Source organism: Streptomyces sp. NPDC001714 (assembly GCF_042892755.1).
GTDB lineage: Bacteria > Actinomycetota > Actinomycetes > Streptomycetales > Streptomycetaceae > Streptomyces.
Window position 1 is genome coordinate 348,950 of the sequence record NZ_JBIAUL010000009.1, and the last position, 57,671, is coordinate 406,620.

Here is a 57,671-nt window from a genome sequence, read left to right on the forward strand (position 1 = left end):
GCTGAGCCAGCGGCACCCGGCGCCAGTTGAGGAACGGTGAGTACTGGACCGTGCCCAGCCGGCTGTCCACGTCGCCCGAGATGGTGACGCCGATGCCGTGCAGGACGTCCTCCCCCGCCAGGTTCGCGGCCACGCGCAGCCGGTCCACCAGCCGGGCGACGGCCAGCACCACGGTGCCCACGTCCCGCGAGTCCAGCGCGACCCGGTGGGAGGCCAGCGGCCTCGCGGTCAGGTCGGCCAGTACACCGATGAGTTCCTCCCCGGTGACCTTCACGCCGGCGAACAGCGCGCGCCCGGCCCGGACCTCGATGAGCGTCGCCGGGCGGCCGTTCGTCCGTTCCGTGGCGGGCCGGCCTCCTTCGGAGATCCAGCCGTCGGCCATCAGCGAGGCGGCCGCCTTGGTGACGGCGCCCGGCGTCAGCCCGGTCCGCCGGCCGAGCTCGGCGCGGCTCAGCGGACCGCGCTGGAGCAGGGTCTGGAAGACGAGTGCGGCCGCGGGTGGCTGGTCGGCGAGGGTCATGGGTCGACGTTACCTTTCCTTTGGAAAGTAAATCAAGGGACATACATCCGCTCTCTAGACTTGAAATCCGCAGGTCACTCCACGGTGTCTGGCTGAAACCTCCCTGCCGCTTCCCCAAAGGTCGGAGTTTTCAGCCCTCCTGACTATGTTGACGTTGGAAGGAAACTGCGCCTACATTCGCCGCACTCCTCGTCGGGGCGGACGGGACGGTCCGGCGCCGGTGAGGAGCGTGGCCCCCCACCCACGTGCCCGTTGGTTCCAGCGAACCCCTCGGTGAAGTCCTGGGACGACCACACCGAGAGGCTCCCCGCACCACCACACCTCAGGCGGAAGCCCGCCTGCAGCCGCGCCCAGACGGAGTACATCCATGGCTCGTCCAGCTCTGCCCGCACGTCTGAGAACCATCACCTGCCTCTCCGCACTCGTGGCGGCACTCGTCGTGCCCGCCTCGGCGCGGGCCGCGACCACCGCGGACGCCTCGGGGGCCCAGGCGTCCGGCGCCACGACCTCGCCCGTCGTGGCCGCCAAGCCGTACATGGGCTACAGCACCTGGAGCGTCGAATCCACCAACTTCCCCGGCTACGGCGGTGACTGGCTCACCGAGTCGCACGTCCTGCAGCAGGCCGGCGTCCTGGCGTCGAAGCTGAAGTCCCACGGCTACGACTATGTGAACGTCGACGCCGGCTGGAACGACCCCAAGGGCGACGCCTACGCCCGGCCGACCCCGAACCTGACGAAGTTCCCGCACGGCATGAAGTACCTCGCCAACCAACTCCACAGCAAGGGGCTGAAGTTCGGCCTCTACCTGGCCGTGGGCCTCTACCAGCAGGCGTACAACGACGGCAAGACGCCCATCTACAACGCCCCCGGCTGCACCACCAAGGACATCGTCTACCCGGACCTGCGCAAGACCAGCGGCTGGGACGACGTCTCCTACCAGCTGAACTTCGCCAGCCCCTGCACCACCAAGTACATCCAGTCCGAGGCCGACCAACTGGCCTCCTGGGGCGTGGACTTCCTCAAGATCGACGGCGTGGGCCCCGGTTCCAACCAGGGCGACGACGCACACGACAACGTCCCCGACATCCAGGCCTGGCACACCGCGCTCAAGAACACCGGCCGTCCCATCGAGTTCGTCCTGTCCTGGTCGCTCAGCCACAACAAGGCCGACGTCTGGAAGGCCAACTCCAACGGCTGGCGCATCGACACCGACGTCGAGTGCTACTGCGACACGCTGGTGACGTGGAACAACTCCGTGAAGGCGCGCTGGAACGACGTCGTGCCGTGGATCGACGACGCCGGGCCGGGCCACTGGAACAACCTCGACTCGCTCGACGTGGGCTCCGACGTCATGGACGGCATCAACCAGACCGAGCGGCAGAGCTACATGACGCTGTGGGCCATCGAGTCCGCGCCGCTGTACATCGGTGACGACCTCACCAAGCTCGACGGGTACGGCCTGAAGCTGCTCACCAACGACGAGGTCATCGCGGTCGACCAGGCCGGCACCCCCGCGAGGCCGGTCAGCCAGCGGACCCCGCAGCAGACCTGGTACACCCGCAACGCCGACGGCAGTTACACCGTCGCCCTGTTCAACCTGGGCAAGGGCTACTCCGACGTGACGGCCGACTTCAGCGACCTCGGCATCAGCGGCAAGGCCAAGATCCGCGACCTGTGGAGCCACAAGAACCTCGGCTCGGTCAGCGGCAGGTTCACCGCCGACCTGGCCCCGCACGGCTCGCGCCTGCTGCGCATCACGCCCGCCGCCACCGGCACCCACCCCGGCGTCCCGCTGAACGTGCACGGCACCGCTTCGACCGCCGACAGCGTCTCGCTCGCCTGGAGCAAGGTGAACACCGGGACGAAGACCACCGGTTACGACGTCTACGCCAACGGCAAGAAGGCGGCCACCGTCACCGGCACCTCCGCCACCGTGAGCGGTCTGAAGGCCGGCACCGGCTACTCCTTCACCGTGGTCGCCCATGACGCCAAGGGCCGCAAGTCCCCGGCGAGCAAGGCGGTCCCCGTCACCACACCCGCGGCCGGCGGACCGGTCGCCTACGAGGCCGAGGCCGCCGCGAACACCCTCACCGGCAACGCCTCCGTCAACGACTGCTCCGCGTGCTCGGGCGGCAAGAAGGTCGGCAACCTCGGCGGCACCGGAACCGTGGCGATCAACCACGTCACCGCGCCCCGCGACGGCACGTACCTGATGAAGCTCGACTACACCGACGGCTCCACCGGCCGCACGATGATCATCACCGCCGGTGGCAGCTCCTTCCAGCAGTTCCTGCCCGGCAGCAACGACAACAACTGGGGCCGGCCGAGTTCGATCACCGTGCCCGTTCAGCTGAAGGCCGGCGACAACACGATCACCTTCGGCAACTCCACGGACTACGCCTCCGACGTGGACCGGATCACCCTCTGACACTCCGTCCGACCCCGACCCCGACCCCGACCCCGACCCCGACCCCGACCGACGTTCCGTCTGCCTGACATCCGAGGAGAGTGCCGTGGTGGTCACATCACAGGGCAAGCCCGAGCGGCCGGCCGCACCGCCGCCGGCCGCGGTGACCACCACGGCCACCGCCTCCGGCCCGACCCCGCACGTCCGCAAGACCCGTACGGCCCGCAGGCCGGGCCGCTCCACGCCGACCAGGTCCGCGGCGGCCCGCCGCCGCGACCTGCCGGTCGCACTCCTGCTGATCATTCCCTCCGTCGTCGGGTTCGCGATCTTCTACGCCTATCCGACCCTCCGCGGCATCTACCTCAGCTTCACCGACTTCCACGTCCTCACCCCGCCGAACTGGGTGGGACTGGCCAACTTCCACGAGATGTTCGGCGACGACGTCTTCTGGCACTCCCTGCTCGTCACCGTCTACTTCGTGATCCTGGCCGTCGTCTTCGGCACCCTGGCCTCGCTGGTGACGGCCGTGGTGCTGCACCGGGTCACCAAGTCGTCGGCACTGCGCGGCGTCATCCTGCTGCCGTTCCTGATCTCCAACGTCATCGCCGCCCTGGTCTGGCAGTGGATGCTCGACCCGTCCCTCGGCGTCATCAGCCTCGTCCTCCAGCACCTGACGGGCCACTCCATCCTCTTCTTCGGCAGCAGCGGCTGGGCCGTCCCGTCCCTCGCCGCGATCAGCATCTGGAAGTGGATGGGCTACTACTCCCTGCTGATCTTCGCCGGACTGCAGACCATCCCGGCCACCATCTACGAGGCCGGCCGGGTGGACGGCGCCAGTGAGGTGCAGATGTTCCGCCGGCTGACCGTGCCGCTGCTGCGGCCCATCCTGGTCATGGTGGTCGTCCTGACGGTGATCAACTCCTTCCAGGTGTTCGACATCGTGCAGGTCACCACCCAGGGCGGCCCGGCCAACGCCTCGAACGTCCTCCAGATGTACATCTACAGCAAGGCGTTCCGGCAGTTCGACTTCGGCTACGCCGCCACCCTCTCGCTGGCCCTGTTCGCCCTGCTCATCACCGTCACCTTCACCCAGCTGCGGCTCGCCCGCGCAGGCGAATCCGACCTGAGCTGAAGGAGCCCGTCATGGCAGTCACCCTCGCCCCCGGCCGGGCGGCCACCGCACAGCCCCGGCCCCCGAAGAACCCCCGCCGCGTCTCGCCCGGCCGGATCGTCGCCTGGACCTACCTCGGCATCGTCGTCGTGGTCACCCTCTTCCCGTTCTACTGGATCCTGCGCACCGCGCTGTCCAACAACTACAAACTGGCCACGCACCCGTCCTCACCGCTGCCGGTCGGCCTCACCTGGGGCGCCTTCGAACGCGTCCTCGGCATCGCCTCCACCGCCGACGCACAGGCCCAGGGCGGCTCGGGCGCCGCCATCGACATCGCGCTCTACCTGCGCAACTCGCTGATCTACGCGTCCGTGCAGACGGTGCTGATCGTCCTGTTCTCCGCGGCCGGCGCCTACGCGTTCTCCCGGCTGCACTGGCGCGGCCGCAACCTGGTCTTCAACATCCTCATCACCGCGCTGATGGTGCCCAGCGTCTTCACGCTGCTGCCCAACTTCGTCTTCGTCAAAGACCTTGGACTCACCAACACCTTCGCCGGACTGATCCTGCCCGGAGCGCTCTTCCAGGCGTTCACGCTGTTCTTCCTGCGCCAGTTCATGCTGGGCCTGAGCACCGAGGTCGAGGAGGCCGCCATCCTCGACGGCGCCGGACCGCTGCGGATCTTCTTCCGGATCGTCCTGCCGATGTCGTCCGCGCCGATCGCGACCGTGTCGCTCCTGATGTTCGTCAACGCCTGGAACGACTACTTCTGGCCGCTGCTGATCACCAACAGCCAGGACGTGCAGCCGCTGACCCTCGCGCTCGGCGTCTTCAAGCAGTCCTCGCCGCAGGCCGCCCCCGACTGGGCGGGCCTGATGGCCGCCGCCCTGGTCGCGGCGCTGCCGATGCTGCTGCTCTTCGTCGCCTTCGGCAAGCGCATCGTCAACTCCATCGGCTTCTCCGGCCTCAAGTGACCGCCCGCACCCCTCGATTGGACGACACAGCCATGCACTCCAGCGACCTGGTGCTGAGCTGGCCCGCGCCCGCGGCCGACTGGACGGAGGCCGCTCCCGTCGGCAACGGCAGGATCGGCGCGATGGTCTTCGGCGGCGCCGGCCGGTCCCGGATCCAGATCAACGACTCCACCGTCTGGTCCGGCACCCCCGGCGGACCGGCCGCCGCCCTCGCCGGGCTCCGCGCCCAGGGGGCCGGTCCGCAGCGGCTCGAAGAGGTCCGCACCGCCCTCCGCGCCGGCGACCAGGACACGGCCGAGTCCCTGCTGATGACCTTCGAGGGGCCCTACACCCAGGAGTACCTCCCGTACGCCGACCTGTACCTGACCGTGACGGGCGGCGAGCGGGCCGATTACCACGGCAGGACGCTCGACCTCGACACCGCGGTGGCCGAGGACGCCTTCGACCTCGACGGGACCGCCGTACGGCGCCGGGTCTGGGCCGACGCCGTCACCGGCGCCCTGTGCACGACGCTGGACGCGGACGGCGGCACCGTGGACGTCTCCGTCGAGCTGTCCACCCCGCTGCGCGAGGTCCTGCGCACCGCCGCACTCGACGGCATCACCCTGGGGATCGAGATACCGGTGGACGGCGCCCCCGCCCACGAGCCCGAGGTCGCCGAGCCGCTGTACTACGCGGACGGTCCCGTCGACGGCTACGACCCCTTCGGCGCCCTCGCGCTCACCCTGCACACCGACGGCGCGACCACTCTGGACGACGAGGGCGGCCTGCTCGTCACCGGCGCCTCCCACGTCCTGCTCACCCTCGCCAGTTCCACCGTGGCCGACCGCCACTGGCGCGGGGCCGAAGCCATGGCCCGTGCCGCCCACCTGGCCGAGGCCGGCGACACCGCCGCGCGGGCCGCCGCCCAGGGCGCCGACCGCCTCCTCAAGAACCACGAGAGCGACGTCCGTGCCCTGCTCGGTACCACCGGCCTGCGCATCGGGCCCCGCCGCTCCGGCACCTACGACGTCGCCCGCGACATCCTCGACGGAGACGACGAACTCCTCACCGCCACCGTGCTGTTCCAGCTCGGCCGGCACCTCCTGGCCTGCGCCTCCCGCCCGCACACCGGCCCCCCGGCCAACCTCCAGGGCATCTGGAACGCCGACCTGCGCCCCGCCTGGTCGTCCAACTACACGATCAACATCAACACCCAGATGAACTACTGGGGCGCGGAGGCGGTGGGCCTCAGCGCCTGCCACGAGCCCCTGTTCGAGCTGCTCGACCGGGTGGCCGTACAAGGCGCTCAGGTGGCACGGCAGTTGTACGGTGCGCGGGGCTGGGTCGCCCACCACAACACCGACCCGTGGGGATGGGCGCTGCCGGTCGGCATGGGACACGGCAACCCCTCCTGGGCGCTGTGGATGATGGGCGGCGCCTGGCTGTCCCAGCACCTGTGGGACCACTACGACTTCACCCGCGACCTCGGCTTCCTGCGCGAGCGGGCCTGGCCGCTGCTCGGCGGATGCGCCGAGTTCCTCCTCGACTGGCTCGTCGACGACGGCACCGGCTACCTGGACACCCTGCCGTCCACCTCTCCGGAGAACCTCTTCCTGGCCGACGGCACCCCGAGGTCCCTGACCCGGTCCGCCACCATGGACCTGGCGCTGATCCGGGCCACCTTCGAACGGACCCTCAAAGCGGCCGAGTTGCTGGACCTGGACACCCCGCTGACCGGCGAGATACGCGCCGCGCTGCCCCGGCTGCGCCCGCTGCCGGTCTCGGCCGAAGGGCGGCTCCAGGAGTGGGCCGAGGACCTCACCGAGGACGACCCGCACCACCGCCACCTCTCCCACCTGATCGCCGTCCACCCGCTCGGCCTGGTCGACCCCGACACGGATCCCGAACTGGCCGACGCGGCAGGGAAGTCGATGGACCGCCGCGGACCCGGCGCGATGGGCTGGTCGTGGTCCTGGAAGATCGCCCTGCGGGCCTGGCTCCGCGACGCCGCCACCGCCCGCTCACTGCTCCTCGAAGCCGTCCGACCGCTCGACGGGGACGCCGAGGTCGACGCCCCCGTGGACGGCTCCCGCCGGGGCGGCCTGCTGCCCAACCTCTTCTCCACCCACCCGCCGTTCCAGATCGACGGCAACTACGGACTCATGGCCGGCATCGCCGAGATGGTGCTGCAGAGCCACACCGGCACCCTGCATCTGCTGCCCGCCCTGCCCGCGCAGTGGGCCGACGGCGAGGCCAGGGACCTGCGCTGCCGCGGCGGTCTCGCCGTCGACTTCGCCTGGTCCGAGGGCGTGCTGACCGGTGTCACCGTGCGCAGGCTGACCGGTGACACGACCGAGGCCGTGCGGATCCGGTACCGGGACGACGAGACCGAACTGCGGCTCCCGGCCGGGTACCGGATCGAACTGGACGCCGACCTGAGCCCCCGAGGGGAGCCGGTGCCGTGCTGACCGAAGAGGACGTCCCCGAACTGCTCGCCTACCGCAGCGCCTACCGGGAACCGGAGGACTTCGACACCTTCTGGAAGAGCACCCTCGCCGAGGCCCGCGCCGAGCGGGAGCCCCTCCTGGAACTCACCGAGGTCCCCACCGGCCTGGAGACGGTCGACATCTTCGACGCCGTCCTGCCAGGCTTCGGCGGTCACCCGGTCCACGCCTGGCTCCGGATGCCCCGCCACCGCGGCGGACCGCTGCCCGCCGTCGTGCAGTTCCACGGCTACGGCAGCGGGCGCGGCGCTCCGGTCGACGACCTGTTGTGGGCGTCCGCCGGGTACGCCCACCTGCTGGTCGACGCCCGCGGCCAGGGCGGCGCCTGGGCCGGTGGGGGAGCGACCCCCGACCCGGTCGGCAGCGGCCCCGCCCACCCCGGCTTCCTGACCCGCGGCATCGAGGACAAGGACACCTATGTCTACCGCCGGGTGTTCACCGACGCCAGCCGCGCCGTCGACGCGCTGCGCGCCCGCACCGACCTCGTCGACCCGGCCCGGGTCGCCGTCGTCGGGCCCAGCCAGGGCGGCGGCATCGCCCTCGCGGTCGCCGGACTCGTGCCCGGACTGGCCGCCGCCCACTTCCAGGCGCCGTTCCTCTGCGACATCCGGCAGGCCACCCGGCTGACCTCCGCCGAGCCCTACGCCGAGATCATCGGCTACCTGGCGGCCCGCCGGGACCGGGTGGAGCAGACCTTCGCCACCCTCGGCTACTTCGACGGCCTCGCCTTCGCCCGCCGCGCGACCGCCCCGGCCTGGTTCTCCGCCGGACTGCGCGACGAGGTGTGCCCGCCGGTCACCGCGATCGCCGCCTACCACGTCTACGCCGGTCCCAAGGAGCTGCGGCTGTGGGAGTTCAACGGCCATGACGCCGGCGGACCCGACGACCTGGCGGTCGCACTCGGCGCGTTCGGCGCCCTCCTCAAGACGTCGTCCCACCCCGCGGTGCTGCCGTCCCCAGCACCCACCGCGTCATCCCGAAAGAAGGAACGATGAGAAGAAGCACTCGAGTTCGCAAGACGGTCGCGCTGGGCGCCACGCTCACCCTGGCCGCCGTGCTCTCCGCCTGCTCGGGCGGCTCGTCCTCCGCCGGCGGCTCCAAGACCGTCAACTGGTGGACCTGGGACGACAAGCAGGCCGCCGCGTACAAGGTGTGCGCGACGGACTTCGAGAAGGCCAACCCCGGCACCGAAGTGAAGATCACCCAGTACAACGTCAACGACTACTTCACCAAGCTGACCGCAGGGTTCGTGGCCGGCAACGCGCCCGACGCCTTCCAGAACAGCGTCCAGTTCTTCCAGGCGTACGCCTCCCAGCACCAGCTGCTGGCGATGGACGACTACATCGCCAAGGACAAGTTCGACCTGTCCCGGTTCTCGGTCGGCGTGGACGCCTGGAAGTACACCGACGGCAAGCAGTACGCGCTGCCGCTGGACTGGGCGGCGTCCGGCGTCTACTTCAGCGAGGACGCCATCAAGAAGGCCGGGTACACCGACCAGGACGTCAAGTCGCTGAACTGGAACCCCGACAACGGCGGCACCCTGGGCAAGATGATCGCCCACCTGACGATCGACACCAAGGGACGCCGCGGCGACGAGAAGGGCTTCGACAAGTCCCACATCAAGACCTACGGCTACGGGCAGGTCGCGTCGAAGGACTTCATCGGCCAGTTCACCTGGAACCCGCTGGTCAGCACCACGGGCTGGCGGCTGGGCGACAAGACCACCTGGCCGACGGTGTTCAACTACGCCGACCCGCGGTTCGTGAAGACCATGGACTGGATCCGCTCCCTGACCGACAAGGGCTACGCGCCCAAGATCGGGCAGTTCAACGACAGCGTCAGCGACGTCGACCTGCTCTCCTCCGGCAAGGTCGCCATGGAGACCGGCGGTTCGTGGGAGGCCTCGACCTTCGTGAAGATCCCCGGCGTCAAGGTCGGGATCGCCCCCACCCCGTACGGCCCCGACGGCAAGACCAGGTCCGTGCTGAGCAACTCCAACGGGAACAACATCTGGGCCGGCACCAAGAACCCCGACCTGGCCTGGAAGTGGGTCTCGTACATGGGCAGCGAGGCCTGCCAGTCCAAGGCCTCCCTGACCGGCACGTTCTTCCCGTCGATCCCGGCCTCCATGGACGCCTCGGCCAAGGCGCTGGCCAAGACGGGCGTGGACCTGTCCGTCTTCACGGACATGATCAAGGACAAGGTCCTCTACCCGTCCCCGGTCTACGGCAACGGCGCAGCCCTCCAGGACGCGCTCCAGCCGCTGTTCCAGGCCTACTTCGCCGGCCAGAAGAACGACTCCGTCTTCACGGACATGCAGAACCAGAGCAAGACGCTGCTCGCCAAGAAGTGACCCTGCCCCCGCACAACCCCGTCCGGCCGTCGGACGAGCCCGCCTGAACCGGGCCCGTCCGGCGGGGCCGGGCGATCCGAAAGGACTCTGCATGTCGGACAGCACGGCGCGGATCCACATCCTGCGCGCGGCGGGCACGGCTCTGGTCGTGGAGCTCACCGAACCGGTGCCCAGGGTCCTGCACTGGGGCGCCGACCTCGGCGACCTGTCGCAGGACGCCCTGGCCGCGCTCGCCCTGACCGGTGAACCCGCCGTGCTCAACAACTCCATCGACATCCCGCGCCGGTTCACCGTCTGGCCCACCGAGGCCGACGGCTGGTCCGGCACCCCGGCCCACGAGGGCCACGTCGCCGGTGCCTTCGCCGCGCCCCGGCTGACCCTGGCCGACAGCTCGTACCACCCGGGCGCGGCAGGCGAGGAGCTGTCCCTGCACCTCACCGACCCCGGTGCCGGACTCGACGCCACCGTCACCTACCGGCTGGAGCCCTCGGGGGTGCTCGGGGTGCGCACCACGCTCACCCGCCGTCCGGACGCCGACCCGGCGCCGTACGACCTGGCACAGGTCACGACCCTGCTGCCGCTGCCCCGGCGGGCCGCGGAGATCCTCGACTTCACCGGCAAGTGGAGCCGGGAGCGCTCCCCCCAGCGGCGGCCGCTCGGCTTCGGCACGCACAGCCGGGAGGTGCGGCGCGGCAAGCCCGGCCTGGACTCGCCGTACCTGATGGCCGTCGGCGAGCCCGGATTCGGCTTCCGTGCCGGCGAGGTCTGGGCCGTGCACGTGGCCTGGAGCGGCGACCAGCGGTATCTGGCCGAGCAGTTGCCGGAGGGCGCGGGCACCCATGCCGGGGTGCTCGGCGGCGGCGAACTCCTGCGGGCGGGGGAGATCAGGCTCGCGCCCGGCGAGTCGTACACCGCCCCGGTCTGCCACTTCGCCTGGTCCGACCAGGGCCTGGACGGACTCGCCGACCGTTTCCACACCCTGCTTCGAGCCCGCCCCGCCCATCCGCGCGGCCCCCGCCCGGTGATCCTCAACAGCTGGGAGGCGGTCTACTTCGACCACGACCTGGACCGGCTCCTGCGGCTGGCCGACAAGGCCGCCGAGGTCGGCGTCGAGCGGTTCGTACTGGACGACGGCTGGTTCCGGGGCCGCCGTTCGGACGACGCCGGGCTCGGCGACTGGACCGTCGACCCCGTGGTGTGGCCCGAGGGGCTGACCCCGCTGGTGGACCATGTGCGCTCGCTCGGCATGGAGTTCGGGCTGTGGGTCGAACCGGAGATGGTCAACCTCGACTCCGACCTGGCTCGCGAGCACCCCGGCTGGGTGCTCGGGCCGGCCCGCGGGGTCGGCCCGTCCGCCCGCCACCAGCACGTACTGGACCTGACCAACCCCGATGCCTGGCAGTACCTCCTCGACTCGCTGGACGCCCTGGTGGAGAAGTACGGCATCGCCTGCCTCAAGTGGGACCACAACCGCGAACTCCACGAGAGCGTGCACGGCACCGCCGACCGTCCCGTGGCACACGCCCAGGTGCTCGCCCTCTACCGGCTGATCGACGCCCTCCGGGAGCGGCACCCCGCGCTGGAGATCGAGAGCTGCGCGGCCGGCGGCGGCCGGGTCGACCTCGGCATCCTGGAGCGGACCGACCGGGTCTGGGCCTCGGACTGCAACGACCCGGTGGAACGCCAGGCCATCCAGCGCTGGACCGGGCTGCTGCTGCCCCCCGAACTGGTCGGCACCCATGTGGGGCCGCGCATCAGCCACACCACCGAGCGGGTCGGCTCCGACCCGCTGCGGCTGGCCACGGCGCTGTTCGGGCACGCCGGCATCGAACAGGACCTCACCCGCTGCCCGCCGGAGGAACTCGCCCGGCTCACCGCCTGGACCGCGCTCCACCGCGAACTGCGCCCGTTGCTGCACGGCGGCCGCACGGTCCGCGCAGACCTCCCCGACGAGTCGACGCTGCTGCACGGGGTCGTGGCGTACGACGGTTCCGCCGCGCTCTACTGCTGGGCGCGGCTCGCGACCTCTCCCGAGGGCCAGTACGGGCGCGTCGGGTTGCCCGGCCTCGCTCCCGGGGCGGGCTATCGGGTACGGGTGCGCACCGAGCTGGGCCTGCCGTCCTTCCATCAGGTGGCGGGGCCCGCCTGGCTGGCCGCGGCCCTCGACGACCGGCTGACCCTGCCCGGCTCGGTCCTCACCATCGCGGGGCTGCCCATGCCCAACCTCAACCCCGGGCAGGCCCTGCTGCTCGAACTCACCCGGGTCACGCCCGACTGATCCGGCGGCAACAGCCGTGCCCCACCGGTCATTCGAAGGTCTCAACCGCCGCACAGAGAATCTTCAGGTGATTCGTGCTTCTTTTATTGACAGCGGAAAATAAGGGCCATAGGTTCCCGGCCATGCGCTCGACCACCCGTGGCGAAACGTTTCCGGTGTCCACGCCGGCCGCCTCACAGATCTTCACCACGGTCCTGTCCCACGGCCCCCTCACCCGGCTGGAGGCGGCCCGCCGGGCCGGACTGTCCCCGGCCGCCGTCACCAAGGCGGTCCGGCCGCTGCTCGCGGCCGGGTACCTGGCCGAAGTCGCCGACGACGGGGCCAGGCCCGCGCTCGGACGGCCCGCGAACCTGGTGCGGGTCGACGGCGGGCGCGCGCTGTTCGCCGGCGTCAAGGTGACCGGTGACGAGGTCATCGCCGTCCTCACCGACCTGTGCTGCCGGATCCTGCTGGCCCGACGGCTGCCGGTCACCGACCGCGCGCCGAAGGCCGTCCTCGGCTCGATCGCCGAGCTCACCCATGAACTGCGCGTCGAGGCCGAGGACTTCGGCGCCCCTGTCCTCGGCCTTGGGGTCGCGGTCTCCGGCGACGTGGACCGCGCCCAGGGGGCCGTGCGCTACTCGCCGTTCCTGGACTGGCGGGACGTCCCCCTCGCCGAACTCGTCCACATGACAGCGGGGTTGCCGGTCGTCGTCGAGAACGACGTGCGGGCCCTGACCGTCGCCGAGCAGTGGTTCGGCGCCGGCGTCGGGCTCTCGGACTTCGCCGTGGTCACCGTCGGAGCGGGCATCGGCTGCGGACTCGTGGTCCACGGCCGACTGGTCGCCGGAGCCCACGGAGTGTCCGGCGAGATCGGGCATGTGGCCATCGACCCGGCCGGACCGCTCTGCCACTGCGGCAACCGCGGCTGCGTGGAGGCGATCGCGGGAGGCGCCGCGATCGTCGCCCGCGTCCGGCAGGTGACGGGACGCCAGGTGGCCGACCCGGCCGAGGCGGCGGCCCTCGCCCATGCGGGCGTGCCCGGAGCGCGGGAGGCGTACGCCCGGGCCGGTGCGGCCATCGGCCGGGGCATCGCGATCGTGGCCAACCTGTTCGGCCCCGAACGCGTGATCATCTCCGGCGAGGGCCTCGCCGCCCACGACCTCTTCGCCGGGCAGATCCGTGACTCGTTCACCGCGGCCGCCTTCGGCTCCGCCGGGCGGTGCGACGTACAGACCCGCCCACTCCCGTTCGAGGAGTGGGCCCGCGGGGCCGCGGCCACCGCGATCCACTCCTTCATCACCTCCACCCCCCAGGGCTGAGCCGCCCACGACCCCGACCCAGGAGGTAGGGCCCATGTGGTCACCTTCGTATCCCGTCCTGCCCGCACGCGGGCTGAGAACCGTCCTCGTGCTGGCGCTCACCGCGGCCTTCGCCGCCGCCGTGCCCGCTGCCGAGGCCCAGACACCCGCCCCGATCGCCGCCAAGCCCTACATGGGCTGGTCGAGCTGGAGCATGCAGTCGTCCAAGTACCCGGGTCTGAACGACCAGGGCGACTACAGCTACCTCACCGAGGTGAACGTCCTCAAGCAGACCGACGCCCTGGCGAGCAGGCTGAAGAAGTACGGCTACGACTACGTCAACATCGACGCCGGCTGGTGGATGGACTGGAACTGGAAGCAGGGCTACGACCAGTACGGCCGCCAGAAGGCCGACCCGGCCCGCTTCCCCAGCGGCATGAAGGCCGTCGCCGACCACATCCATGCCAAGGGCCTGAAGGCCGGCATCTACCTCCCGGTCGGTCTGGAGAAGGGCGCGTACGGCGACGGGAAGACGCCGATCCGGAACGCCGACGGCTGCACCACCGCCGACATCGTCTATCCCGACCTGCGCACCACCAACGGGTGGGACAGCTCGTACAAGCTCGACTTCGACAGGCCGTGCGCGCAGAAGTACATCGACTCCCAGGCCCAGTTGATCGCCGGCTGGGGCTACGACTTCCTCAAGCTCGACGGCGTCGGCCCCGGCTCCGGCAAGAGCGGTGATCAGTACGACAACGTTGCCGATGTCGCCGCCTGGCACCAGGCCATCGCCGCCACCGGCCGCCCGATCCACCTGGAGGGCTCCTGGTCCCTGGACTTCGGGCACGCCGCCGACTGGCAGAAGTACACCAACGGCTGGCGCATCGACACCGACGTCGAGTGCTACTGCAACACGCTGGTCAGCTGGGAGAACTCCGTCGACGACCGCTGGGACGACACCCCGGCCTGGACCGGCGAGGCGGGCCCCGGCGGCTGGAACGACCTCGACTCCCTCGATGTCGGCAACGGCGCGATGGACGGCCTCACCAAGGCCGAACGGCAGAGCTACGCCACCCTCTGGGCCATGGCCAAGTCGCCCCTGTTCACCGGCGACGACATCACCAAGCTCGACGACTACGGCCTCTCCCTGCTGACCAACCGCGAGGTCATCGCCGTCGACCAGAGCGACAACCCGCCGGCCCGCCCGGTCACCCCGTCCGACCCGCAGCAGGTCTGGGCCGCGAAGAACGCCGACGGAACGTACACGGTGGCCCTCTTCAATCTCGCGTCCTCGCCCGCGGCGGTCACGGCCGACTGGACCGCGCTGGGCTTCACCGGCAAGGCGTCGGTGCGGGACCTGTGGAACCACGAGGAGCTGGGCAGCTACCAGAACAAGATCACGGAAGCGCTGCCGGCCCACGGCTCCCGCCTGTTCACCGTCACGCCGAAGGGCAGCGCGTCGGCCTCCACCGGGTACGAGGCCGAGGCGAGCGGCAACACGCTGAGCGGCAACGCCTCTGTCGCCGGGTGCGACGCGTGCTCCGGCGCGAAGAAGGTCGGCAACCTCTACCTCGGCGGCAAGCTGACCTTCAACAACGTCGTCGTCGACAAGGCCGGTACCTACCTGGTGAAGGTGGCCTACGTCAGCGGTGACTCCCGGCCGGCCACGGTCTCGGCCAACGCGGGGGGCGGCACCAGCCACAAGTTCCCGTCCACCGGGGACTGGGGGACGGTGGCGAGCGTGAGCGTGCCGGTCGCCCTGAAGGCCGGTGCCAACACCATCAGCTTCGACAGTGGGTCGGGATACGCGCCGGACATCGACCGGATCGACGTTCCCAAGTCACCTCGCTGAAAGCTCCGTCGGGTCAGGCCGTAGGGGAACTGCGGACCGGCTGTGGCTGGTCGCGCAGTTCCTCCCCCAGCCTTCGGCCGGGGGCACCCCCAGCGCCCCCAAGGGGCGTGTTTCGACGAAGGAATCCCGCAATGGACAACCACCCCAGCCGCCGCAGCTTCCTCGCTCTCGCCGCCGCCACCGGAGCCCTCGCCGGGCTTCCCGCCTTCACCGCCTCGGCCGCCCCGGTGCGGTCCACCGCGCCGCTCGCCGCTCCCCGGCACCAGCTCTGGTGGCAGGCGCCCGCCGACGACGGCTCGATGATCACGCAGGGCCTGCCCGTCGGCAACGGCCGGCTCGGCGCCCTGGCGAGCAACGACTCCGGCCGGGAGCTCCTCCTGGTCACCGACGCCACCCTGTGGACCGGCGGACTCAACGACACCCTCGACTCCGACGGCCAGTTCCCCTACGGCCGTGCCGACTTCGGATCCCTCACCCTCCTCGCCCGGCTCACCGTCGAGATACCCGACCACGACCTGGGCGCCGTCTCCGACTACCGCCGCACCCTGGACCTCGACAACGGCGTGGTCACGGCGTCGTACGTCCGCTCCGGAGTGACGTACCGGCGGCAGGTGTTCGCCAGCCGTCCCGACGACGTGATCGTCCTGCACTTCGGCCAGGACGGCGGCGGCCGTTACACCGGCACCATCACCTTCGAGGGCACCCACGGGGAGAGCGGCACCGCCGAGTCGTTCGCCGGGTCCTTCGCCAACGGACTGAAGTACGGGGCCGCCGTCAAGGCGTACGGCAGCGGCGGCAGCGTGCGGGTGAGCGGTTCGCACATCACCTTCACCGACTGCCGCGAACTGACCGTCGTACTCGGCGGCGGCACCGACTACGCGCCGGACGCCGCCGCCGACTACCGCGACCCGTCCGTGAACCCGGCGGCGCTGGCCCGCACCAAGGTCAAGGCGGCCGCCCGCCACTCGGCGGACTCGCTGCTGCGGACCCACGCGGCCGACCACCGCGCCCTGTTCGGCCAGTTCGACCTGTCCCTCGGCACCTCGACGGACGACCAGCGTCAACTCGACACCTGGGCCCGCATCCAGGCCCGCGCCGACACCGGCGACCCCGACCCCGAACTCGAGGCCGCCTACGCCCAGTTCGGGCGCTACCTGATGATCGCCGGATCGCGCGACAGCCTGCCGATGGGTCTCCAGGGCATCTGGCTGGACGGCAACGACCCGGACTGGATGGGCGACTACCACACCGACATCAACATCCAGATGAACTACTGGATGTCCGACCGGCTCGGCCTGTCCCAGTGTTTCGACGCCTACACCGACTACTGCGTCGACCAGCTCCCGTCCTGGACCGACCTCACCCAGCGGCTCTTCCAGGACTCCCGCAACCGCTACCGCAACTCCCGTGGCAAGGTGGCCGGCTGGACCGTCGCCATCTCCACCAACCCCTTTGGCGGGGGCGGCTGGTGGTGGCACCCGGCGGGCAACGCCTGGCTGTGCCAGAGCCTGTGGGAGCACTACGAGTTCACCCGGTCCCGCGCCCACCTGGAGAAGATCTACCCCCTGCTCAAGGGCGCCTGCGAGTTCTGGGAGGCGCGGCTGCTCACCACCACCCTGGACGACGGGAAGGAGGTGCTGATCGCCGACAGCGACTGGTCGCCGGAGCAGGGACCGCTGGACGCCAAGGGCATCACCTATGCTCAGGAGCAGGTGTGGATGCTGTTCGGGAACTTCCGGACTGCGGCCGCCGAGCTGAAGAGGGATGCTGGATACGCGGGCACCATCGGGAAACTCCGCGACCGCCTCTACCTGCCGGTGGTGAGCCCCAAGACCGGCTGGCTGGAGGAGTGGATGTCCCCGGACAACCTCGGCGAGACCACCCACCGCCACCTCTCGCCGCTGATCAACCTCTTCCCCGGCGACCGGATCCGCCCCGACGGCTCGACCCCCGCCGACATCGTCAAGGGCGCCACCGCCCTGCTCACCGCCCGCGGCATGGACAGCTTCGGCTGGGCCAACGCCTGGCGTTCCCTGTGCTGGTCCCGGCTGAAGGACGCCGACAAGGCCTACCAGCTCGTCGTCAGGAACCTCCGCCCGTCCGGCAACGGCAGCAACGGCACCGCACCCAACCTCTTCGACATCTACCAGGTCGACGAAGGCCGGGGCATCTTCCAGATCGAGGCCAACTTCGGCACCCCGACCGCGATCCTGGAGATGCTGCTGTACTCCCGTCCTGGCCATCTGGAGCTCCTGCCGGCCCTCCCCGACGCCTGGGCCGCCTCCGGCCAGGTCACCGGGGCGGGCGCGCGCGGCGGCTTCGTCGTGGACCTGAGCTGGCGGGACGGCAAGCCGACCAAGGTCCGGATCCGCAGCGTCGGCGGGCGCACGACGACGGTCGCCTACGGCGCCACGTCCCGGACGGTGACGCTGCAGCCCGGCCAGTCCGTCACGCTGAGGGACCTGGTGCGGTGACCGGCAGGCTCGCACGGGCCGGCGGCCGGCTCGCCGCCCTCCTGATGGTCGGGTCCGTGTGCCAGACCGGGGCGGCCGGGGCCACCGCCACCGGCCCCGGCCGGACCGTGCCCGACCAGGAGGCCGCCGGCCGGGCGGCCTCCGCCCGGCCGGACATCGTCACCTGGGGGGCGAGCGCCGACCAGCTGGGAGAGGGCACCGCCGACCGCGGCTACCGGCTGGTCGTGCACACCAGCGCCGCCGGCAGCGGTCTGCGGGTGCGGCTGTCCAACGCCTTCGGCGACCGGCCGCTGAACCTGGACAGCGTCTACGCCGGTCTGCAGAGCGAGGGCGCCGCCCTCAAGGCGGGCAGCAACAAGCGGCTGACCTTCGACGGCGCCCGCACGGTCCGCGTGCCGGCCGGCGCCACCGTGTGGAGCGACCCGCTGCCCGGCACCCTGCCCGCCGGCAGCAACCTGGTCGTCAGCCTGCACAGCCCGGACGCGGCCGGCCCCGCCACCGGCCACGGGATGGCCATGCAGACCTCCTACGCCACCCAGGGCGACCACACCGCCGAGGAGAGCGCCGCCGACTGGACCGACACCACCGGCTCCTGGTGGTACCTGGACTCGGTCGCCGTACGGCCGAAGAACCCGGACACCGGTGCCGTGGTGGCGCTCGGCGACTCCATCACCGACGGCTGGGCGTCCACCGGCGACCAGAACCGCCGCTGGCCCGACTACCTCGCCCGCCGGCTCCAGAAGGCGGACACCGAGGTCAAGGGCGTGGCCGACGAGGGGATCTCCGGCAACCAGGTCCTCACCGACGGCGCCGGACAGGCGGCCCTGAACCGCCTCGACCGCGACGTCCTCAGCCAGCCCGGGGTCCGTACCGTCTTCCTCTTCGAGGGGATCAACGACATCAAGGCCCACACCGGGGTCACCGCGGCCGACCTGATCGCCGGGTACCAGGAGATCGTCCGGCGGGCGCACGCGGCCGGGAAGTGCGTGGTCGCCTCGACCGTCGGGCCGTTCGAGGGCTGGCCGGAGTGGGACGCGGCGGGCGAGGCGGTACGCCGGCAGGTCAACCGGTACATCCGCACCAGCGGGGAGTTCGACGGGATCGCCGACTTCGACCGGATCCTGCGCAGCCCCTACGACCAGGAGCGAATGCTGCCGTTCCTGGACGGCGGCGACCACCTCCACCCCAACGACAAGGGAATGCAGGCCATGGCCGACTCCGTCGACCTGGCGACCCTCGACTGCGACCGCTGAAACACCCGGACCACCCTGTGTCCGATCATCCCTGGGCCGTCGGCTCGGGGGCGATCAGACGTTCCCGGTAGGCGATCGCCACCGCCTCCGTACGGCTCGCCGCGCCCAGCTTGGCGAGGATGTTGGAGACGTGCACGCTCGCCGTCTTGCCGGTGATGAACAGCTCCTCGCCGATCTGCCGGTTGCTGCGGCCCAGCGCCAGCAGCCGCAGCACGTCCTGCTCGCGTGCGGTCAGCGGCGAGGCCGAGTTGTCCACCGACGGCGACCGGCGCAGCAACGCGTCCGAGCGCGCCAGCAACGGCGCGGCTCCCAGCGCCACCGCCGTCTCCCGGGCCGCCCGCGCCTGCTCCGCGGCCTCGGCACGCCGCCCGTCGGCCGCCAGGGCCTCGGCGTACCGCAGCCGCACCCGGGCCACCTCGTACACGTCGCCGTACGCGAACGCGGCCACCGCCTTCTCCCAGGCCGCCGTCTCCGGCCCGGACACGGCACGGGCCCACTCCGCCTCGGCACGCGCCAGCCAGGCCTGCCCCTCCGGACCCTGCCGCACGGCCGTGGCCCGGGCCAGCTCCACCAGTTCACCGGCCACGCCGGTCCACCCGTCCGCGGTCCCGTCGCCGCGAGACGCGACCGTCCGGTCCGCGACCGCCGCGAGCGCGAGCGCGGCGAGCCGGACCGTCACGTCCGGCGCCCGCCCCGACTCGTCGGTGAGCGCCGCGACCGCCTCCCGCGCCCGTGCCACGGCCTCCTCCGGGTCACCCCGCAACGCCGCCGCGTCGGTCAGCACGATCCCCCCGACGAGCCGGCCCATCCAGTCGAACGGCTCCCCGAGCAGCGCCCGGGCCCTCGCCACGACATCCGGCTCGCCCCGGGCGAGCGCGACGTACAGCACGGGTCCCGCGGTGAATCCGGGCGCGGGTTCCTCCGCGCCGGCCACCCGCACGCACTCGTCCCACTGCCCCAGCGTGTAGAGCACCAGCAGCCGCAGATACCGCATCTCCAGCGCGTACGGCGAGGACAGCAGCCCCGACCGCCGGGCCCGGTCGAGCCCCTCGGTGAGCCAGGGCAGGCACTCCCGCAGCTCGCCCGACTCGAAGCAGCCGATGGCCAGGCTGAACAGCGCCCGCATCTCCACCGGCGTGTCCCCGGCCGACCGGGCCAGCTCCCGCGCCTCCCGGAGCCGTTCCTGCCCCTCCCGGGTGCGACGCCCACCGCCCTCCAGACGGGCCAGGGAGATCAGCAGGTCGGCCTGGGCGGCGGTGGCACCGATCCGCTCGGCGACCTCCAGGGCCTGCTGAGCGACCCGCAACGCGGTGGCGTCGTCCCCGACCTGACGGGCCGCCATGACATGGGTGGCCGCCGCCCACACCCAGGTCCGGGAGGGCGGTTCGGCGGGGATCATCGCGAGCGCCTCGCTGCTGTAGGCGAAAGCGGCGGCGAGGTTGTCGACGGTCATGAGGTTCCCGGCGAGCGTGTAGCGCACCCGGGCCGCGAGCTCGGGGTCCGCGTCCTGGCCGGCGCCGGCCAGCGCGGCCCGGGTGAGGGACACGGCCCGGTGCGCGTCCCCGGAGTGCGCGGCCGCCGCCGACGCCCGCAGCGTCAGACTCACCGGGTCCAGCCCCTCGCCGGCGGGCCGCGCCTCGCAGGGCACGGCCGGCCACAGGTCCAGGGCCGCCTCCAGATGCCGCAGCTCCTCCGCCGGGGCACCCATCCGCCGGGCGTGACCCGCGGCCTCCACGGACGCGGCCAGCGCCTCGGGCAGATCGTGACTCTCCCGGTAGTGGTGCGCCCGCTCGGCAGCCGTCGCCGTCCCGCCCCCGCGGGCGGCCAGCAGTCCGGCGTACGTGCCGTGCAGCCGCGCCCGCTGCCCCGGCAGCAGATCCCCGTACACGGCCTCGCGCGCGAGGGCGTGCCGGAAGGTGTACGTGTCCCCGTCCCCGGCGACGAGCAACTGCCGCCCCACCGCCTCGCGCAGGGCGGCCTCCAGCTCCTCCTCCGGAAGCCCGACCGCGTCACGCAGCAGATCGTGCCCGACCCGGCGTCCGGCCACCGCGGCCGTCCGCAGCACCTGCTGGGCCGTCTCCGACAGCTGCTCGACCCGGATCAGCAGCAGATCGGCGAGCCCGGTGGGCATCCCGTCGGCGTCGGCGGCGGCCACCAGCTCCTCGGTGTAGAAGGCGTTGCCCTCGGCCCGCTCGACGATGTCCCGCACGGTCGCCTCGGACAGCGGCCGCTCCTGAAGCGCCCGCACCAGCCGCGCCACCTCGCCGTCGGCCAGCGGCCGCACCTCCAGCCGCTCCACCCCGGGCAGCCGCACCAGCTCGGCGAGCAGCGGCCGCAGCGGATGCCGCCGATGCAGGTCGTCGGCACGGTAGGAGGCCAGCACGGCGAGCCGCCGGGGAAGCACGCCCCGGCTCAGCAGGAACCGCAGCAGATCGCGCGACGACTGGTCGGCCCAGTGCAGATCCTCCAGGATCAGAAGCAGCGGAGCCCGCGCGGCGAGATCCGCGAACAGCCCGGCCACCCCCTCGAAGAGCCGCAGCCGGGCGTCGGCGTCGCGGGAGGAGTCCGAGACGGCGCCGAGGAGGCGCTCCACGACCGGATGGGCGGCGAGAGTCCCCGAAAACCGCTCATCACCCGCCAGCACCCCGAGAATCTCGGTGAACGGCAGATACGGCAGCCCCACGTCCCCGAGATCGACACAGTGCCCGACGACGACGGTGGCCCCCGCGGCGGCCGCCCGAGCCGCGGCCTCGTCCAGTAGCCGGGTCTTCCCGACCCCCGCGTCCCCGGAGACCAGCACGGCCCGCCCACTGCCGTTCCGGGCCTGCTGAAGGATCCCCGCGAGACGGGTCAACTCGTCATCCCGCCCGATCAAGGGAGTGGTAAACGATCTCTGCGACACGCCCACATCCTGACAAGGGACGACTCAAGAAACCAGGGGGCGCTGGGGGAGGAACTGCGCCACCAGCCACGACGTACCCGCAGCCGCCGTCACCACAGAACCCCCCACCCCCGTAGGCGCGCGGCTCAGCCCCTCAGAACCCGAGCCCAGTCCTCCGGCACCCGCTCCGCGGGCCCCGGCACGGACTGCTCCGCGGGATGACTTACGGGCGGCGCCAACTCCGGCCCGGCGTCGAACAACTCCTCGGTCTCGTAGTTCCAGAACCACCCCTCGCCCGGCTCGTAACTACGGATCACCGGATGCCCGGTGTCATGGAAGTGCGCCGTCGCATGCTTCGCGGGCGAGTCGTCGCAGCACCCGATGTGCCCGCACTGGGTACACCGCCGCAGATGGAACCACCAGCCCCCCGTCGCGTCGCACTCCACACACCCGGCACCGCTCGGCGGAACGCTCGGGTCTATCGCGGTGTCGCCACTCATACTGCCTCCACAGGTGTCTCGGATTCCTCGGGCGCCTCGGCGGTCAGCGGAAGCAGCACCTGGAACCGGGTGTCGCCGGGCTCCGACTCCACCCGCATGCTGCCGTGATGCTTGTTCACGACGATCCGCCACGAGATGTCCAGGCCGAGCCCCGTGCCCTGCCCCACGGGCTTGGTCGTGAAGAAGGGGTCGAAGATCCGGTTCTTGATCTCCGGCGCGATCCCGGTCCCGGTGTCCCGGAACTCGACCAGCAGCTGCTCGTGGTCGAGCGCGGTCCGCACGGTCAGCGTGCCGTGTCCGCCGCCCGCGCCGTCGCCGTCCTTCATCGCGCAGACCGCGTTGTCGATGAGGTTGGTCCACACCTGGTTGAGCTCGGCGGGGTAGGCGGGAACGGGCGGGACCGTGCGGTCGTACTCCTTGACCACCCGGATGTCCTGCCCGATCTTCCCGGACAGCATCAGCAGGGTGCTGTCGAGGAGTTCGTGCACGTCCACCACCCGGTACGGCGCCCGGTCCAGCTGACTGTACTGCTTGGCCGCGTCGACGAGGTTCGAGATCCGGGCGGTCGAGTCCTCGATCTCGTTCATCAACAGCTCGGTCTCGATGGTGTAGTTGAGCCAGCCGACCGCGTTCGGCAGGATCTCCTCGTCGACGGCGGCGGCGACCTGCTCCAGCCAGTCGACGTCGAGTCCGGCCTGCACGAAAGTCGGCGCGAGCTCCCAGCCGTGGTCGATGCCGCGGTCCTCGAGCCAGTCGGTGAGCGCGTCCTCTCGGTCGGAGGCCTCCATCGGGCTGAGCGAGGACGCCTTGGCGACCCGTTCCGCGGTGCGCTCCTGGATCTCGATCAGACCCGCCAACTGCTCCCGAGAGAACGGCCCTCCGGCGATGATGGCGAGCTTGTGCCGCATCTTCGCCACCCGCTCGCGCAACGTCGACGTGGCCCGCACGGCCGCCGCGGCCGGGTTGTTGAGCTCGTGGGTGAGCCCGGCGGACAACGAGCCGAGCGCCAGCAGCCGTTCGCGCTGCCCGATCGCCGCCTGGGTGTTCTTCGAACCGAAGAACAGGCCTTCGAGGAGGTGCACGGCCATCGGGAACCACTCGCGCATGATGTCCGCGAACGTGTCGGCCGGCAGCACGAAGAACCGCGTCGGCTCGGTCACCCGCATCGAGTTGTTGTACGCCTGCCGCACCCGGTCCCCGAGGTAGGCCTGCATGGCGCCCGCGTACACCCCGGCCTGCGAGGTCCGGGTCACCTCGACGTCGTCACCGCCGACCTGCCGGGAGAGCACCACCGTGCCCTCGAGCATCACGTAGAAGCAGGTGGCCGGCTCGCCCTCGGTGTAGACCGGACCCGGCTGGAACAGCTCTACCCGGCCCGCCGCGCACAGCCGCCCGAGCTGCTCCGGCTCCAGCTTCTCGAACAGGAACAGCGCGCCGATCTCCTTCGGGCTGCACGGCATCAGCTGCCCGCTCATGACTGCTCCAGATACCGGTGGACGAGCATCACTGCCATGGCTCCTTCTCCGACGGCGGACGCGACACGCTTGGCGGACTCGGCGCGTGCGTCGCCCGCCACGAACACGCCGGGAATGCTGGTCTCCAGGTGGTACGGCGGCCGGTCCAGCTCCCAGCCCGCCGGCGGCCGTCCGTCGACGGTCAGGTCCGGCCCGGCCAGGATGAACCCGCGTTCGTCCCGCAGCACCGTGTCGCCGAGCCAGTCGGTGAGCGGTGCCGCCCCTATGAAGACGAACATCCACTGGGCGTCGACCTGTTCCCGGTCCCCGCTCTGCACATGGCGCAGGGTGAGCTGCTCCAGTCGCTCCACGCCGTGCGCGGCGTCCACCACGGTGTGGCTGCGCACGGCGATGTTGGGGGCCTCGTTGATCTGCTGGATCAGGTAGTACGACATCGACGCCGACAGGTCGGCGCCGCGGACCAGCAGGGTCACCGACTTGGCGAACCGGGACAGGTACATCGCCGCCTGGCCGGCCGAGTTGGCGCCGCCGACGATGTACACGTCCTGGCCCTGGCAGGAGGTCGCCTCGGTGAGCGCGGAGCCGTAGAACACCCCGCAGCCGGTCAGGTCGATGCAGCCCTCGGCCTCCAGTTGCCGGTACTGCACACCGGTGGCCAGGATCACGCTGTGCGCCGCGACGGCCGAGCCGTCCGCGAACCGCACCACCCGCGCGCCGCCGTTGATCTCGAGTCCCGTGACCTCGCGCGCGGTCAGGATCTCCGCGCCGAACTTGGCGGCCTGCCGCCGGGCCCGGTCGGTGAGCTGGGCGCCCGACACGCCGTCGGGGAAGCCCAGGTAGTTCTCGATCCGCGAGCTCTGCCCGGCCTGCCCGCCGGTCGCCGACCGCTCCACGAGCACGGTCCGCAGCCCCTCCGACGCCCCGTACACGGCCGAGCCGAGCCCGGCCGGGCCGCCGCCGATCACCACCAGGTCGTAGAAGTCCGCCGTCGGGGTCGTCGCCAGGCCCACGTGTGCGGCCAGCTCCGGCGCCTCCGGCTCCACCAGGGGCGTGCCGTCCGGCGTGATCACCAGAGGCAGCCGCTCCCCGTCGGCCTCCGCCGCGGCCAGCAGCCGCTGCCCCTCCGGCTCCTCCACCGAGTACCAGCGGTACGGCACCTGGTTGCGGGCCAGGAACTCCCGCACGTCCGAGGACCGCGCCGACCAGCGGTGTCCCACGACCTTGGTGGCCGGCACCGGCTTGTAGTCACTGGCCCGCCAGGCGTCCAGCAGGTCGTCCAGGACCGGGTAGAGCTTCTCCTCCGGGGGGTCCCAGGGCTTGAGCAGATAGTGGTCCAGATCGACGACGTTGATCGCGTCGATCGCCGCGTTGGTGTCCGCGTACGCGGTGAGCAGCACCCGCCGCGCGCCCGGGTACACGTCCAGGGCCTGTTCCAGGAACTCGATGCCGTTCATCTGCGGCATCCGGTAGTCGGCCAGGATCACCGCCACCAGGTCGCCGCGCAGCTTCAGCTCCCGCAGCGCGTCCAGCGCCGACTCCCCGGACTCCGCGCGCACGATGCGGTACGACGCGCCGTACCGGCGCCGCAGGTCCCGGGCGACGGCACGGGAGACCCCCGGGTCGTCGTCCACGGTCATGATGACGGTCCGTGCTGCGTCGGCAGCCTGTGCCATACGTCTCCCACCCCGAGCCGTTGGTTCCACGGCACGGCGGGCCCCTGGAGGAGCGCTGCCACCGTACCGGTTCCCGCCCATCGTATGTTCGATCGCCCGCCTTCGCTCTGGTACGAGGGTGCACAGCGGGCACCCGTCAGTGCGGAAGACTGATCACGCAGACGCGGAACCGACGAGGAGGCCGGTGCATGACACGCCCGATCACGGCAGGGGTCGACGGTACGGAGGAGAGCCTCGCCGCTCTCGACTGGGCGGCCCGGGAAGCGGTGCGCCGGGGACTGCCGCTGCGCGTGGTGCACGCCTGGCGGTACGAGGAGCACGAGGCGGTCGGCGGTGACCGGGAGACCCAGCGCGGGTGGGTGTCCGACGCGGTGGCCGAGTCGGTGCGGACGGTCACCGGGCGGTATCCGGAGCTCGCGGTGGGCGTCGACGTGGTGGAGGGCGGCCCGGTCGAGGTGCTCGTGGACGCAGCGGCCGGGGCCGAGCTGCTCGCGCTGGGCTCACGCGGGCACGGCCGGGTCGTCGGGTTCCTGCTGGGCTCCGTCGGCCAGCAGGTGATCGCCGAGGCCGCACGCCCGGTCGTCCTGGTGCGCGCCGGTGACCGGCCCACCGCCGAGGCCGCCGGACGGGAGGTCGTCGTGGGCCAGCAGGGTGGCCCGGAGGACAGCGCGGCCGCGCTGGAGTTCGCGTTCGAGACGGCGGCGGCCCGCGGCGCGACGGTCCGGGTCGTGCGGGCCTGGACCCTGCCGCCGGTCTTCGCCTACAGCCCGGGCTCGCTGAAGCTCCTCGACGAGTCCGGAGGCATGGAGCCCTACGAGAAGAAGGCGCTGTCCGAGGCGGTACGGCCGCTGCGCGAGCGGTTCCCGGACGTGCCGGTCGCCGAGCACGTGGAGATGGGCAGCGCGGGGCAGGTGCTGCTCTCGGTGGCCGGACGCGCCCAGCTCATGGTCGTCGGGCGGCGCGCCCACCGCACGGCGGTCGGCGCCCGTATCGGCTCGGTCGCGCACGGGGTGCTGCACCACGCCGACTGCCCGGTGGCCGTGGTGCCGCACGACTGACACGCGCCCGCGCTCACTCGGGCGTGACCGGCTCCAAGGTCTCCCGCGCCTTGGGCAGCACGTTCTCGATGTAGTCCTCGACCGCGTTGTCCAGGCCTATGTCGTGCTGCGCCTGCTCGGACAGGTACCAGCGGTGTTCGAGCAGCTCGTGGTAGATCTCGGCCGGGTCCATCGAGCCGCGCAGCTCCAGCGGTACGGCCCGCACGGTGGGGCGGAAGACGTCCCGCACCCACCGGTGGGCCAGCACCTCGGGGCGGGCGGCGAGGGGGTCGCCGGGGGCGTAGTCGTCCTGGGTGGCCATCCAGCTCTCCAGGTCGTTGAGCAGCCGCCGTGCCTGGTTCTCCTCGGCGTCCAGGCCGGTCAGCCGCAGCAGCTGGCGCTGGTGGTGGCCGGCGTCGACGACCTTCGGCACGAAGGTGACCGAGTCGCCGTTGGAGGAGTGCTCGATCTGCATCTCGGCCACGTCGAAACCGAGGTCGTTGAGCCGCCGGATGCGGCGCTCGATGTACTGGTACTTGCCCGCCGGATACACCGAGGTCCGGGTCAGTTCCTGCCACAGCTCGCCGTACCGGGTGCAGATCTCGAACCCGAACTCGATGGGGTCCAGCGAGGGATGCAGGGCCCCCGAGGCCTCCAGGTCGAGCAGTTCGCCGCTGATGTTCACCCGGGCCAGGTCGAGGTCGTACTCCCGCTGCCCGTTGCTCAGCTGCGTGTGCAGGTCGCCGGTCTCGGCGTCCACCAGGTACGCCGCGTAGGCGCCCGCGTCCCGCCGGAACAGGGTGTTGGACAGCGAGCAGTCGCCCCACGCGAACCCGGCCAGGTGCAGGCGGACCAGCAGCACCGCCAGCGCGTCCATGAGCCGGTGCATGGTGGCCGGGCGCATGGTCGTCTCGAACATGGAGCGGTACGGCATGGAGCCGCCGAGGTGCCGGGTGACCAGCACCGACTCCAGCGGCTCGCCGTCCGCGTCGAGGCGGCCGGTGATCACGGCGAGCGGGTCGACGGCCGGGATGCCGAGCCGGTCCAGGTCGCGCAGCAGTTCGTACTCGCGCAGCGCCGGGCGCTCCGCCAGCTCCTTCACCGCGATGACCTCGCTGCCGGCCCGGGCGTAGCGCACCACGTGCCGCGAGATGCCCCGGGGGAGCGGCACGAGGTACTCCTCGGGCCACTCCTCCAGCGGGACGTCCCAGGGGAGTTCGAGCAGGAGCGCGGGGTGCTCCGGGTTGGTGGCGTTGATCTGCAAGGCCATGGGACGAACCTTAAGGCCGGTGGGTCACGAGGCAAGCTCCCGGGCCCGCTCCGCGGCCGCCCGCACCGGACCCCGGTGCAGCGGGCCGTGCCCCGGCAGCAGCGCGTCGCCGTCGAGGGCGCAGATCAGCTCCAGCGAGGCGAGGGCCCGGTCCCGCTCGTGGTGGAACATGTCGGGCAGCAGCTGCGGGCCCTGGATCCGCGAGGTGCGGTGGCCGCTGACCAGCGCGTCCCCGGAGATCACCAGACCGGCCTCGGGAAGGTGGTAGACGGTGTGCCCGTCGGTGTGGCCGGGGGTGTGCACCGGGACCGGGCGGCCCGGCAGGTCGAGCGGGCCGTCGGCGACCGGGAACGCTTCGGGGGCCTTGACCGGATGCTGCTCGGTGCCGCCGACGCGCAGCACGTGCACCAGCCACGGCACCACCCCCGGCCGCCAGGCGTTCTTCACCACCTCGCCCACGGACACCTGCTGGAGGAACTCCCGCCGGGCGTGCGGTACTTCGGCCTCGTGCAGATAGACCGGCGTGCCGTGGGCGTCGCGCAGGTACTCGGCCGAGCCGAGGTGGTCGTTGTGCGCGTGCGTGATCAGGACGGCCGCGACCGCCTCCGGCGAACTGCCCACCTCCGCGAGGGAGCCGAGCAGCCCCTGCCGGTCGCCGGGGTAACCGGTGTCCACCAGCGTGACGGCGTCACCGTCCTTGAGGATCACCCAGTTGGTGTGCTGGCCGTGCACCAGATAGGCGCCCTTGCCGACTTCGTGTACCTCTGCCCGCATGATCACTCCGGCTTGCCCGTTCGTGCCGATCGCAACGGAGGACAGCCAACCACATGCGGCGGGCCGCCCGTTGCCGAGGCCCAGGTCACCGCACCCCGTGCGGCCGGAACTGGATGCTGATCCGCGGCCCGGCGGCCCGGGCCGTCTTCGGTACGCAGTGCTCCCAGGTCCGCTGGCAGGAGCCGCCCATCACGATCAGGTCGCCGTGGCCGAGCGGGCGCCGGACCGAGGGGCCGCCGCGCAGCGGACGCAGCAGCAGGTCACGGGGTGCGCCCACGGAGAGGATCGCGACCATGGTGTCCTCCCGCGCACCCCGGCCGATCCGGTCGCCGTGCCAGGCCACGCTGTCCCGGCCGTCGCGGTAGTAGCAGAGCCCGGCCGTGGCGAACGGCTCGCCCAGCTCCTCGGCGTAGTGCCGGGTGAGCGCCTCGCGGGCCTCGGTGAGAACGGGGTGGGGGAGCGGGTCGCTCGCGCCGTAGAAGGCGAGCAGACGGGGTACGTCCACGACGTTGTCGTACATCTGCCGGCGCTCGGCGTGCCAGGGGACGTCCGCCGCCAGCTTTTCGAACAGCGCGTCGGCGCCGCTGAGCCAGCCGGGCAGTACGTCGATCCAGGCGCCGGAACCCAGTGCGGTCCGGCCGATGCCGTCGAGGCCGCCGAGCCGCAGCTCGTCGGTCTGGTCGAACAGGGAGCCCTGGAGGTGCGTGGCCATGAGGCAAGGGTACTCCCTAATCGAAAATATGTTCCCTTTTGATCATGGCCGTGCCGACGGGCTCCGGCTGGTCCGGCGGAGGTCTTTCGATACGTTGATGTATCCGATACGTTTGTGTATCGAACGGAGGTCGGCACATGGCAGTGGACGGCGGCGCGCACCGGCGAGTGACCCGGCGGCGGGTGCAGACCCGCGCCCGGCTGCTCGACGCCGCGTTCACCGTGTTCGCCGCCAAGGGCTTCGGGCGGGTCTCCATCGAGGAGGTCTGCGAGGCCGCCGGGTTCAGCCGGGGCGCCTTCTACTCCAACTTCGCCACCCTCGACGAACTGTTCTTCGCCCTCTACCGGGAGCGCGCCGACCTCATCGCCCGGCAGGTCGCCGACGCGCTCGCCGGCGACGGCCCCGACCTGGACGTACCGGCCTCCGTGGACCGGGTCACCGACGTGCTGCTCCTCGACGTGGACTGGCTGCTGGTGAAGACCGACTTCCTGGTGCACGCGGCCCGGGATCCGGCCGTCGCCGGGCTCCTCCTCGACCACCGGACCCGGCTCCGCCAGGCCGTCGCGGACCGGCTCCTGCGGGCCCGCGGCCACACCCCGATCCCCGCCGTGCTCGGCGACGTCGACGGTGCCGCGCACGCCGTGGTCGCCGCGTACGACGGGGTCACGGTCCAACTGCTGCTCGACAAGGACGTGGACCGGGCCCGTGCCTGGCTCAAACAACTGCTCACCGCGCTGCTGACCGACGGCAGCACGCGACTCGGATAAGACATCGGACAAGACCCGGACAAGAAAGGCGTCGCCATGGACGCGGACGTCATCGTCGTCGGAGCCGGCCTTGCCGGCCTGGTCGCGGCGCACGAACTCACCAGGAGGGGCAGGCGCGTCGCCCTGGTCGACCAGGAGAACGCCGCCAATCTCGGCGGCCAGGCCTTCTGGTCCTTCGGCGGCCTCTTCCTCGTCGACTCGCCCGAACAGCGCCGCCTCGGCATCAAGGACTCCCTCGACCTCGCCTGGAACGACTGGCAGGGCAGCGCCCAGTTCGACCGCAAGGACGACGAGGACTCCTGGGCGGTGCGCTGGGCACGCGCCTATGTCGAGTTCGCGGCCGGGGAGAAGCGGCCCTGGCTGCAGAGCCACGGCATCAGCCTGCTGCCGACCGTCGGCTGGGCCGAGCGCGGCGACCTGCGCGCCCACGGGCACGGCAACTCCGTCCCCCGCTTCCACGTCGCCTGGGGCACCGGCACCGGCGTGGTCGAACCCTTCGCCCGGTACGCCAAGCAGGCCGCCCGCGACGGACTGCTCACCTTCCACCACCGCCACCAGGTCGACGAACTCGTCATCGAGGACGGCGCGGCGCGCGGCGTCCGCGGCACCGTCCTCGCCCCCGACGACGCACCGCGCGGCGTCGCCTCCAACCGCGACCGCGTCGGCGACTTCGAACTCACCGCCCAGGCCGTGGTCGTCACCACCGGAGGCATCGGCGCCAACCACGACATCGTCCGCCGCTACTGGCCCGAACGCCTCGGCACACCCCCCGCCCAGATGGTCACCGGCGTCCCCGCCTACGTGGACGGCCGCATGCTCGACATCAGCGCCGAGGCCGGCGTGCGCCTGGTCAACCGCGACCGCATGTGGCACTACACCGAGGGCATCCAGAACTGGAACCCGATCTGGCCCGGTCACGGCATCCGCATCCTGCCCGGCCCCTCCTCCATCTGGCTCGACGCCCTCGGCCGCCGCCTGCCCGACCCCTGCCTGCCGGGTTACGACACCCTCAACACCCTCAGGCACCTGCGCACCACCGAGGACATCGCCGGGTACGACCACTCCTGGTTCGTCCTCACCCGCAAGATCGTCGAGAAGGAGTTCGCGCTCTCCGGCTCCGAGCAGAACCCCGACATCACCGCCAAGGACCGCAAGGCCGTGCTGCGCGACCGGCTGCTCGGCAAGGGCGCGCCCGGTCCGGTGCAGGCCTTCCTCGACCACGGCGCGGACTTCGTGACCGCGACCTCCCTGGAGCAGCTCGTCGAGAAGATGAACGGCCTCACCGACAAGGCGCTCCTCGACGCGGCCGAGGTGCGCCGCCAGATCGTCGCCCGCGACCTCCAGATCGGCAACTCCTACAGCAAGGACTCCCAGGTCCAGGGCATCCACAACGCCCGCCGCTACATCGGCGACCGCCTGGGCCGGGTCGCCACCCCGCACCGCATCCTCGACCCGGCCGCCGGACCGCTGATCGGCGTCAAGCTGCACGTCCTCACCCGCAAGACCCTCGGCGGCATCCAGACCGACCTGGACTCCCGCGCCCTCGCCGCGGACGGGCAGCCGATCGGCGGCCTCTACGCGGCCGGCGAGGTGGCCGGCTTCGGCGGCGGCGGCGTGCACGGCTACAACGCGCTGGAGGGCACCTTCCTCGGGGGCTGCCTGTTCTCCGGCCGGGCGGCGGGACGCGCGGCGGCCAAGCAGACCGCCTGAGCGCTCCGCTCGAAGAGCCGCGATGTGCCGTCTGCTGTCTTCCGTCCGCGGCGCCGTCGTGGCTGGTCTCACCCACGCGGCGGAGCGCACAGTGACGCAGCCCCGCGCCCCTTTCGGGGCGCTCAGCTGACTCAGTCGGCGAGGAGCCGTGCCAGCACCGTGGCGTGGCTCTCGTCCGGGGTCTTGGACGCGGTGACCAGGGTCACCTGCCCCTTCTGGCCCAACTCCCTCAGGCCGTCGAGCAGTTCGGCGGCCTCGGGAGCGGCCAGCTCTGCCTCGTAGCGACGCACGAACTCCTCGTACGTCCCGCCGGCGTGGAACCAGCGGCGCAGCTCGTCCGACGGTGTCAGCCCCTTCGGCCACTCGTCCACGTGCGCGACCTCCTTGGACAGGCCGCGCGGCCAGAGCCGGTCCACCAGGACGCGCACCCCGTCCGCAGGCTCGGGCGACTCATAGATCCTGCGCACGCGCACGCTCACGGTCGATGCACCCTTCGGCTCGCTGACGGTGCCGCGAGCGTAAGCGGCGGCCCCGCCCACGGGCTGCCGACGCGGCGCAGCTTGACCAGAATGAGGGGGAAACGCAGACACCCGCGCGCCTAGTCTGTGGGCCAGTGATCATCGGCCACCTCCCCAAGGAGCTCATGTGCAGGGCGCAAGCAGACGTACCGCAGTCCTCCGCCGCGAGGCCGTCCTCGCCACCGTCCCGGTCGCCGTGGCGGCCCTGCTCGCCGCCGCCGGAACGGCCTCGGCGAGCACGATCGGCGCGGCGGGCGCGGGCGACCCCTACTTCCCGCTCAGCGGGAACGGCGGCTACCACGTCAGCCACTACGACCTGACGCTCCGCTACGACACCTCCTCCCGGCACCTCGACGGCAGGGCGGTCCTCACCGCCCGCGCCACCGAGAAGCTGACCCGCTTCGACCTCGACCTGAGCGGACTGAAGGTCACCCGGGTGACCGTCGACGGCCGGACCGCACGTTTCAGCCGCAGCGGACAGGAACTCGTCGTCACGCCGGCGCGGGCGCTGGCGAAGGGCCGGGACTTCCGGGTCACCGTGGTGTACAACGGCACGCCCCAGCAGGTCACCGACCCCGACGGCTCGGCCGACGGCTGGATCCGCACCGACGACGGCGCGTTCGTCGCCGGGGAACCACAGGGCGCGATGACCTGGTTCCCGGCCAACAGCCACCCCAAGGACAAGTCGTCGTACGACTTCACGATCACCGTGCCCAAGGGCCGCACCGCCGTCGCCAACGGCGTCCTCCTCGGGCAGCACACCTCCGGCGGTCGTACGACCTTCCGGTGGCGGCAGACCGAGCCGATGGCCGCTTACCTCGCGACCGCCACGGTCGGCAAGTTCAAGGTGCAGCAGTACACCACCCGGGACGGGATCAAGGTGTACAACGCGGTCGACCCGCGCGAGGCGAGCGGGTCGGCGGCCGTGCTGAAGAAGCTGCCTTCGGTGCTTGAGTGGGAGAGCAAGCTGTTCGGGCCGTACCCGTTCCTGTCCGCCGGGTCGATAGTCGACCACGCGCCGAGCGTCGGGTACGCGCTGGAGACGCAGGGCCGGCCGATCTACGACTCGGCGCCGGATCTGAGCACGCTCGTGCACGAGAACGCCCACCAGTGGTTCGGCGACTCCGTCTCCCTCACCGCGTGGAAGGACATCTGGCTCAACGAGGGCTTCGCCACGTATGCCGAGTGGCTGTACAGCGAGCAGCACGGGGGCGACAGCGCGCAGAAGAACTTCGACGCGCTGTACGCGAAGCCGGCGAGCGACGAGTTGTGGGCGTATCCGCCGGGGGATCCGGGGAGCGGGAAGAACATCTTCGGCGAACCGGTGTACGCGCGGGGGGCGATGGCCCTGCACGAGCTGCGGAAGGCGGTCGGGGATCCGGTGTTCTTCCGAATTCTGCGGGCGTGGGCTTCGGAGCACCGGTACGGGCACGGGACGACTGCGGAGTTTGTGAAGCTCGCTGAGGGGGAGTCGGGGAAGGACCTCGGTTCGCTGTTCCAGAGGTGGTTGTACCAGAAGGGCAAGCCGTAGCGGTTCAGGTGCCGGCCGGTGGGGGTTGCTCGCGCAGTTCCTCCCCCAGCCTGCGGCCGGGGGTACCCCCAGCGCCCCTGAAGGGGCGCGCTGCCGTTAACGGGCGTCAAAAGCTGACGAGTTTCTTACATTCGTCGGCCAAGGTCGGTCTCATGATCCATCGCAGAGCTGCCGTTGCCTTCCTCTCCGCCTCCCCCCTCCTGCTCGCCGGGTGCGGGGGCGGCGCCGAGGCTGCGCCGAGTCGGTCGGGGGACGACCGGCCGGCGGGGGCGACGGCTTCCCCCACATCCGAGAGCAGCAGCCCGCAGCCGAGCGGCATACCCGGGCTCGGGCCCAGGACGACGGCCGCGATACCCGGGCGGGCGGAGCAGGTCGTCGTCGCCACCGGCCGGGGCAAGGACTCGCCGCTCTCCACCGTCGTCCTGTACGAACGTGACGACGACGTCTGGCAGCCCGGCGCGAGTTGGCCCGCGCACAACGGCAGGGACGGCTGGAGCGAGCACCACATGGCCGGGGACCTGCGCTCGCCCGTCGGCGTGTACGGGCTGACCGACGCCGGGGGCCTGCTCGCCGACCCGGGGAGCAGGCTGCCGTACCACCAGTCCTACGGCTTCACCTCGCCCGGTACCGGGTTCGAGGGCGAGCCGCTGGAAGGTTCCTTCGACTACGTCGTCGCCATCAACTACAACCGCCGGGCGGGCACTTCCCCGCTCGACTGGACCCGGCCGATGGGCGCGAACCGGGGCGGCGGCGTGTGGCTGCACGTCGACCACGGCGGTCCGACGCACGCCTGCGTGAGCGTCGCCAAGGCGCACATGAAGGAACTGCTGCGCACCCTCGACCCGGGCCGGCATCCGGTGGTCGTCATGGGCCACGCCGGCTGGCTCGCCCGGTAGGCCGCCGGAACTCCGCTTAGGATCCGAACCTGTGTGCGCACATGTGCTGGTCGCCGAGGACGACGAGATGCAGGCCGAGCTGATCCGCAGATCGCTGCTCGCCGAGGGGCACAGCGCGACCGTGGTCCATGACGGGGCCGCCGCGCTGGACGCCGCCCGGCGGCTCGGCCCCGACCTGGTCGTCCTCGACCTGATGCTCCCGGTGATCGACGGCTTCGGTGTCTGCCGGGTGCTGCGCGGCGGCGACCCCGAGATCCCGGTGCTGATGCTCACGGCCCGCTCCGACGAGGACGACGTGCTGCTCGGCCTGGAGCTGGGCGCCGACGACTACATGACCAAGCCGTACAGCCCGCGCGAGCTGATGGCCCGGATCCGGACGATCCTGCGGCGCAGCGGGCGGGCCGCCCCCGTCCGGGAGGAGGAACCCGCCGTGACCGCCGCCGGGATCAGCGTCGATCCCGTGCGGCACCAGGTGCGCTGCGACGGGGAGCCGGTGGAGGTGACCCCGGCCGAGTTCCAGATCCTGCTCGCCATGGCCGGGGAACCCGACCGGGTCTTCACCCGGCGGCAGTTGCTGCAGTGCACCCGGGGCTTCGACCGGTCCTCCACCGAACGGGCCGTCGACGTCCACGTGATGAACCTGCGCCGGAAGATCGAGGCGGATCCCCGGCGGCCGGTGCGGCTGGTGACCGTGTTCGGCGTCGGCTACAAGCTGAGCGGCGGTCGGCCGTGAAGCCCCGGATACCGTGGCGCAAACGGCTGCTGGTCCGGCTGCTGTTCACCTCGGTGCTGATCGCCGTCTGCTCGGTGGCCGCCACCGCCTGGCTCGCCGTGACGACCACCACCAGCGCGCTGGAGGAGGAGCAGGGACAGGACCTCGCCGCCGACAACAAGATCCTCGCCGAGCTCAGCGGATACGCGGCGGACCACCCCGACTGGGCCGGGGTCCAGGGCACCGTGCGGGCGCTGGCCGCGAAGACCGGCCGCAGGATCGCGCTGACCACCGCGGACCGGACGCTGATCGCCGACTCCGCGTCCCACGACACCCCGCTGCCCCCTCGGCCCGCGGCCGCCGTGGACCCCCTGCACACCGACACCTACACCGAGTTCGGCGCCCAGCTCAGCGGCATCGACCCGCGCGCGGTCGGTCCGTTCCGGCTCACCGCGGCCGAACGCAAGGAGATGGACCTGGTCGCGGAGAAGCAGAAGTCCTGCTTCGACCGGTTCAGCACCGGCACCAGCGTCCAGCACACCCCGAGCGGGCGGCCCTATCTCGTCGTCGAGGACGGCACGGACATCTCCTTCTCCTACAAGTACGGCTGCGGCGACCTCGTCGTGGCCGGGGCCACCGGTCGCAACTCGGCGCTCGACGTCCCGACCCGCACCGAGACGAAGGCCCTCACCGAGCTGACCGGCCTGGCCCGCCCCTGCCTCCAGGCCAAGGACATGGACCTGGGCGGCAAGCTCTCCCTCACCTACGACACCACCGGGCGCAACCCGGTCTCGGGCGGCTTCCTCATCACCAAGAAGGACGTCAGGCGGTCGATGGACCAGATCGCGAAGAACTGTGTCCTCAACGCCCGGCGCACCCAGCTCGAACCGTACGTCGCCCCGGCCGCCGAACTCTTCCTCGGCATCGGCGACCAGACCGCGCCCCGCTTCGACATGTCCCGGGCCAACAAGACGAAGATCGTCGGCGCGGCCGGCCTGGTCCTCGCCGTCACGGTCGCCGTCACCGCCGTCGTCGCCATGCGTCTGGTACGGCCGCTGCGCGCGCTCACGGCCGCCGCCCAGCAGCCGCCCGAACTGCACGTCCGGGCACGCGTGCGCACCCGGGACGAGACCGGGCTGCTGGCCGAGGCGTTCAACGACCTCACCGAGCGCCGGGAGCGCCTGGAGGAGCAGCGCAAGGCGATGGTCAGCGACATCGCCCACGAACTGCGCAGCCCCCTCACCAACATCCGCGGCTGGCTTGAGGTCACCCGGGACGGCCTGGTCGACCCCGACCCGGCGCTGCTGGGCTCCCTGCACGAGGAGGCGCTGGTCCTGCAGCGGATCATCGACGACCTCCAGGACCTGGCCGCCGCCGACGCCGGCACCCTGCGCGTGCACCGCGAACCGGTGCGCGCCGCCGACCTGATCGAGCAGGTCGCCGCCGCCCACCGCGTCGCCGCCGACGCGGCCGGGGTCACCCTGCTGACCGACGCCGACGGCACCGCCTGGCTCGACGCCGACCCGGTCCGGATGCGGCAGGCACTCGGCAACCTGGTCTCCAACGCCATCCGGCACACCCCCGCCGACGGCACGGTGACCCTGGCCGCCCGCCGTGCCCACGGCGACGTCGTCCTCACCGTCACCGACACGGGCCCGGGCATCGCCGCCGACGATCTCCCGCACGTCTTCGAGCGGTTCTGGCGCGCGGAGAAGTCCCGCAGCCGCCGCACCGGAGGCAGCGGCCTCGGCCTGCCGATCGTGCGCCATCTGCTCGCCGCCCACCACGGCACCGCCGAGGCGCGCAGCGAACCCGGCAAGGGCGCCGAGTTCACCCTGCGGCTGCCGGCCGCCCAGGCCCCGGCCGACGTCAGCTGAACCGGCGCTCCGCCCGCTGCCGGCGCCGGGTCAGCAGCCGGCGTTCCGCCTCGGTGGTACCGCCCCAGATGCCGACGGCCTGCCCGGTCTCCATCGCCCAGCGCAGGCAGGGGGCCTGCACCGGACAGCGCTCGCAGACGGCCTTCGCGCGCCGCGTCTGGTGCAGCGACGGGCCGGTGGTCCCGATCGGGAAGAAGAGGTCGGGATCCTCGTAGCGGCACTCGGCGTGGTCTCGCCAGTCATCCATCGAAGTCACCTGCGATCCAAGTCGACTCTGCCGTTTCCTGTGCGCGTTGCTCGGATCCGGGTCACCGGTCCGGGCGCGGCTGAAACGGCCAAGTCCCGCAGGATTCGCGGGCGTCACTGCTCGCGCAGACCCCAGGGGGAGCCGTATTCGGTCAGCAGGTCGAGGAACGGGCGGGCCGGGAACGCCTCCGGGCCGAGGACGCCCGAGCCCGACCACGCGCCGGTGGCCAGGAGTTCGAGGGCGACGACCGGGTTGAGGGCCGTCTGCCACACCACGGCCTGACAACCGTACTCCGCCATGGACCACTGGTTGTCCACAACGTGGTAGAGATACACCTCCCGCGGCTTCCCGTCCTTCACCCCGCGCACCCAGGTGCCCGCGCAGGTCTTGCCGCGCATGCGCTCGCCCAGCGTCGCCGGGTCCGGCAGCGACGCGGCGACCACGTCCCGGGGCGAGACCGCGACCGGGCCGTCCGCGCCGGCCACGGTCACCGGGGCCGTGCGGTCCAGGCCCAGCAGATGCAGCGTCTTCAGCGTCTCGATGAAGTCGCGTCCGAGCCCGTACTTGAAAGTGACCCGCCGTGCGTCCACCCACCGCGGCACGAGCAGCACCTCCTCGTGCTCGACGTTGACACACTCGACCGGCCCGATCCCGTCCGGGAAGTCGAACACCTCGGGCTCGCTGAACGGCGCGGTGGTGAACCAGCCGCGCCCCCGCTCGTAGACGACGGGCGGGTTGAGGCACTCCTCGATGGTGGTCCAGATGCTGAAGGAGGGCGCGAAGTCGTAGCCGTCCACGGTCAGGTTCGCACCGTCGCGGATGCCGATCTCCTCGATCCCGTCGAAGAGCTCGTCGGCCGCGTACCGGGCGAAAACGTCCGACAACCCGGGCTCCACCCCCATCCCGACCAGCGCCAGCGCACCCGCCCGCTCCCACTCCCCGGCCAGCGCGAACTGCTCGTCGCCCAGCTTGACCCCGCACTCCTCGTAGGGCCGCTCGGGATGCGGCCGGGACAGCGACATCGCCATGTCGAGGTAGTTCGCGCCGGCCTTGCGGGCGGCCCGGAACAGGGGCATGACGAAGCGCGGGTCGGTGGCGTTGAGCAGCACGTCGCAGCCGTGCCGGGCCAGCAGGGCGGCGACGGCCGCCTCGTCACCGGCGTCGACGCGCTCGGCGCGGAACCGGTCGTCGCCGACGGCCGCCACCGCCGCCTCGGCGCGGGCCAGGTCGTAGTCGGCGACCACCAACAGGTCGAAGAACGGCCGCCGGGCCGCGATCCGGGTGACGGCGGTGCCCACACCACCGGCTCCCACGAGCAGTACACGCATGCGGGAATCTCCTTCTGGGACAGAGAGCGAGGTCGGAAACGGGGGCGCCTTGGCCGGAATGAAACGCCGGGCCATCACGTAAGGTCAATGGCGTTGGCATAAGAACGGCAGGGAGTGTGCGATGCCCAAAACGGTCGTACCGGAGGAGAAGCGGCGTCGGCGCCGTCCCACCCGCAGCGGCACGGTGCTGTCCGAGCGGCTGATCGTGGAGACCGCGCTGCGCCTGCTGCGCGAGCACGGCAGCGCCGGTCTGACCGCCCGCCGCCTGGGCCTCGCCCTCGACTGCGACCCCAGCACCCTGTACCGCTACTTCCGGGGCATGGACGACCTGACCCTGGCGATCGGCGACGCGCTCATCGGCCAGGCGCTGGCCGGCTGGAACCCGACGGGGGAGTGGCGGACCGACCTGCGGACCATCGGCCTGCGCATCCACGCGCAGTACGTCGCCCACCCGCAGGCGGCCCTGCTGACGACGAACCGCGTGACCGGCCGGGCGCACGAACTGGCCGCCGACGAGGCCGTCCTGGACGTCCTGCGCACGGCAGGCTTCTCACTGCCCGAGACGGTGCGTATCTACCACGCCTTCATCGACCAGACCCTGGCCTTCGCCGCCCTGGACGCAGCCTCCCTGACCCTGCCGAAGGACTCCCAGCGCGCCGACGAGGACAAATGGCACTCCACCTACGCCCGCCTCCCGCACACGACCCACCCGCGTATCGCGGAAGCGTCCCGACTGCTGGCGAAACGGATGGTGACGAGCGCCTATCCCACGGCCTTGGAGATGCTCCTGGACAGTGCGGAACGGTCCTTGTGATCGCCCCGGGCCGCAGCGCCCCGTCAGGGTCGCTGGGGGTACCCCCGGCCGTAGGCTGGGGCAGGAACTGCGACCGGCCCCCACCCGCCCGCACCCGCGATCGTACGAGCTGACCCCCTACGGCCGGCGCAACGCACCCCCCGCCGTCCGCACAACCACCTCCGCAACCGCCCCCAACGCCGGCGAATCCAGCTTCCACTGCTGCCAGAACAACGGCACGTCGACCCACAGCTCCCGCCCTCCGATCCGCACCAACCGCCCCTCCCGCAACCGCGGTTCCGCCTGGGCCTCCGGCACCATCCCCCACCCCAGCCCCGCCGTCACCGCGTCCACGAACCCCTCGGACGTCGGCACGTAGTGCCGCAGCGCACTCGCGCCCGCACCGCCCAGCCGCCGGACGAACCCGTCCTGGAAGTCGTCGACCCGGTCGAAAACGACCACCGGCGCCTCGGCGAGCGCATCCGGCAGCGCCCCCGACAGACGCTCCGCCGCGAACTCCGGCGCCGCCACCGGCAGGTACCGCATCCGCCCCAGCGCCCGCACCGAACACCCCGGCACCGCGTCCGGCGACGAGGTCACCGCCGCCATCACCAGCCCCTCCCGCAGCAGCGCCGCCGTGTGGTCCTCGTCCTCCCGCCGCAGTTCGACATAGACGTGCGGCAGTCCGGTCAGCGCCCGCAGGAACCACGTCGCCAGCGAGTCCGCGTTGACCGCGACCGACACCCGGGTCGGCTCCCCGGCACCGCTCATGCCCAGCTCACCGCGCGCGTCCCGCTCCAGCCGCGCCAGCTGCCGGGCGAACCGGACCAGCACCTCGCCCGACTCCGTCGGCCGCACCGGCTTGGTGCGCTGGAGCAGCACCCGGCCCGTGCGCTGCTCCAGCGCCTTCACCCGCTGGCTGACCGCCGACGGCGTCACATGCAGGGCCGCGGCCGCCGCGTCGAACGTGCCCTCGTCGACCACCGCCAGCAGCGTCCGCACCTGGTCGAGCGGAAGCTCCACCGTCCCACTCCTGTCTCTCTCTTCAGCTGTGCTAAGGGTACGTAAAAATCTTTAGCTGTACCCACGGTGATCGCTTCCGTAGCGTCGAGACCATGTCCAGCTCTCTCGCCGCCGCTGCCGCGGGCTTCGGCAGCGGCCTCTCGCTCATCGTCGCCATCGGCGCCCAGAACGCCTTCGTCCTGCGCCAGGGCATCCGCCGTGACGCGGTCCTCATGGTCGTCGGCATCTGCGCGCTCTCCGACGCCGCCCTCATCTCGCTCGGCGTCGGCGGGGTGGGCGCGATCGTCGTGGCCTGGCCGGGCGCGGTGCGGGCGGTCGGGCTGGTCGGCGGCGCCTTCCTGCTCTGCTACGGCGCCCTGGCCGCCCGCCGGGTCCTGCGGCCCGGCACCGGCGGCCTGCGGACCGAGGGCGAGGCGGCCGGGTCCCGGCGGCGGGCGGTGCTCACCTGCCTGGCCATGACCTGGCTGAACCCGCACGTCTACCTGGACACCGTGTTCCTGCTCGGCTCCCTCGCCGCCGACCGGGGCGCCCTGCGCTGGACCTTCGGCCTGGGCGCCGCCCTGGCCAGCCTCTGCTGGTTCACGGCCCTCGGCTTCGGCGCCCGGCTGCTCGGCCGGTACCTCGCCGGGCCGGCCGCCTGGCGGGTGCTGGACGGGCTGGTGGCGCTGACCATGATCGGGCTCGGCCTGATGCTCGTGGCGGGATCCTGAGGCGCCCGGATCCTCGAACGGCCGCATCCTGAGACAAGCGGTTCGGCAGCCACGGAAGTTGCTGCGATAGTGAACCTGCAACCGAAAAGATGTAGCGGGCATCGAGAAGAGCGGGACACCAGGAACTCCGTGGACACCAGCGAGAGCGGCACCCAGTCCGACATACAGACCCCTGACGACACCACGGCCGCCCCGCCCCGGAGCGGCTGGCGGCGCTGGGCGATGGACACCCGCCCGCTGCGCATCCCGGCCTACCGCAGGCTGTGGACCTCGACCATCGTCACCTCGGTCGGCAGCCAGCTGACCGCCGTCGCCGTGCCCAAGCAGATCTTCGACATCACCGGGTCGTCCGCCTGGGTCGGCGCGGCCAGCCTCGCCGGGCTGCTGCCGCTGATCGTGTTCGCGCTGTGGGGCGGCGCGGTGGCCGACACCATGGACCGCCGCAAGCTGCTGCTGATCACCAACATCGGCATCGGGGTGACCTCGCTGCTGTTCTTCGTGCAGGCGGCCACCGGGATGAAGTCCGTGGCCGCGCTGATGGTGCTGCTGGCGATGCAGCAGGCGTTCTGGGGGCTGAACGCACCGGCCCGTACCGCCTCCATCGCCCGGCTGGTCCCCGAGACGCAGCTGCCCGCCGCCAACGCGCTCGGGTCGACGGTCATGCAGACCGGGCAGGTGGTCGGTCCGCTGCTCGCCGGTGCCCTGATCCCCGTCATCGGGCTGCCCGAGCTGTACCTGATCGACGCGCTGGCGCTGTGCGTGACGGTGTGGGCGGTCTACCGGCTGCCCGCGCTGCCGCCGCTGGCGGGCGCCACGGCGCGGCGGGCCGGGGTGCGCGAGATCGCGGAGGGCTTCCGCTACATCTCCATGCACAAGGTGCTGCTGCTGTCGTTCCTCGCGGACATCATCGCGATGGTCCTCGGCATGCCCCGCGCCCTGTTCCCGCAGCTCGCCGCCCAGACGTACGCCTCCTACGGCGAGGGGCTCGCGCTCGGCCTGCTGTTCGCGGCGATCCCGGTCGGCGCGGTCCTCGGCGGGCTCTTCTCCGGGACCTTCTCGCGGGCCCGCCGGCACGGCCTGATGGTGATCGGTGCGGTGGTCGGCTGGGGTGCGGCCGTCGCCGGGTTCGGGCTGAGCCACAACCTCTGGGTCGCCGTGGCCTTCCTGGCCGCCGCGGGCGTCGCCGACATGGTCTCGATGGTGTTCCGCGGCGCGATCCTGCTGTCCGCCGCGACCGACGAGATGCGGGGCCGGATGCAGGGCGTGTTCACCGTGGTGGTCGCGGGCGGTCCGCGGCTGGCCGACGTGCTGCACGGCACCGCGGGCTCGGTCTTCGGGCCGCGCGCGGCGGTCGCGGGCGGCGGGCTGCTGGTGGTGGCGGTGATGCTGGCTCTGGCCGCCGCCGTCCCGGCCCTGCGCCGCTACCGCGTCTGAGCGGCTACGCGGGCCGTCGCCCCACGTACGCGTCGAGGAGCTTGCCCCGGGTGACCTCCAGGCGGCTGGCGAGGATCTCGGCGACGGTCCGCACCAGCGACAGACCGAGCAGCGGGTCCTCCACGCACAGCGCGAGCACGGACGCGGCGTCGTACTCGTAGGCCCGCACCTGGCTGAAGGCCACCGCCCCGAAGTCCCAGGTGTACGGCGGGAACAGCCAGGACCAGCCGAGCAGGTCGCCGGCGCCCAGAGTGGCGACGGTGACCCGTTTGCGGGAGGTCACCTCCTGGTCCAGGTTGACCGCGCCCGAGCGGATCACCCAGAAGCGGTCCGCGGTGCCGCCGGCCTCGAAGATCCTGGAGTCCTCGGGGAAGGACACCTCGTGAGCCAGTTCCATGAGGCGCTCGCGCTGGGCCTGGGGCAGGGCGGTCAGCAGTTTGATGGCTTTGGTCATGGCACGGGGCTCCTCGCCGGCGAGGGTACGGGGTGCTTTCCCTACGCCCATTTCAGCCGCTGCCGCCCTGCCGGGCACCTCGAAGAAGGTGAATTCGCCGTCGGAAACCGGTCCGGGCATGAAAAAGCCCTGGCTGGACGGGGGAGACCAGCCAGGGCCGTCAGAGGTGGCGCGGGAGGACCTGCTGTCAACTCCTCGACCACTTATGGATGAACGGTAAACCATCCAGAGCTATTTCGCGTAGCCGTGAACAGGGTACGTGACCCGTTTCACTTTGGGGAGCCCCTTGTGGCCCCCGAACGGGTTTGGCCGCGCCCCGACCGGTGAGCCGAAGAGAAGAGCCCCGTACGGACGGGACCGAGCCGCCCAACCGGTCCAACACCCAGGGAGCGAAAGGATGTACGAAAAGAAGTACCGGACCGAGTCGACCATGGCACCACCTGAGTCCCGTCGGCCGCCGCTGCGGCCGGCCGACGCCCGCAGAGCGGTACGCGGCGCGGTCTCCCGAGGGGCCGTGCCATGCCCCGCTGAAGCCCTCGACGACGCCCTGCTCGTCACCTCGGAACTGACCACCAACGCGATTCTGCACGGCGGCGGGATCACCGGCTTCGCCGTCGACGTCGAGGGGTGCGCGGTACGGGTGTCGGTCAGCGATCGCAGCGACGAGATACCGGTGGCCGAACGGGCCGTGGACGAACGCGAACGCTGGCGGGTCGGCGGCCGGGGCTGGCCCATCGTCTGCCGGCTGGCCCGTGACGTGGAGGTCGCCGGACTGCCCCGCGGAGGCAAGCGGATCACCGCGGTCGTGCCCCTGGCCTGAGCCGGCGGGTGGACTTCCGCCGGGAACGGTGTTTGCGCCCGGATCGAAGGGGCAGGCGGAGTGTCGTGCTTCGGACCGGAGGCGCGCGCCAGTGGGAGCAGTCGTACGACAGCCCCCGGGTCGGCAGACCGGTCCGGGTGGTGCTTCCGCGGTGACCTGACATCGCAGTTCGGGTCGAGTCCCGGAACCACGTTCCGGTGACGCCCTGAAACCCACAGTTCAGGAGCGAATCCGCATGCCCACCGACTTGTCGACCAGCCGTTCCCGCACGCCCGACCGCACCACCCGCACGACCCCCCGCCGCACCCATGACGACGCCCCCGACACGGCGGCCCTCTTCGCCCGGCTCGCCACGCTCGACGACGGGCCCGAACGGGACGCCCTGCGCGACGAACTGGTCGCCGCCTGGCTGCCCATGGCCCACCGCATCGCCGGCCGCTTCCGCGACCGCGGCGAGTCCGTCGAGGACCTGCGCCAGGTCGCGGCCCTCGGCCTGGTCAAGGCCGTCGACCGCTACGACCCCGTACGCGGCGCCTTCGAGAGCTACGCGGTGCCCACCATCACCGGCGAGGTCAAACGGCACTTCCGCGACCGGATGTGGGCGCTGCGCGTACCGCGCCGGGTGCAGGAACTGCGCAACCGGGTACGGGTGGCCCGCCGCGAACTCACCCAGAACCCCGGCTCCGGCGAGCCCGCCCTCGCCGACCTCGCCGCCCACACCGGCCTGACCGAGGAGGAGGTCAGCACCGGCCTGGAGGCCCTGGAGAGCTTCAGCACCCTGTCCCTGGACGCCGAACTCTCCATGGGCGAGGACGGCTACAGCCTCGCCGACACCCTCGGCGACCCCGACGGCTCCTTCGACGTCGTCGTCGACCGGGAGGCCGCCAAGGAAGGGCTGCGCCGGCTGCCCGAACGGGAGCGGGCCATCCTCTACATGCGGTTCTTCGAGGACATGACCCAGAGCCGGATCGCCGACAAGCTCGGCATCTCCCAGATGCATGTCTCCCGCCTCATCAGCCGCAGCTGCGCCCGCGTCCGCGCCGAAGCGCTGGGCCGTACCACCGAATGATCCCCACGGCCTCCGTGGAACCACTTCCGACCGACCGAGGAGTGAAGCCGTGCTGCTGCCCCACCCCGCCACGCTGCGCCGACTCGTGGAGGACTACGAGCGTCTCCTCACCGCGGAGACGGCACCGGACCCGCGAGCGAGCGACCTGGCCTACACGCTCTGCGTGATCACCGGAACCCGCGACATCGCCGCGGCCCTGGCGAAGTCCCGCCACCTCCTGGCCGCCGCCGCGACAGCCGGCCTGCCACCCGTCACCATCCCCGCCACGCCCTCTTCGCCGGCACCGGACACGGCGATTGCGCCGACGGCGGCCACCGCGGTCCTGCCCCGGGTGCCGTCGGCCCCGGCGGCCGTGTTCGGGGACGCATGCGACTCCGCCTTCGTCCCCCTCGCGGTGGCGGAGTGACCCGGAGTCAGGGTGCGGGCTGCCGGACGGGGACCTGCAGTGGGCGGGCCAGGCCCGTCACCGACTCGTCCAGGCGCTGGAGATGGCGCAGCACCCGGTCGGTCACCCTGCCGTAGCGCGGGGCGCGCAATGTGCCCGGCTCCAGCATCGACGCGATGCTGGGGCCGGTCTCGATCCCGGCGTCGGACTGGTCGTCACCGACGTGGGCGGCGATCGCCTCGATGTTGTGCACGATCCGCCGTCCCGCCCCGCGCAGCCGGGGATCCGCCGCGATGGCCGGATGGGTGGGCAGGAGCTCCGCCGTGGCCGCCAGCGACCGGGCGTGGTAGGCGCAGGTCTCCAGGAGCGCCACCACATAGCGGGCGGTGTCCCGGCGGGAGCGCAGCGGGGTGATCGGATGGGTCAGCGGCTGGACGGCCGCGGCCAGATCGGCCAGCGCCTGGTCCAGATCGCGGGCCTTCTCCACCAGGTCGACCGGCGGCGCCCCGCTCAACTGGTCGGCGGCGGCCCGGGTCACGTCGGCCAGCCGGTCCAGCGTCGTCACCAGCAGTTCGTCGGTACGGATGTCGGTGTGCACCGGCAGCACCACCGCGGCCGCGATCACCCCGCACACCGCACCGAGCGCCGTCTCCGCCACCCGCAGCACCAGGACGTCCAGACTGTAGGTGTTGAGGAGCGTGTACAGCAGGCCCAGCATCGCCGTCACGAAGAACGACATCAGGGTGTACGACAGCGGTGCCGAGTAGAACATCGCGAAGATGAAGAGGAGCACCAGCCCGAACGCAGTCCAGGTGTGGTGCCCGACCAGTCCCGCGAGCCCGATACCGGCCACCACGCCGAGGACCGTGCCCAGCAGCCGCCGGTAGCCCTTGACGAGGATCTCACCGGTGGACGAGGTGTTGATGAACACGATCCAGCAGGTCAGCACCGCCCAGTACCAGCGCTGGGCGGACAGGAACTCGCCGCCGACGATGGCCAGCGACGAGCCGACCGCCACCTGCACCGCCGCCCGCGTGGTCGGCCGGCGCAGCCCGGTCGCCTCCTCGGCCTTCCGTTCGCCCTCCTCGGCGCCCTCGATGGCCGCGTCCTCGGCGTCCAGTTCCTCCCGGGACCGGGAGGTGGCAGGCGTGTCGTCGGACTCGTCCTGCGGCCCGTCCAGGGCGAGCCGCAGCCCCAGCACCGCCCGCCCGGCCTCGCCGATGCCCCGGAAGACGTCCTGGACGGCGGGCGGGGCGGCCGGCAGGTCCTCCCCCTCGCGGTAGCCGAGCAGCCGGTTGCGGAGCCGGGCCAGCGCGGTCCCCTTCCCGGGTCCGGCCGGCCGCAGCACCAGCAGCCGCAGCGCCTCCAGATCGAGCCGCAGCCGCTCCATCGCCTCGTCCCGCACCGGCTCCCCGACGGCCGACGGCAGCGGGGCGCCCGGCAGATGCAGGGTGAGCGTGTCCGCGCGCTCGGCGCTGCGGGCGGTGAGCAGCAGCAGCCCGAGCCGCTCGGCGGCGATCTCCGCGTCCGCGATCCGGCGCTGTACCAGCCGCGCCACCGTCTCGTCGGAGGTACCGTCCGCGAGCCGCCCCTGGATCAGCAGCGCCGTCTCGTGCAGCCGGGCGGTCCTGACCCGGACCTCCTCCACCGCCCGGTCCAGCTCGTCGGGCCCGGCGTCGAGCAACTCGGCCTGTGCGGAGACCAGTTGGGCGAGCCGGGCCCGGAAGGCCCGCCGCAGCCGGTCCAGGATGCCCGCGGGGGTCTGCCGTACCAGCACGAACCGCGCCAGGGCCGCGCAGCCGAACGCCACCGTGATCGTGAGGTACAGGCCCGGCAGCGCGGCCACGGTCGCGTGCACGAACAGCGAGGCGAAGTAGATCTGGAAGCCGATCAGCCCCAGCGCCGTGCCCCGGTCGCCGAAACGCCGGCTGTAGACCGCGCAGAAGATGAGCGCCACGAAGAACAGGTCGCCGATCACCACCCGCGCGTTCAGCAGCGCGCCCAGCGAGATCGAGGCCAGCGCCACCGGCAGACCGAGGGCGAGCGTGACGGCCTGCTGCGCACGCCCCTTCTCCCGGATCGCGAAGGTGGCCACCATGGCCGCGATGGCCCCGGCCACCAGGTGGGACACGTCGGCCCGCAGCGCCGCCAGCACGGCGAGCGTGAGCGCGATCGAGGTGACCGTGCGCAGGCCCGCGGTGAAACGGAGCAGCCCGGGGTCGGCCGCCGCGAGCCGCCCCCGGAACTCCGCCCGCACCGACCGCCCCGCGCTCACTCCGCCGCGCTCTGCGTCACGCCGGCGAACCGCCGGGGTCCTCGGGGCCCTCGGCCCGCGCCCGGACCTGCTCCGGCGTCAGATACGTGTCCGTGTACTCGAAGTCCTTGAGCCGGGCCGGCTTGCGGGACTGGAAGCCCGTCCGCACGAAGTCGTCACCGGCCAGGGCGTTCAGCAGCCAGTTGGTCGCGACCCGGGTCTTGGCCACGTTGGTGCGCAGCGCCGACCAGTGGTAGCCGCGGGCCACCGCCTGGGCGGGCAGCCCGCGCAGCTCGATGCCGAGCGGCTTGGAGACCGCGTCCTTGCCGCCGAGGTCCACCACCAGCCCCAGGTCCTTGTGCACGTACGGGTGCAGCGGCTGGTTGCGCAGGGCCGCGATGACGTTGTCGGCCACCGCCTTGCCCTGCCGCATGGCGTGCTGCGCGGTCGGCGGGCAGACCGCGCCCGCCTCGCCCTTCGCCTTGTCCGGCACGGCCGCCGCGTCGCCGAGCGCGAACACCCCGTCGTGACCGGGCAGGGTCATCTCGGCGGTGACCGCGAGCCGTCCCCGGACGGTCTCGGCGCCCATGGTGGCGATCAGCGGGCTGGCGACCACCCCGGCCGTCCAGATCAGCGTGTGGGTGGGCACCACGCGGCCGTCGGTGAAGGTGACCTCCTCGGGACCGGCCTTCTCGATCGACACCCCCAGGGAGACGTCGATGCCGCGGCGGCGCAGCACCTCCTGGGCGCTGCGGCCGAGCTTGTCGCCGAGCTCCGGCATCAGCTTCGGGGCGATGTCGATCAGGTGCCACTTGATCAGCTTCGGGTCCAGGTTCGGGTAGCGGTGCAGGGCCGCGTGCGTGAGCTTCTGGAGACAGGCCGCGGTCTCGGTGCCCGCGTAGCCGCCGCCGACCACCACGAACTGCAGCCGTGCGGCGCGTTCGGCCGGGTCGTCGCTGGCGTCGGCGAGATCGAGCTGGGAGATGACGTGGTCACGGATGTAGGCGGCCTCGGCGAGGGTCTTCATCCCGAACGCGTGCTCGGTCAGGCCGGGAATGTCGAAGGTGCGGGTGACACTGCCCGGGGCCAGCACGATGTAGTCGTACGACTCGTTCACGAGCTTGTCGGTTATGGTGCGGACGACGCACACCTTGGACTTCAGGTCCACCCCGACCGCGCCGCCCGGGATGATCCGGGTGCGGTACCTCTTGCTGCGGCGCAGCGAGACGGCGATCGACTGCGGCGTCAGCACGCCGGAGGCGACCTGCGGCAGCAGGGGCAGATAAAGCTGGTAGGAGGTCGGCGACACCAGGGTGACGTCGGCTTCGTCGGGGGCGAGCTTCCGCTCCAGGCGGCGCACGCACCCCACTCCGGCGAAGCCTGCGCCCACCACCAGGATCCTGGGTCGTGTCACGGTGTATCCCTTTCCGCTGCTCCGGGCCGTTCGGCTCGACGCCGTCCGCGTGCCCCGGAACGCTTGCTTCGCACATCGATCCCACCGTGCCCGGCGCCGTTCCGCCAGCCGGGCGGAGCAGGCAGCCGAACGCGTGGGCTCCAGCATGCCCCTCGATCGCCGGGAGAAACCGGCTGTCGCACAGATATGCGCCGGACTTGCATCCGGTCAAAGGCTGTCCCACGGCGATCACATACGCCAGTAGAGTGCCCGCCATGGCGCAGACCCAGCCCGGAACGGGCTTCCAGAAGAGGCACGTCGACCCCGGCCGCGTGACCCCGCTGGTCGCCGCCTTGGACTCCCAGGACGCCAACCCCGGCGTACGGCGGCTGCGCGCCTGGGCCGAGGAGGCACTGGCGGTGCGCCCGGGCGAGCGGCTCCTCGACGTCGGCTCCGGAACCGGCTCGATGACGAGGGCACTGGCCGCCGCGGCAGGGCCGGACGGCGTCGCGATCGGCGTCGAGGTCAACCCGAGTCTGCGCGCGGTCGCCGAGGAACGGTCCGCCGACAGCAGGGCCCGCTTCCTGCAGGGCGAGGCGGAGGCGCTGCCGGTGCCGGACGGCTCGATGGACGTCGTGTGGTGCGAACGGGTCCTCCAGCATCTCCACGAGCCCGACCGGGCGATCGCCGAGATGGCCCGGGTGCTGCGCCCCGGCGGCCGGGTGGCGGTGCTCGACACCGACTGGGGGACCACTCTCCTGCACCCCGGTGACCCGGCGGTGGTGCGCGCGCTGACCGCGGCCGCGCTCAACGGCGCCAACCCCTACTCCGGGCGCCGCCTGGTCGGCCAGCTCAGCGCGGCCGGGTTCGTGGTGGACGACCGCGGCTCGCAGGCCCTGCTCCAGGACCACAGCTCGGTCGCCTGGCCGCTGATCCGCATGCTCGGCGAGGCCGCCGTGCGCACCGGCGCCGTCACCGAGGAACAGCGGGACACCCTGTACGCCGATCTCGCCGAGGCCGCCGAGCAGGGGGCGGTGCACATGTCGGTGACGATGTTCGGGGTGGTCGCCCACCGGCCCGAGTGACCGCACCCGGCCCCAGGGCAGGCCATCACCAGCGCATCCCTCCACCGGGTCGTCCTCACCGGGTCGTCCTCACCAGGGCAGGAAGGCGTGGATGTCCTTGCCGTCCGTGGTGACGACCACGCTGACCTGGTCGCACAGGGTGTGCAGCAGGTGCCAGCCGACCCCGCCCCCGCCTCCGTCCGGGTGGAAGGGCCGCGGCTCGGGCCGGATTTGGCTGGAGTCGTGCATCGTGACGTGGACGCCGTCGTACGTGCGGCGCATCCGCAGCTCGAAGGGGCCCGGCGCGTACTGGACGACGTTGGCGGCCAGCTCCGTCACGACCAGCAGGATGTCGTTCCAGCAGTCGGGGCCGGAGGGCGGCGAGACGCGGGCGAGACCGGCGAGGTAGCCGTCGGCGGCGAGCCGGGCACCGGTCACGTCGCGGAGACGGCCCGGGAAGGGGACCGTGCATCCGTCGGTCTCCTGCGCGGATCCTCTGTCGTCCCGCCGTGGTCCGGTCCCCATCTCGTCTCTTTCAGTCCCGGAAAGGTGCTCTCGTCGCGCTGGTCTCTTCTCCTTCGCGGCGAGTTCCCACCATGGCGCCGGCTACGCCTGGTCCGCTCACCGGAACACGTTGTCCGAGTCGTCCCAGTCGGCCGGTTCGGGCTGGCCCGGGCGGCCCGGCCGGCGTACCGCCTGTGAGCGGGCCTGGTACATGGCGTCGATCTCGGCCGCGTAGTGGCGCGCTATGGCGTCCCGGCGCAGCTTCATCGACGGCGTCAGCATGCCGTTGCCCGGGGCGAACGGTTCCTGGAGCACCCGGTAGACCCGGATCGACTCGGAGCGGGACACCACACTGTTGGCGGACGCGATGGCGCGGGCGATCTCCTCACGCAGCGCGTTCTCCTCGCGCGCCTCGCGGCCGGGCGAGTCGCCCGGCACCGCCAGCGCCCCCCGCCAGTGCGCGAGGAAGTCCGGGTCCAGGGTGATCAGCGCGCCCACACAGGGCCGGTCGTCGCCGACGACCACCGCCTGGTGCACCAGGGGGTGCATCCGCAGCCGCTGCTCCAGCGGGGCCGGGGCCACACTCTTGCCGCTGCTCGTGATGATGATGTCCTTCTTGCGGCCCGTGATGGTCAGATAGCCCTCGGAGTCCAGCCGCCCGATGTCCCCGGTGGCCAGCCAGCCGCCGCGCAGCGCGGCCCGGGTCGCGTAGTCGTCACCGACGTAGCCCTGGAACACCGACGGACCGCGCACCAGGATCTCGCCGTCGTCGGCCACCTGGATCTGGGTGCCCGGCAGGGCCTGGCCCACCGTGCCCGACTTCTCCCGGCCCAGCGGCTGCATGGTGATCCCGCCGCTGGACTCGGTGAGGCCGTAGCCGTCATGGACGTACATACCGATGCCCTCGTAGAACAGGGTGAGTTCGCGGCTGAGCGAGGAGCCGCCGGACGTGGCCCGCAGCACCCGCCCGCCGAGCGCCCCCCGCAGCTTGCGGTACACCGTCCGCTCGTACAGGGCGTGCTGCAGGCGCAGGTCGAAGCCCGGACCCGCCCCGGTGCCCAGCCGCTGCCGTTCCGTGGCCGCGGCGAAGTCCCGCGCGGTCTCCGCGGCCCGCTCGAACAGAGCGCCCCGGCCGTGCTGCTGGGAGGTGCGCAGGAACGTCTTGTACAGCTTCTCCAGCACCGACGGCACGGCGTACAGATAGGTCGGCCGGAACGTGGCCAGCGCCGCGGCCAGCGCGGCCTCGGTCATCTCCGGCTCGTGGCCCATCAGGATTCCGCCGCGCAGACAGATCACCATGATCATCAGGCCGTACACGTGCGAGAACGGCAGGAAGGCCAGGACGGAGGCCTGTTCGCCGGGGCGCGCCGCGGTATGTGCCCAGCCCGCCAGCAGGGTGTCGCACGGGTACGCGAGCCCGCGGTGGCTCAGCGCGCAGCCCAGCGGACGGCCCGAGGTGCCCGAGGTGTAGGTGATGGCCGCCGTCGAGTCGGGCATCACGATCCGGCGCAGCGACTCCACCGTGGTCAGCGGGACGAACGTGCCCTTCTGCACCAGCTCGGGCAGCGCCCCCGCGTCCAGCTGCCACACGTGCTTGAGCCCGGGCAGCCCCTCGCACACGGTGCCGACGGTCATCACCGCCTGCTCGTCCTCGACCACCACGGCCACACAGCGGGCGTCGCGCAGGATCCACTCGACCTGGTCCCGGGAGGACGTCGGGTGGATCGGGACGACCTCCGCCCCCACCGACCACAGCGCGAGGCCGAAGACCGTCCACTCGTAGCGCGTCCGCGCCATCACGGCCACCCGGTGCCCGGGCGAGATCCCCGACGCGATCAGCCCCTTGGCCAGGTCGACCACCTCGTCCCGCAGTTCGACCGCGGTGACCTCCTCCCAGCCCGCGGGGGCGCCCTCGGGCCGGCGCGCCAGCACCGGCAGTGTGGGGTTCCGGTCCGCCGTCTCGAAGATGCTGTCGGCGAGCCCGCCGGCCAGGGTCGAAGCGGTCGTCGGAGCGAGGGCGTAGTCGCGCATGCGCTGCTCCTGGATGTACGGAGGGTTACCCTCCCGATCGGTACTGTTGTCGACGCGGGTCGAATCTAGCCCAGGGGAGTGCGGCTCGGGTCGGGAACGGTCAACTCGTTTCCACCTGATGACAAAGCTCAGCCCGGGGGTTCAGCCCTGGGTGCGGCGTACACACTCCACGACGACGTCCCGCAGGCTCCCGCCGCGCTCCAGGAACGACCGCTGCTCGCGGGCGCCGGTACCCCTGTGCAGCAACTGTGCGACGGCCTCCTGGACGCCGATCGTGTCACCGCTGTCGGCCAGCGCGTCCGCGGTGTGCGCCAGCAGGGCGCGCACCACCTCGACGGCGGGCCGGGGCCGCATGGTCACGGGGTCCAGGAGGTCCTGCTCCAGGCCGAGGCGGGCGGCCTGCCAGGAGGCCAGCCGGAGCATGCTCACGCTGGGGTCGAGCGGCGGCCGCCCGGCCCGCCAGTCGCGCGCGGCCGTCTCCACCAGGGCGCGGATCAGCGTGGCGACGAGGACGGTGGTGTCCGCCCGCAGGCACACGTCCGCCACCCGGATCTCCACCGTCGGGTAGCGCGTGGACAGCCGGGCGTCGAAGTACACCATCCCCGCGTCGAGGATGACCCCGCTGCCCACCATGTCCGCGACCCGCCGCCGGTACCCTTCGGCCGAGCCGAACAGCTCGGTCGGCCCCGCCGACGGACCGCGCGCCCACAGCCGGCTGCGGAAGCTGGCGTAACCGGAGTCCCGGCCCTGCCAGAACGGCGAGTTGGCGCTGAGCGCACGCAGCACCGGAAGCCAGGGCCGGATCCGGTCGAGGACGGCGACGCCCTCCTCGTCGGACTCCACCGACACGTGCACATGGCAGCCGCAGACGAACCAGTCCACCATGGCGGCGCCGTACCGCCCGGCCATCCAGTGGTAGCGCTCGTGCCGGGTGAGCGCCGGGTCGACCGGCAGGGGATAGGTGGCGAGCGCCGCGACCGCGCAGCCGATCTCGCCGGCCAGCCGGCCCGCCTCCTTGCGGCAGGCGACGATCTCGGCGCCGAGCTCCGCCATGTCCCGCTGCGGACTGGTCGCGAGCTCCAGCATCTGCCCGAACAGCTCCTTCTGGAACACGGCCTGTCCGGGATCGTCCAGGGCGGCCCGGTCGACGACGGCGGCCGACCAGGGCGCCGGCTCCCCGCTGTCCGGGTGGACCAGCAGAAGTTCTTCCTCCACTCCGACGGTACGCAGCACGGGGAACCGCCCTCCGGCCGGGCCGCGACCGGGCGCGGCGGGGTCTTTCATCCGGGACTGCCCGAACCCGGCCGGGGAAACACGTGCCGCGGCCCTCGGCGGGTTACGGGGCGACAGGCTCCAGCCACACCGTGCCGAGCGGGGGCAGCGTGACCCGCAGAGACCCGTCGTCGGCGAGCAGCGGCCCCCGGCTGACGACGTCCCCGCCGCCGTACCGGGCACTGTCGGTGTTGAGGATCTCCTGCCAGACGGGCGTCCCCCTGGGCACGCTCAGCCGGTAGCCGGGACGGACCACGGGGGAGAGGTTGGAGACCGCCAGCAGCGGCCGGGCCTCGGCATCGAACCTCAGGAAGGCGAAGACGTTGTCCTCGGCCGCGTCACCCACGACCCACTGGAACCCCGCCGGATCGGTGTCGCGCTGCCACAGCGCGGGGTGCGCGCGGTACCCGGAGTTGAGATCGCGGACCAGATCCCGGACACCCCGGTGATCGGCCTCGGCCCCGTATCCGGCGTCGAGCAGCCACCAGTCGGGGCCGTCGGCGTGGGACCACTCGCCGCCCTGGGCGAACTCCTGCCCCATGAAGAGCAGTTGCTTGCCCGGATGGGCCCACATGAAGGCCAGATACGCGCGGTGGTTGGCACGCTGCTGCCACCAGTCGCCGGGCATCTTCGAGACGAGCGAGCGCTTGCCGTGCACGACCTCGTCGTGGGAGATGGGCAGGACGTAGTTCTCGCTGTACGCGTAGACCATCGAGAAGGTCATCTCGTCGTGGTGGTACTTGCGGTGCACCGGCTCGTGCTTGATGTACTCCAGCGAGTCGTGCATCCAGCCCATGTTCCACTTCAGCCCGAAGCCCAGCCCGCCGCTGTCGGTCGGCCGGGTCACCCCGTCCCATGCGGTGGACTCCTCGGCGATGGTCACCACCCCGGGCGCCCGCCGGTACACGGTCGCGTTCATCTCCTGCAGGAACGCCACCGCGTCCAGGTCCTCGCGCCCGCCGAACACGTTGGGCGTCCACTGCCCGGAGTCCCGCGAGTAGTCGAGGTAGAGCATCGAGGCGACCGCGTCCACCCGCAGCCCGTCGATGTGGAACTCCTCGCACCAGTACACGGCGTTGGCGACCAGGAAGTTGCGCACCTCCACCCGGCCGAGGTCGAACTCGTAGGTACCCCAGTCCGGATGCTCGGCCCGCCGGTCGTCCCCGGGCTCGTACAGCGGGTCCCCGTCGAAGCGGGCCAGCGCCCAGTCGTCCTTGGGGAAGTGGGCCGGCACCCAGTCCATGATCACGCCGATGCCGGCCCGGTGCAGGGCGTCGACCAGGTACCTGAAGTCGTCGGGGGTGCCGAGCCGGGAGGTCGGCGCGTAGAAGCCGGTGACCTGGTAGCCCCAGGACCCGCCGAAGGGGTGCTCGGCGACCGGCATGAACTCGACGTGCGTGAAGCCCAGGTCGTTGACGTACGCGGGCAGTTCCTCGGCCAGCTGACGGTAGTCCAGGCCCGGCCGCCAGGACGGCAGGTGCACCTCGTACACCGAGAACGGCGCCTCGTGCACCGGCACGTCGCCGCGGTGCGCCATCCACTCCGCGTCCGCCCACTCGTGCCGGGACACCGTCACGATCGACGCGGTGGCGGGCGGCACCTCCGTCCGCCGGGCCATCGGGTCCGCCTTGAGGAACCGGCCGCCGTACCGGGAGGTGATCTCGAACTTGTACCGGGCACCCTCGCCCACCCCCGGCAGGAACAGCTCCCACACCCCGGCCGCCCCCAGCGAGCGCATCGGGAACTGCGTGCCGTCCCAGCACGTGAAGTCGCCGGCCACCCTTACGCCCTGGGCGTTCGGCGCCCACACCGTGAACCGGGTGCCGGCCACCCCGTCATGGGTCATCGGCTCGGCACCGAGCGCCTTCCACAGCTGCTCGTGCCGCCCCTCCCGGATCAGATGCAGGTCGAACTCACCGAGCGCGGGCAGGAAGCGGTACGGGTCGTGGACCTCGTGCTCCCCGTCCTCGTACTCGACGAGGAGGGTGTACGACGGGACCTCGGCGTACGGCAGCACGGCCGCGAAGAGCCCGTCGTCCTCCGGTGCCAGGGGGCTGCGCACCCCGTCGACGAGCACGCTCACGGCGCGCGCGTGCGGACGCAGCGCCCGGAAGAGGGTGCCGCCGTCCACCGGACGGGCGCCGAGCAGGGCGTGCGGATCGTGGTGGGTGCCCGCGAGCAGGCGCCCGCGGTCGGTGGCGTCCAGGGCCGGGGCCGTGGAACGGGAGGGGCCTGAGGGCTCCGGGAGCGAAGAGTCGCGCAGTGCCATGACGTCAGCCTCTCCAGCGGGCGAGCCGCTCGATCGCGGCCATCGGAACCGGAAGCCAGGCCGGCCGGTGCCGGGCTTCGTACACCACCTCGTACACCGCGCGGTCCGTCTCGTGGGCGCGCAGCAGTGCGTGCTTCCTGCGCGGGTCCCAGCCGGCCCGGGCAGCGTAACCCGCGCAGTAGGCCTCCCGGCAGCGGCGGGCCCACTCCGGGCGCCACGGGCGGCGCTGCCGGGCCGCGTAGTCGAAGGAGCGCAGCATCCCGGCGACGTCCCGCACCGGCGACTGGGTGCTGCGCCGCTCGGCGAGCGGCCGGGACGGCTCGCCCTCGAAGTCGATGACGAACCACTCCTGGTCCGCCCGCAGCACCTGCCCGAGATGGAGATCGCCGTGGATCCGCTGGGCGAGCGGCCCCGCGTCACAGGTGGCGAGCGCCTCGAAGGCGCCGCGCAGCCCGGGGACGAACGGCCGCAGCACAGGCACCGCGTCCGCGGCCGCGTCCAGCCGCGCCGACATCGCCTCGGCCGTGCGGCTGTATTCGTCGTGGACGGCGGACGGGAAGGCGGCGGCGAGCGCGAGATGCACGTCCGCGGTGGCCCGCCCCAGCTCGTGCGCCTCGGTGGTGAAGTCGTCCCCGGCCGCGAGCGCGCGCAGGGCCAGGGTCCAGCCGTCGGCCGCGTCCGGCAGGAAGGGCTGCAGTACCCCGAGGGTCGCCGGGCTCGGCTCGGTGGTGCGGAACCAGGCCACCGGCGCCGGCACCCGCGCGCAGCCCTGCGCGGCCAGCGCACCGGGGACCTCCAGATCCGGGTTGACCCCGGGCTGTATCCGCCGGAACACCTTCAGGATGTAGGAGTCGCCGTACACCAGGGAGGAGTTGGACTGCTCGGCGTCCAGCAGCCGCGGCGCGAGTCCGCCGGGTATCCGGGCCTCCGGGGCGACCTCGAAGCGCAGTGGGCCCGCGGTGCCGGGTATGCGCAGCCGCTCCAGGAGCAGTTCGGCCGCGCGCGGGTCGTGCAGGGCGTCGTAGACCGCGAGTCCGGCCAGCGGACCTTCCTCGGCCCGGCCTATGCAGGCCCGCTCCAGCCTGGGCGCGCGGTGTTCGCGGACGCCGAGCAGAAGCTGGTAGCAGTCACCGGACGGGGTGGTGCCCCCGTGGGGGGAGTGGTCGGCGTGGACCAGCAGGTGCAGGCAGCCCGGGAAGAGTTCGGTCATGGACAGCACGGACAGCTCGGTCACGGGCCGGTCCTTGCCCGCGAACCAGCGCTGCCGCGGCAGCCAGTCGCGCAGCAGCCCGCCCAGCGAGCC

At 72.0% G+C, this 57,671-nt stretch carries 45 protein-coding genes (2 of these 45 running past the window's edge); 25 read left to right on the plus strand and 20 right to left on the minus strand.

Annotated features, from left to right (window positions below; genetic code table 11):
* Positions 1 to 520 carry the 5' portion of an ROK family protein gene (locus tag ACFY0P_RS25205; protein WP_388917138.1) on the minus strand. Its footprint begins 635 nt before the window's first position, so the window shows 520 of its 1,155 coding nt (coding positions 1-520); it begins with the start codon at positions 518 to 520; its stop codon lies beyond the left edge, outside the window.
* Positions 521 to 887: 367 nt separating this feature from the next.
* On the opposite strand from ACFY0P_RS25205, the gene ACFY0P_RS25210 reads away from it, so the two are divergent.
* The 11 genes from ACFY0P_RS25210 to ACFY0P_RS25260 all read left to right on the plus strand — a co-directional run bounded on the left by ACFY0P_RS25210 (position 888) and on the right by ACFY0P_RS25260 (position 18,985).
* On the plus strand, positions 888 to 2,948 hold the full coding sequence (locus ACFY0P_RS25210) for a fibronectin type III domain-containing protein (protein ID WP_388917141.1): 2,061 nt from the start codon (positions 888 to 890) through the stop codon (positions 2,946 to 2,948).
* A gap of 85 nt (positions 2,949 to 3,033) precedes the next feature.
* Positions 3,034 to 4,059 carry a carbohydrate ABC transporter permease gene (locus tag ACFY0P_RS25215; RefSeq protein ID WP_388917144.1) on the plus strand — a complete coding sequence of 342 codons (1,026 nt, stop codon included), beginning with the start codon at positions 3,034 to 3,036 and terminating at the stop codon, positions 4,057 to 4,059.
* A gap of 11 nt (positions 4,060 to 4,070) precedes the next feature.
* Positions 4,071 to 5,009, plus strand: a complete 939-nt coding sequence (locus ACFY0P_RS25220) for a carbohydrate ABC transporter permease (RefSeq protein ID WP_388917147.1) — start codon at positions 4,071 to 4,073, stop codon at positions 5,007 to 5,009.
* Between the two features lie 32 nt (positions 5,010 to 5,041).
* A complete protein-coding gene (locus ACFY0P_RS25225) occupies positions 5,042 to 7,459 on the plus strand; it encodes a glycoside hydrolase N-terminal domain-containing protein (RefSeq protein ID WP_388917150.1) in 2,418 nt (805 codons plus the stop codon).
* The gene (locus tag ACFY0P_RS25230; RefSeq protein ID WP_388917153.1) at positions 7,453 to 8,490 is read left to right on the plus strand and encodes an acetylxylan esterase; all 1,038 of its coding nucleotides are present in this window, start codon (positions 7,453 to 7,455) and stop codon (positions 8,488 to 8,490) included. The genes ACFY0P_RS25225 and ACFY0P_RS25230 overlap by 7 nt, the downstream gene beginning before the upstream one ends.
* Positions 8,487 to 9,848 carry an ABC transporter substrate-binding protein gene (locus ACFY0P_RS25235; protein ID WP_388917156.1) on the plus strand — a complete coding sequence of 454 codons (1,362 nt, stop codon included), beginning with the start codon at positions 8,487 to 8,489 and terminating at the stop codon, positions 9,846 to 9,848. The genes ACFY0P_RS25230 and ACFY0P_RS25235 overlap by 4 nt, the downstream gene beginning before the upstream one ends.
* Positions 9,849 to 9,939: 91 nt before the next feature.
* Positions 9,940 to 12,126, plus strand: coding sequence for an alpha-galactosidase (locus ACFY0P_RS25240; RefSeq protein ID WP_388917159.1), 2,187 nt, complete (start codon positions 9,940 to 9,942; stop codon positions 12,124 to 12,126).
* 122 nt (positions 12,127 to 12,248) lie between these two features.
* The gene (locus ACFY0P_RS25245) at positions 12,249 to 13,427 is read left to right on the plus strand and encodes an ROK family protein (protein ID WP_388917162.1); all 1,179 of its coding nucleotides are present in this window, start codon (positions 12,249 to 12,251) and stop codon (positions 13,425 to 13,427) included.
* A 34-nt stretch (positions 13,428 to 13,461) separates the two neighbouring features.
* Positions 13,462 to 15,258, plus strand: coding sequence for an alpha-galactosidase D (locus ACFY0P_RS25250; protein ID WP_388917165.1), 1,797 nt, complete (start codon positions 13,462 to 13,464; stop codon positions 15,256 to 15,258).
* A 131-nt stretch (positions 15,259 to 15,389) separates the two neighbouring features.
* Positions 15,390 to 17,732, plus strand: coding sequence for a glycoside hydrolase N-terminal domain-containing protein (locus ACFY0P_RS25255; RefSeq protein ID WP_388917168.1), 2,343 nt, complete (start codon positions 15,390 to 15,392; stop codon positions 17,730 to 17,732).
* Positions 17,729 to 18,985: an SGNH/GDSL hydrolase family protein gene (locus ACFY0P_RS25260; RefSeq protein ID WP_388917171.1), complete on the plus strand. Its 1,257-nt coding sequence runs from the start codon at positions 17,729 to 17,731 to the stop codon at positions 18,983 to 18,985. The genes ACFY0P_RS25255 and ACFY0P_RS25260 overlap by 4 nt, the downstream gene beginning before the upstream one ends.
* Positions 18,986 to 19,010: 25 nt before the next feature.
* Here the strand turns inward: ACFY0P_RS25260 and ACFY0P_RS25265 are convergent, their stop codons facing one another.
* The 4 genes from ACFY0P_RS25265 to ACFY0P_RS25280 form a co-directional block, all read right to left on the minus strand.
* Positions 19,011 to 21,887 carry an ATP-binding protein gene (locus ACFY0P_RS25265; protein ID WP_388917174.1) on the minus strand — a complete coding sequence of 959 codons (2,877 nt, stop codon included), beginning with the start codon at positions 21,885 to 21,887 and terminating at the stop codon, positions 19,011 to 19,013.
* 125 nt (positions 21,888 to 22,012) lie between these two features.
* Positions 22,013 to 22,366, minus strand: coding sequence for a UBP-type zinc finger domain-containing protein (locus tag ACFY0P_RS25270; protein ID WP_388917177.1), 354 nt, complete (start codon positions 22,364 to 22,366; stop codon positions 22,013 to 22,015).
* The gene (locus ACFY0P_RS25275; protein ID WP_388917180.1) at positions 22,363 to 23,841 is read right to left on the minus strand and encodes an ATP-binding protein; all 1,479 of its coding nucleotides are present in this window, start codon (positions 23,839 to 23,841) and stop codon (positions 22,363 to 22,365) included. Before ACFY0P_RS25275 ends, ACFY0P_RS25270 begins: the two co-directional genes overlap by 4 nt.
* Complete coding sequence (locus ACFY0P_RS25280) at positions 23,838 to 25,514, minus strand: FAD-dependent oxidoreductase (RefSeq protein ID WP_388917183.1); 1,677 nt, start codon at positions 25,512 to 25,514, stop codon at positions 23,838 to 23,840. Before ACFY0P_RS25280 ends, ACFY0P_RS25275 begins: the two co-directional genes overlap by 4 nt.
* A gap of 188 nt (positions 25,515 to 25,702) precedes the next feature.
* On the opposite strand from ACFY0P_RS25280, the gene ACFY0P_RS25285 reads away from it, so the two are divergent.
* The gene (locus ACFY0P_RS25285; RefSeq protein ID WP_388917186.1) at positions 25,703 to 26,572 is read left to right on the plus strand and encodes a universal stress protein; all 870 of its coding nucleotides are present in this window, start codon (positions 25,703 to 25,705) and stop codon (positions 26,570 to 26,572) included.
* Between the two features lie 13 nt (positions 26,573 to 26,585).
* Here ACFY0P_RS25285 and ACFY0P_RS25290 read toward each other — a convergent pair whose 3' ends face one another.
* The 3 genes from ACFY0P_RS25290 to ACFY0P_RS25300 form a co-directional block, all read right to left on the minus strand.
* Positions 26,586 to 27,821, minus strand: coding sequence for a DUF4032 domain-containing protein (locus ACFY0P_RS25290; protein ID WP_388917189.1), 1,236 nt, complete (start codon positions 27,819 to 27,821; stop codon positions 26,586 to 26,588).
* Positions 27,822 to 27,845: 24 nt separating this feature from the next.
* Positions 27,846 to 28,595: an MBL fold metallo-hydrolase gene (locus ACFY0P_RS25295; RefSeq protein WP_388917191.1), complete on the minus strand. Its 750-nt coding sequence runs from the start codon at positions 28,593 to 28,595 to the stop codon at positions 27,846 to 27,848.
* 85 nt (positions 28,596 to 28,680) lie between these two features.
* Positions 28,681 to 29,307: an alpha-ketoglutarate-dependent dioxygenase AlkB gene (locus tag ACFY0P_RS25300; protein ID WP_388917194.1), complete on the minus strand. Its 627-nt coding sequence runs from the start codon at positions 29,305 to 29,307 to the stop codon at positions 28,681 to 28,683.
* Between the two features lie 137 nt (positions 29,308 to 29,444).
* Between ACFY0P_RS25300 and ACFY0P_RS25305 the strand changes: the two genes are divergently transcribed.
* Positions 29,445 to 30,074: a TetR/AcrR family transcriptional regulator gene (locus tag ACFY0P_RS25305; protein ID WP_388917197.1), complete on the plus strand. Its 630-nt coding sequence runs from the start codon at positions 29,445 to 29,447 to the stop codon at positions 30,072 to 30,074.
* 36 nt (positions 30,075 to 30,110) lie between these two features.
* Entirely contained in the window at positions 30,111 to 31,784 is a 1,674-nt protein-coding gene (locus ACFY0P_RS25310) for an FAD-binding dehydrogenase (protein ID WP_388917200.1), read from the plus strand.
* Between the two features lie 131 nt (positions 31,785 to 31,915).
* On the opposite strand, the gene ACFY0P_RS25315 is transcribed toward ACFY0P_RS25310, so the two are convergent.
* On the minus strand, positions 31,916 to 32,263 hold the full coding sequence (locus ACFY0P_RS25315; RefSeq protein WP_388917203.1) for a DUF488 domain-containing protein: 348 nt from the start codon (positions 32,261 to 32,263) through the stop codon (positions 31,916 to 31,918).
* Positions 32,264 to 32,429: 166 nt separating this feature from the next.
* Between ACFY0P_RS25315 and ACFY0P_RS25320 the strand changes: the two genes are divergently transcribed.
* The 4 genes from ACFY0P_RS25320 to ACFY0P_RS25335 all read left to right on the plus strand — a co-directional run bounded on the left by ACFY0P_RS25320 (position 32,430) and on the right by ACFY0P_RS25335 (position 37,318).
* On the plus strand, positions 32,430 to 33,833 hold the full coding sequence (locus ACFY0P_RS25320; RefSeq protein WP_388917206.1) for a M1 family metallopeptidase: 1,404 nt from the start codon (positions 32,430 to 32,432) through the stop codon (positions 33,831 to 33,833).
* A 152-nt stretch (positions 33,834 to 33,985) separates the two neighbouring features.
* Positions 33,986 to 34,729, plus strand: coding sequence for a L,D-transpeptidase family protein (locus tag ACFY0P_RS25325; RefSeq protein WP_388917209.1), 744 nt, complete (start codon positions 33,986 to 33,988; stop codon positions 34,727 to 34,729).
* A gap of 31 nt (positions 34,730 to 34,760) precedes the next feature.
* Positions 34,761 to 35,462 carry a response regulator transcription factor gene (locus ACFY0P_RS25330; protein WP_388917212.1) on the plus strand — a complete coding sequence of 234 codons (702 nt, stop codon included), beginning with the start codon at positions 34,761 to 34,763 and terminating at the stop codon, positions 35,460 to 35,462.
* Complete coding sequence (locus tag ACFY0P_RS25335; protein WP_388917215.1) at positions 35,459 to 37,318, plus strand: ATP-binding protein; 1,860 nt, start codon at positions 35,459 to 35,461, stop codon at positions 37,316 to 37,318. Before ACFY0P_RS25330 ends, ACFY0P_RS25335 begins: the two co-directional genes overlap by 4 nt.
* On the opposite strand, the gene ACFY0P_RS25340 is transcribed toward ACFY0P_RS25335, so the two are convergent.
* Complete coding sequence (locus tag ACFY0P_RS25340; protein WP_388917218.1) at positions 37,311 to 37,565, minus strand: WhiB family transcriptional regulator; 255 nt, start codon at positions 37,563 to 37,565, stop codon at positions 37,311 to 37,313. The two genes, ACFY0P_RS25335 and ACFY0P_RS25340, sit on opposite strands and share 8 nt — an antisense overlap.
* 113 nt (positions 37,566 to 37,678) lie before the next feature.
* On the minus strand, positions 37,679 to 38,893 hold the full coding sequence (locus ACFY0P_RS25345; RefSeq protein ID WP_388917221.1) for a saccharopine dehydrogenase family protein: 1,215 nt from the start codon (positions 38,891 to 38,893) through the stop codon (positions 37,679 to 37,681).
* Positions 38,894 to 39,014: 121 nt separating this feature from the next.
* Here ACFY0P_RS25345 and ACFY0P_RS25350 point away from each other — a divergent pair, with 121 nt between their 5' ends.
* Positions 39,015 to 39,707, plus strand: a complete 693-nt coding sequence (locus tag ACFY0P_RS25350; RefSeq protein ID WP_388917224.1) for a TetR/AcrR family transcriptional regulator — start codon at positions 39,015 to 39,017, stop codon at positions 39,705 to 39,707.
* Positions 39,708 to 39,824: 117 nt separating this feature from the next.
* On the opposite strand, the gene ACFY0P_RS25355 is transcribed toward ACFY0P_RS25350, so the two are convergent.
* Positions 39,825 to 40,709, minus strand: coding sequence for a LysR family transcriptional regulator ArgP (locus ACFY0P_RS25355; protein WP_388917227.1), 885 nt, complete (start codon positions 40,707 to 40,709; stop codon positions 39,825 to 39,827).
* Between the two features lie 92 nt (positions 40,710 to 40,801).
* Here ACFY0P_RS25355 and ACFY0P_RS25360 point away from each other — a divergent pair, with 92 nt between their 5' ends.
* Positions 40,802 to 41,419, plus strand: a complete 618-nt coding sequence (locus ACFY0P_RS25360) for a LysE/ArgO family amino acid transporter (RefSeq protein WP_388917230.1) — start codon at positions 40,802 to 40,804, stop codon at positions 41,417 to 41,419.
* 129 nt (positions 41,420 to 41,548) lie between these two features.
* Positions 41,549 to 42,853 carry an MFS transporter gene (locus ACFY0P_RS25365; RefSeq protein WP_388917233.1) on the plus strand — a complete coding sequence of 435 codons (1,305 nt, stop codon included), beginning with the start codon at positions 41,549 to 41,551 and terminating at the stop codon, positions 42,851 to 42,853.
* 4 nt (positions 42,854 to 42,857) lie between these two features.
* Here ACFY0P_RS25365 and ACFY0P_RS25370 read toward each other — a convergent pair whose 3' ends face one another.
* Positions 42,858 to 43,307 (minus strand): cyclic nucleotide-binding domain-containing protein, encoded by a 450-nt coding sequence (locus ACFY0P_RS25370; RefSeq protein ID WP_388917236.1) that lies wholly within the window; start codon positions 43,305 to 43,307, stop codon positions 42,858 to 42,860.
* Between the two features lie 397 nt (positions 43,308 to 43,704).
* Between ACFY0P_RS25370 and ACFY0P_RS25375 the strand changes: the two genes are divergently transcribed.
* The 3 genes from ACFY0P_RS25375 (at position 43,705) to ACFY0P_RS25385 (ending at position 45,602) form a co-directional block, all read left to right on the plus strand.
* Positions 43,705 to 44,127, plus strand: a complete 423-nt coding sequence (locus tag ACFY0P_RS25375; protein WP_388917239.1) for an ATP-binding protein — start codon at positions 43,705 to 43,707, stop codon at positions 44,125 to 44,127.
* Between the two features lie 235 nt (positions 44,128 to 44,362).
* On the plus strand, positions 44,363 to 45,196 hold the full coding sequence (locus ACFY0P_RS25380) for a SigB/SigF/SigG family RNA polymerase sigma factor (protein WP_388917242.1): 834 nt from the start codon (positions 44,363 to 44,365) through the stop codon (positions 45,194 to 45,196).
* Between the two features lie 49 nt (positions 45,197 to 45,245).
* Positions 45,246 to 45,602 (plus strand): DUF5133 domain-containing protein, encoded by a 357-nt coding sequence (locus ACFY0P_RS25385; protein ID WP_388917245.1) that lies wholly within the window; start codon positions 45,246 to 45,248, stop codon positions 45,600 to 45,602.
* A 7-nt stretch (positions 45,603 to 45,609) separates the two neighbouring features.
* On the opposite strand, the gene ACFY0P_RS25390 is transcribed toward ACFY0P_RS25385, so the two are convergent.
* Entirely contained in the window at positions 45,610 to 47,856 is a 2,247-nt protein-coding gene (locus tag ACFY0P_RS25390) for an FUSC family protein (protein ID WP_388917248.1), read from the minus strand.
* 16 nt (positions 47,857 to 47,872) lie between these two features.
* Positions 47,873 to 49,249: an NAD(P)/FAD-dependent oxidoreductase gene (locus ACFY0P_RS25395; RefSeq protein WP_388917251.1), complete on the minus strand. Its 1,377-nt coding sequence runs from the start codon at positions 49,247 to 49,249 to the stop codon at positions 47,873 to 47,875.
* Between the two features lie 254 nt (positions 49,250 to 49,503).
* Between ACFY0P_RS25395 and ACFY0P_RS25400 the strand changes: the two genes are divergently transcribed.
* Positions 49,504 to 50,313, plus strand: a complete 810-nt coding sequence (locus tag ACFY0P_RS25400; RefSeq protein WP_388917253.1) for a methyltransferase domain-containing protein — start codon at positions 49,504 to 49,506, stop codon at positions 50,311 to 50,313.
* A 69-nt stretch (positions 50,314 to 50,382) separates the two neighbouring features.
* On the opposite strand, the gene ACFY0P_RS25405 is transcribed toward ACFY0P_RS25400, so the two are convergent.
* From ACFY0P_RS25405 to ACFY0P_RS25425, 5 genes are all read right to left on the minus strand, one after another.
* The gene (locus ACFY0P_RS25405; RefSeq protein WP_388917256.1) at positions 50,383 to 50,817 is read right to left on the minus strand and encodes an ATP-binding protein; all 435 of its coding nucleotides are present in this window, start codon (positions 50,815 to 50,817) and stop codon (positions 50,383 to 50,385) included.
* A 96-nt stretch (positions 50,818 to 50,913) separates the two neighbouring features.
* The gene (locus ACFY0P_RS25410) at positions 50,914 to 52,827 is read right to left on the minus strand and encodes an AMP-dependent synthetase/ligase (RefSeq protein WP_388917259.1); all 1,914 of its coding nucleotides are present in this window, start codon (positions 52,825 to 52,827) and stop codon (positions 50,914 to 50,916) included.
* A 141-nt stretch (positions 52,828 to 52,968) separates the two neighbouring features.
* On the minus strand, positions 52,969 to 54,057 hold the full coding sequence (locus ACFY0P_RS25415; protein ID WP_388917306.1) for a glutamate--cysteine ligase: 1,089 nt from the start codon (positions 54,055 to 54,057) through the stop codon (positions 52,969 to 52,971).
* Positions 54,058 to 54,163: 106 nt separating this feature from the next.
* A complete protein-coding gene (glgB, locus tag ACFY0P_RS25420) occupies positions 54,164 to 56,368 on the minus strand; it encodes a 1,4-alpha-glucan branching enzyme (protein WP_388917262.1) in 2,205 nt (734 codons plus the stop codon).
* Positions 56,369 to 56,372: 4 nt separating this feature from the next.
* Positions 56,373 to 57,671: the 3' portion of a maltokinase gene (locus ACFY0P_RS25425; protein ID WP_388917264.1), read on the minus strand. Its footprint extends 66 nt past the window's final position; only the last 1,299 of its 1,365 coding nucleotides appear in the window; its start codon lies beyond the right edge, outside the window; its stop codon occupies positions 56,373 to 56,375.

Coding starts and splice junctions, on each gene's coding strand:
- ACFY0P_RS25210 (WP_388917141.1), top strand. CDS start 888: ATGGCTCGTCCAGCTCTGCCCGCACGTCTGAGAACCATCACCTGCCTC.
- ACFY0P_RS25220 (WP_388917147.1), top strand. CDS start 4,071: ATGGCAGTCACCCTCGCCCCCGGCCGGGCGGCCACCGCACAGCCCCGG.
- ACFY0P_RS25225 (WP_388917150.1), top strand. CDS start 5,042: ATGCACTCCAGCGACCTGGTGCTGAGCTGGCCCGCGCCCGCGGCCGAC.
- ACFY0P_RS25235 (WP_388917156.1), top strand. CDS start 8,487: ATGAGAAGAAGCACTCGAGTTCGCAAGACGGTCGCGCTGGGCGCCACG.
- ACFY0P_RS25240 (WP_388917159.1), top strand. CDS start 9,940: ATGTCGGACAGCACGGCGCGGATCCACATCCTGCGCGCGGCGGGCACG.
- ACFY0P_RS25245 (WP_388917162.1), top strand. CDS start 12,249: ATGCGCTCGACCACCCGTGGCGAAACGTTTCCGGTGTCCACGCCGGCC.
- ACFY0P_RS25250 (WP_388917165.1), top strand. CDS start 13,462: ATGTGGTCACCTTCGTATCCCGTCCTGCCCGCACGCGGGCTGAGAACC.
- ACFY0P_RS25255 (WP_388917168.1), top strand. CDS start 15,390: ATGGACAACCACCCCAGCCGCCGCAGCTTCCTCGCTCTCGCCGCCGCC.
- ACFY0P_RS25270 (WP_388917177.1), bottom strand. CDS start 22,366: ATGAGTGGCGACACCGCGATAGACCCGAGCGTTCCGCCGAGCGGTGCC.
- ACFY0P_RS25275 (WP_388917180.1), bottom strand. CDS start 23,841: ATGAGCGGGCAGCTGATGCCGTGCAGCCCGAAGGAGATCGGCGCGCTG.
- ACFY0P_RS25280 (WP_388917183.1), bottom strand. CDS start 25,514: ATGGCACAGGCTGCCGACGCAGCACGGACCGTCATCATGACCGTGGAC.
- ACFY0P_RS25285 (WP_388917186.1), top strand. CDS start 25,703: ATGACACGCCCGATCACGGCAGGGGTCGACGGTACGGAGGAGAGCCTC.
- ACFY0P_RS25290 (WP_388917189.1), bottom strand. CDS start 27,821: ATGGCCTTGCAGATCAACGCCACCAACCCGGAGCACCCCGCGCTCCTG.
- ACFY0P_RS25295 (WP_388917191.1), bottom strand. CDS start 28,595: ATGCGGGCAGAGGTACACGAAGTCGGCAAGGGCGCCTATCTGGTGCAC.
- ACFY0P_RS25300 (WP_388917194.1), bottom strand. CDS start 29,307: ATGGCCACGCACCTCCAGGGCTCCCTGTTCGACCAGACCGACGAGCTG.
- ACFY0P_RS25305 (WP_388917197.1), top strand. CDS start 29,445: ATGGCAGTGGACGGCGGCGCGCACCGGCGAGTGACCCGGCGGCGGGTG.
- ACFY0P_RS25310 (WP_388917200.1), top strand. CDS start 30,111: ATGGACGCGGACGTCATCGTCGTCGGAGCCGGCCTTGCCGGCCTGGTC.
- ACFY0P_RS25325 (WP_388917209.1), top strand. CDS start 33,986: ATGATCCATCGCAGAGCTGCCGTTGCCTTCCTCTCCGCCTCCCCCCTC.
- ACFY0P_RS25340 (WP_388917218.1), bottom strand. CDS start 37,565: ATGGATGACTGGCGAGACCACGCCGAGTGCCGCTACGAGGATCCCGAC.
- ACFY0P_RS25345 (WP_388917221.1), bottom strand. CDS start 38,893: ATGCGTGTACTGCTCGTGGGAGCCGGTGGTGTGGGCACCGCCGTCACC.
- ACFY0P_RS25350 (WP_388917224.1), top strand. CDS start 39,015: ATGCCCAAAACGGTCGTACCGGAGGAGAAGCGGCGTCGGCGCCGTCCC.
- ACFY0P_RS25360 (WP_388917230.1), top strand. CDS start 40,802: ATGTCCAGCTCTCTCGCCGCCGCTGCCGCGGGCTTCGGCAGCGGCCTC.
- ACFY0P_RS25370 (WP_388917236.1), bottom strand. CDS start 43,307: ATGACCAAAGCCATCAAACTGCTGACCGCCCTGCCCCAGGCCCAGCGC.
- ACFY0P_RS25375 (WP_388917239.1), top strand. CDS start 43,705: ATGTACGAAAAGAAGTACCGGACCGAGTCGACCATGGCACCACCTGAG.
- ACFY0P_RS25380 (WP_388917242.1), top strand. CDS start 44,363: ATGCCCACCGACTTGTCGACCAGCCGTTCCCGCACGCCCGACCGCACC.
- ACFY0P_RS25400 (WP_388917253.1), top strand. CDS start 49,504: ATGGCGCAGACCCAGCCCGGAACGGGCTTCCAGAAGAGGCACGTCGAC.
- ACFY0P_RS25405 (WP_388917256.1), bottom strand. CDS start 50,817: ATGGGGACCGGACCACGGCGGGACGACAGAGGATCCGCGCAGGAGACC.
- ACFY0P_RS25410 (WP_388917259.1), bottom strand. CDS start 52,827: ATGCGCGACTACGCCCTCGCTCCGACGACCGCTTCGACCCTGGCCGGC.
- glgB (WP_388917262.1), bottom strand. CDS start 56,368: ATGGCACTGCGCGACTCTTCGCTCCCGGAGCCCTCAGGCCCCTCCCGT.